This window comes from Chromatiales bacterium 21-64-14 (assembly GCA_002255365.1).
Classification (GTDB): Bacteria; Pseudomonadota; Gammaproteobacteria; order 21-64-14; family 21-64-14; genus 21-64-14.
Map to the genome: position 1 here is coordinate 1 of NCBI01000035.1, position 42,746 is coordinate 42,746.

The following is a 42,746-nucleotide window of genomic DNA, read 5'->3' on the forward strand; positions in this document are numbered from 1 at the left end:
GATGTGGAGATCCCGCTCAACCGTCTGGTGTGCGTCACCGGAGTGAGCGGCTCCGGGAAATCCACTCTGGTACAGGACGTATGCTACAACGCCCTGCGCAAGCTCAAGGGGCACCCGGCGGATCCCCCGGGGCGCCATCGCGCGATCACCGGCCACGAGGCCCTCGACGACGTGGTGCTCGTGGACCAATCCCCGATCGGCAAGACCACGCGCTCCAACCCCGCCAGTTACGTCGGCGCGTTCGATGCGATCCGCAAGCGCTACGCCGCCGAGCCCTTGGCGCGGGAGCGCGGCTATACCGCCGGTACCTTCAGCTTCAACGCAGGCAACGGGCGCTGCCCCACCTGCGGCGGCAACGGGTTCGAGCACGTGGAGATGCAGTTTTTGAGCGATGTGTATCTGCGTTGTCCGGACTGCGACGGGCGCCGTTACCGGCCGGAGATCCTGGAGGTGAAGCTGCCCGGTCCGGATCCGAGGCGCGGGGAACAACGGCGGGGTACGGCGGCGCGGGCCGGCGCCCGGACACCGGGGCGTGTCACCGCGGCCTCCTGGACCGCATCGATCGCGGAAGTCCTGGAACTGACGGTGACGGAGGCGCGCGCCTTCTTTGCCGACAGCCCCGAGGTCGTGCGCGCCCTGGATCCGCTGGGGGCGGTGGGCCTCGGGTATCTGAAGCTCGGCCAGCCGGTGCCCACCCTGAGTGGTGGCGAGGCCCAGCGCCTCAAGCTCGCCGGGCATCTGGTGCGCAGCCGCGCCGCGGACGGTGGCACCTTGTTCCTGTTCGACGAGCCCACCACCGGCCTGCACTTCGACGACATCGCCACGCTGCTCCAGGCGTTCCAGCGACTGCTGGACCAGGGTCACTCGCTGGTGGTGATCGAGCACAACCTGGACGTGATCGCGGCCGCGGACTGGATCATCGACCTGGGCCCGGAAGGCGGCGCGGCGGGCGGTACCGTGGTGTGGAGCGGCACACCCCGGGACGTGGTCCGCTGCCGCCCGAGCCATACCGGCGCCGCGTTACGGGCGCAGGCGAAAGGCGGGCCGCAGACACCCCGCATCGCGGCCCGCAAGGCGGTCACCGGCAACGGCGCGGGCACCATGATCCGCATCCACAACGCGCGCGAGCACAACCTGAAGAACGTGGACGTCCAACTGCCCCGGGGGCGCTTCACAGTGGTAACCGGGGTGAGTGGCAGCGGCAAGAGCACGGTGGCCTTCGACATCCTGTTCGCCGAGGGTCAACGCCGCTATCTCGAATCCCTGAACGCCTACGCGCGCCAGTTCGTGCAACCCGCGGCGCGCCCCGACGTGGACGCGATCTTCGGCATCCCGCCTACTGTGGCCATTGAGCAGCGCACCAGCCGCGGCGGACGCAAGAGCACCGTGGCCACCATGACGGAGATCTATCACTTCCTGCGCCTGCTGTTCGTGAAGCTCGGGGTGCAGCATTGTCCGGACTGCGGGATCCCGATCCGCCCGCAGACCCCGGAGGCGATCGTGGCGCGCATCCTCAAGGATTACCGCGGCAGGCGCGTGCAGGTGCTCGCGCCCCTGGTGACCGGGCGCAAGGGTTACTACACGGATCTCGCCAAGTGGGCCGGCGCCAAGGGCTTCGACACCCTGCGCGTGGACGGGACCAATACGCCCACGGAACCATGGCCGCGCCTGGACCGCTTCCGCGAACACGATATCGAGTTGCCGGTGGGGGAGCTGTCAGTGCGCGCTGCGGACGAGGCCACACTGCGGGCCCTGGTGGAGCGGGCCATCGCCTTCGGCAAGGGCATGGTGCGGATCGCACCGGCGGGTGCGGGCACCGGCGGGGCGCGGGCCCGCCGCGCCGAGGCGCTGTTCTCCACCGCGCGTGCCTGCCCGGGCTGCGGACGCAGCTTTGCGGAGCCGGATCCGCGGCTGTTCTCCTACAACTCGAGCCGCGGCTGGTGCCCGCAGTGCTACGGAACCGGCCTGGCCCTGGCGGGGTTCGACGCGGAACAGAGCGGCGAGGAGATCGGCTGGAACGAGTGGTGGGAAGGCGAGACGGCGGTATGTTCGGCGTGCGCGGGACAACGCCTGTGTCCGGAGGCCCTGGCGGTACACTTCCAGGGCCGCAGCATCGCGGCGTTCACCGCGTTGCCGGTCGCCGCTGCGGAACGAGCGTTCCGCGCCCTGCGCCTAGCGGGCCGCGAAGCGGCGCTGGCGCGCGACATCCTGCCCGAGTTGCGCGGCCGCCTCGCATTCCTGAAATCAGTGGGTCTGTCCTATCTCTCCCTGGACCGGGCAGCGCCCACCCTGAGCGGCGGCGAGGCCCAGCGCATCCGGCTCGCCTCCCAGCTTGGCTCCAACCTGCGCGGCGTGTGCTACATCCTCGATGAACCCACCATCGGCCTGCACCCGCGCGACAACCGCATGTTGCTGGACACGCTGGAACAGTTGGAACGCAAGGGCAACACCGTGGTGGTGGTGGAACACGACGAGGAGACCATCCGGCGCGCCAGTCACGTGGTGGACCTGGGCCCCGGCGCCGGTGTGAACGGCGGTAGCGTAGTGGCGCAGGGCACGGTGCAGGCCCTGATGCGCAACCCGCGCTCGGTGACCGGCCGGCTGCTGGCGCGGCCCTTGCGCCACCCCCTGATGGAGACCCGCCGGCCGGTCCCGCAGATGCGCGGCCGCGGCGCGGCGCCCGCGCTGACCGTCACCGGGGCGCGGCTGCATAACCTGCGCAATCTGCGGGTGCGTATTCCGCTGGAGCGGCTGGTGTGTGTCACCGGCGTCAGCGGCAGCGGCAAGAGCACCCTGGTGCGGCAGGTGCTGCGCGAGAATCTGCAACGGCGCATCGCCGGTGGGCGCCGCGGGCGGGCGCGCACCACGCCGTGGCTGAGCTGCCGGGAGATCGCGGGCTGGGAGGCAGTGGGCCGGGTCCTGGAAGTAGACCAGACCCCGATCGGCAAGACCCCGCGCTCCTGCCCGGCCACTTACGTAGGATTCTGGGACGCGATCCGGCGGCTGTTCGCCGATACGCCGGAGGCACGACTGCGGGGTTACGGTCCCAGCCGGTTCTCTTTTAATGTGGCAGGCGGGCGTTGCGCGGCCTGTGACGGGCAGGGCGCCAAGCGCATCGAAATGAGCTTCCTGCCCGACGTGACGGTACCCTGTGAGGCCTGCGGCGGGGCGCGCTTTGCGCCCGAAACCCTGGCGGTGCGCTACAAGGACCACACCATCGCCGAGGTCCTATCCCTAAGCGTGGTGGAGGCCGCGGCGTTCTTCGCGGTGCATCCGCGGATCCACCACGCGCTGCGCCTGCTGGAAGACGTGGGGCTCGGCTATCTCACCCTGGGCCAGCGGAGCCCGACCCTGAGCGGCGGCGAGGCACAACGCATCAAGCTGGTCACCGAACTGTCGAAGGCCCGGCCCGACCCGGGCGGCAGCAGAGCCCCCGCGCACACCTTGTACGTGCTGGACGAACCCACCATTGGTCTGCACATGGCCGACGTGGAAAAACTGATCCGCGTGTTGCACCGGCTGGTGACCGCGGGCAACACCGTGGTGGTGATCGAACACAACCTGGACGTGGTCGCCGAGGCGGACTGGGTGATCGACCTGGGTCCCGAGGGCGGCGCGGGCGGCGGACGGATCGTGGCCCAGGGCACGCCGGAACAGGTAGCCAAGGTGCGCTCCGGCTCCCATACCGGGCGCATCCTGCGGGAGTTTCTCAAGACCCGCGGTAACGGGCCGGAAACCGGCGCGCCGCCACGGCGCGTGGCCCGGAAGAAAAAATAGCGGACCGGTTTCCGTGGCCCAACTCAACTCGGTTCGGGTTGGGATGAACGGTTGGAACTCGCGTACGCGCCATGCGGACCGGGTCCGCCGCGCCGCGGGCTAGGCGACGCCGGCCTGCCGGTCCTTGCGGATCAGGTACAGATTGCGCAAATAGATCGCGGAGTTCGGAAGATAAGCCAGGACGCCCACCGGGTCGCGCTGGAAGATGAAATACGCCAGCATGATCAGGCTGCCACCGATGCTCCAGTACCAGAAGGACACCGGAATGACGCTCTTTCCGGCGCGCTCCGAATGGACCCACTGGAGGATGAAGCGCATGGAGAAGGCGATGGCCCCCACCAGGCCCAGCAGAGTCAGGTAACTCCAGTCCAGCCCCAGCACGCGGTGGGGTTCCGTCAACCAGACACCGTGGTATTGACAGTTCATGGCGGGCTACTCCGGTGGATATCGTTCCGTGACGGTATACCGGACCATGCGTTTCTTCATCCAGCGCACGGCGAACATATCGATCACCGCGCCCGCACGGTCCCATACACCGTAGTGGCTCTTGCCGCTCCTGCGCTCCTGATTCACCACCGGCACTTCAGTCACCCGATAACCTTGCAGGCCGATCAGGATAGGTAGAAACCGGTGAACCCCCTTGAAGAACGGCACTTGGTCGATGCATTCGCGCCGGAAGGCCCGATAGGTACAGCCGGCGTCGGTGATGGGGTCCTGCAGGATCCGGCTGCGCACCGCGTTGGAGATCCGCGACACCACGCTCTTGACCCAGCTGTCCCCTTCGCGCCGCGTCTGCTTGCGGGTGCCACAGACGCAGTCGGCACCGGCCAACGCCGCGAAGAACGCGGGGAAGTCGCGAGGATCGTTCTGCAGGTCGGCATCCAGAGTAACGATGAATTCCCCACGTGCGGCGCGCATCGCCGCGAAACTCGCGGCCGACTCACCGCAGTTAATGGCCTGTATCAGTGGCCCGAGGTTGTTCTCTTCGTTATAGCACGGGATAGTAAAGCTGACCTCGGGATGATGCATCGAGTTCAACCTCGATACGCAGCAATCGTCTCGCACACCCGGTCGGCATCCTCCAGCGAAAGTTCACCGTAAATCGGCAGCGAGAGGATCTCATTCACCAGCGCCTCGGTATGCGGCAGCGCCGGCAGATCCGGGTAGAGGTCAGTTACCGCCGGCTGCTGGTGATTCGCCACCGGGTAGTGGATCCCCGTGGCGATGCCGTTCTCCTCAAGGTGGGCGCCGAGTCCGTCGCGGTCCCGGTGGCGGATCACGTACATGTGGTATACCGACTGTGCCCACGGTTGCTCTTCGGGCGTCTCGACGACACCCGCGAGACGCTCCGTGTAGCGCGCGGCCACCCTGCGCCGATGGGTGTTCAGCTCGTCCAGATGGCGCAGCATCACGCGTCCCGCCGCTGCCTGGATCTCATTGAAGCGTTGATTATAGCCCACGATATCGTGGGTGAACTTGCTCTTGCGCCCGTGGTTGCGCAACATGCGCACCCGCTCCGCCACCTGCGCGTCGTTGGTCATGACGCAACCGCCGTCCCCGAGCACCGTGAGGTTCTTGGACGGATAAAAGGAAAACGCACTGGCGGTGCCGATGGAGCCCACCGGCCGGTCGCGGTAACGCGCGCCGTGGGCCTGCGCACAATCCTCCAGGACCCACAGCTTGTGCCGTTCCCCGATGGCCATGATGCGATCCATATCCGCGGGATGCCCGTAGAGATGAACCGGAATGATCCCCACCGTGCGCGGCGTCACCGCGGCCTCCACCGCCGCGGGATCCAGGCAATAGGTCTTGTCCACGTCCACAAACACCGGCTTGGCCCCGCGGTGGATCAGGGGTTCGATGGACGGAAACGCGGTATGGGACGGGACAATTACCTCGTCACCGGGCGCCAGGCCCATGGCCTCGTGCAGCAACGAGACCGCCGCGGTCCATGATGAGGACAGTACGCAGTGTGCCATCCCCACATAGCGGGCCAGTTCCGCCTCGAAGGCCTTGCACTCAGCGCCGAGGATATAGCTACCCGAGTCGACCGCCCGTAGGACGGCCTCGCGGACCTCGTCGTTAAGAAATACACGTGACAGAGGGATCTTGTTCATCGGTTCCAGTTCCTTTTCGAAATGAAGAAATCGCGACGGCGCAGGGCCTAGCCGTCCAGGGAGAGGGTCTTGCGCTGCTGCGCGGACTCCAGGGCGCGCTCAATGACGCGCACCGCCCAGTAACCCGCCCAGCCGTCCGCAGCGGGCGCGGCGCGGGTACCAACCGAGTCGAGAAACGCGCGCACCTCGGCGAGCAATGGCTCCTCCGGCGGAAATTCCAGCAGGCGGCTGGTTTCCTCCACCGCCACGACGCCGTTCTGGCCCACCTCGTGGCGGGCATCCACCATGCGCACCTTGTACTGCGCCACGTTGAAATCGCAGATGGCACTGGCCTTGTGTCCCATGACCTTAACCTCCCGGTATTTGCCGGGGGTGTGATAGCCGGTCTCCACCATCGCCGAGACCACGCCGCCCGGCAGCTCATAATCGAGGGCAATCCAGGACTCATCGTCCATGCCGCGGCCGAGGAAGTCGTTCAGCACCGCAGTGACCCGTACCGGCGGGCGATCCATGAACAGGTTGAACAGGTCCACGAAGTGGATCGCATCGGCAAAGGTGACGCCGCTATCGTTGCGCGGGCGCTTGAAGCCGCTGAAGTTGCCGCGGAGGATCTTCAGTTGCCCGAACTCGCCCTTGCCGATGGCTTCCTTCAGCCACTGGGCGGCAGGATCGAAGCGGAAGATGTGCCCCACCTGCAGGATGCGCGCGCGGCGCTCGGCAAGTTCCGCCAGCTCTTTGGAATCCCGTGATGCCAATGTCAGCGGCTTCTCCACGAACACATCCTTGTCCGCCTCCAGGTAGCGGCGGCAAAGCTCGTAGTGGGTCTCGGCGGGGGTCGCTACCACCGCGCAGTCCACTTGCGTCAGGAACTGGTAGGGATCGGTGCTGAGGCGTTGCGCGGGAAATCCGGACTCCGCCAACTTGGAGAGACGCGCCGGAGCGGTATCCACGCAATAGAGTTCGACGGGCAGGCCGCGCAGTACGCGCAGATGGTTGGCGCCCCAGCGGCCGAGGCCGAGGAGCACGACCCGTAGCGGGGTGGTGCGGGCGTTGGATTCAGTGGCTGGTAACATGGTCAGTGGGATTCCTGTGGTCAGGTTTGCGGGAAGATTGTATTGCAAGGGGGCACCCCCACCAAGGACGGGCGGGACGCACGGACCGCGGGGCATCGAATGCGTGGCAGGCACGCCGTCGCGGCGGACACCGGGAGCACGTCTCGCCTTGGCACCGGCATCGGTGGCCACGGCGGTAGGCCGGCAACGAGCGCGGGCTAGTCAAAACGCTGCACCAGGCCCGGGTCGGCGACGAGCTGCCGGGCACTCCAGACGCCCATGCCTTCGCCCCGGTAGAGCTGGCGGTACAGGGGCGAGGGAGGGGCGTTGCGGTTCCAGTTCGCCAACGTCACATAGGCAATGACGTAGCCGTCGGGATGCGCGCGGGCCCAATCCAGCAGCGCGGGGCCCCGTACCTCGGTGATCGGAGCCTTGATCCGCGCGAAGAAATTGAACTCACCCTGGTAGGAGCTATCGGAGATCGCCACCGGCGCGCCCACCGCCGCCAGGTTGCGGATGAACGCGCTCGCCGGACGCACGTCGTAGGCCGGCCACGATGCGCGGAACAGTCCGCCGGCCATGATCAACAGCATCACCCAGGTCGCGGCGGCCAGCACCCGCACCCGCTGCGCAGTGGCAAGCCGCCCGCTCCAGGCCAGCAGCGTCACACCGATCACCGCCAGGGCACTGGCCAGGGCTCCAGCGAATATCAGCGGGACATGGACGGGCCATGCCAGGGTGTGGGCGAGATGGGAACTGAACGGCACCGCGAACCAGAGGCCCGCGAGCCCCAGGAACACCAAGCCCGGCAGGGGAAATCGCGCGGTCTTCGGCTCGTACACGCTCAACCCGCGCGCCAGCAGCAGGGCCAGTGGCGGAAAGATCGGCAACAAATAATGCGGCTGCTTGCCACTGATCAGGGAGAACAGGATCAGCACCGGAATCGACCACGCAAGACACAGGCGCACCTCCGCCAGATCCAGCCGCCGCGCCATGCGCCCGCTGGCACGCCACCCGTCCGGCCATAGGGACCAGGGGAACAGCAGTACCGGCAACAGGGGCAAATACCACCACCAGGGGCGCCGGTGGGAGAACGAATGCACCGTGTAGCCGGCGGTCTGGTGCCAGGTCATGTCGATGAAATAGTGCCAACCGCCCTGGATTGCCATGGGAATCAGCCACAGCAGGGCGACGGCCACCGACACCCCCAAGGCCAGCAACAGTCCGGTGTACCAGCGTCGCCAGCTCAAGGTCGCCGGACGGGTGTCCTTCATCCACCAGCGCGCGGTGAGGCCCACCGCCGCCACCGGCAGGAACACCACCGGGCCTTTCGCGAGGATGCCGAGCCCGAGCCCGAGGCCGGTGAGCCAAAAATACCGGTCGCTGCCTCCCTGCCAGACCCGGATCAGCCCGTACACCGCCAGCAACGCAAAGGCGTTGAGGAGCATGTCGAACATGGTCGCCGACGAGAACACCGCCCAGTAGAAAGCGCCCAACAGGATGGTGGGCGCCAGGACCGCCGCGGAGCCGTCGGGCCACAAGCGGCGCGCGATACGTTGGGTGATAAACAGCGCCAGCAGCCCGAACAACGGCGCCACCAGCCGCGCCCACCAGGCGGACACGCCGAACACCATCCAGCCCAACTCCATGAGCCAGAACAGCAGCGGCGGTTTACCGTCATAGGTGTGCCCGTTGAGGTAGGGCACCCACTGGCTGTGACGCCACCACATCTCCCAGGCCACGGAGAGGTAGCGGGTCTCGTCGATGGGAATTACCGTGCGCACCGCGAGCATCCCGGCGGCGAGCAGCAGCCAGCCCCATACCCAGAACGGCAGTGAGAACTTGATGGGCATCCTGGTACGCGGTAACCGTCGGCGGGCCGTGCGACGCCGGGCGGCGGCGGGACGTGGGCCGGCGGGCTTGGAAAGACCGGGCGCAGTATATAGGCTTTCGGGTACCGGTTCACCCTCCACGGATCCTGGCGCGGGGCGGTGGCCGCATGGGCGGGCGCCGCGCAGGCGCGTCCCGCTGCCGGAATCCCGTAACGCAACCCCCGGATCCCTGTCCGCGCCATGGAACGTCTGTTCGCTGCTCTCGAGGCTGGGGCCACGCTGGTCACCGCCAACCGTCACTTGGCCCGGCGCCTGGGGGCGGCCTACGATCAGCACCGGGCGCAACACGCGGCGCTCTGGCCGAGTGCCGATATCCTGCCCTATGGCGCGTGGCTGGAACGCTGCTGGGAAGACGGCCTGGACGCCGGCGCCTGGGAGCGCGCCGGCCCGCCGGTGCTGCTCAGTGACGCCCAGGAAGCGGCCCTGTGGGAACAGGTGATCGAGTCAGCGGAGGGCGGCCGTGCCGTGCTGCTCCAGCTGCCGGGCGCCGCGCAGCGGGCACGGGACGCCTGGTCCTTGTTGGCGGCTTGGCGCTGCCGGCTGGAGGACCATCGCGGCGTGTTGAATGCCGACGCCGATGCGTTTCTCGCCTGGAGCGTCGCATTCCGTGGTCAATGCGCCCGGCACCGCTGGCTCGACCATGCCGGCCTGCCGGACCGCTTGGCGGAGGCGCTCCGCTCCGGGGCGCTGGCGACCCCCGGGCACCTGGTGCGCGCGGGGTTTGACCAGCAGACCCCCCAGCAGCAGACGCTGTGGGAAACCCTGATTCAGATGGGGTGCCGGGTGGAGGAATGGCACCCCGAACCGACCGGGAAAACCGTCCACCGGGTCCCCGCGGCGGACGGGACCGCGGAGCGGGAAGCGGCAGCGCATTGGGCCCGGGCGCTGCTGGAACAGGGGGCGGCGGGTCCCATCGGGATCGTGATCCCGGACTTGGCCGCCACCCGGGCGCAAACCGAACGGATCGTGGAGACAGTACTGCAACCCGGCGCGGCGTTGCCGGGCGCGGCGCCCGGGCCACGGCCGTTTCACCTCTCGCTCGGTCTTCCCCTGGCCGAACTGCCGGTGGTCCGGGCCGCGTTGCGGGTGTTGGCATTGGCCCAGGGGGATATGCCCCTCGAGGAGGCCGGTGCCCTGCTGCGCACCCCGTTCCTGGCCGGCGGGACCGCCGAGGCCGCCGGCCGCGCCCGGCTCGATGCCTGGCTGCGGCGCCGGGGTGAACCGGTAGTCCGCGCCGCCTGGATCGGCCGCTTGGCAGAGACCGGACCCGCCGGACACCCGGAGTCCGCGGCGCCGCGCTTGGCGGCGGGATTAGCACAGCTGGAACGGGAACTTTCGGCCCAGGGCGTAACCCGCGCCCTGCCCGCCACCTGGGCGGAACGCTACTCGCGCTGGCTGGAACGCATGGGTTGGCCCGGGGACCGGCCCCTGGACAGCACCGAATACCAGGCGGTGGGCGCATTTCGGGACCTGCTGTCCGCGTTCGCGGCCCTGAGCGCGGTCACCGGCCCGCTCTCCGCGGGCCCCGCCCTGGCGCGCCTGCGGCGCCTCGCCCGGGAGCGCATTTTCCAACCCCTGGAACACCCGGCTCCGGTGCAGGTGATGGGGATGCTGGAGGCGGCAGGCCAGGCGTTCTCCCACCTGTGGGTCACCGGCCTGCACGACGGGTGCTGGCCGCGGCCGCCGGAACCCAACCCCTTCATTCCGGTCGCCCTACAGCGCAGCCTGGGCATGCCTCACGCCAGCGCCGGCGGTGAACTCGCCTACGCACAACGGATCACCCGGCGCCTGCTCGAGAGCGCACCCCAAGTCGTGGTCTCCCATCCCCTGGCGGAACAGGACCGTAGCCTGCGTCCCAGCCCGCTGATCGCCGCGCTGCCGATGGCAGCTCCGCATACGCTGCCGGGTAACCCAATCGCCACCTACGGGGAGCGCATCCTCGCAGCGGCCTCGCCTCTGGACATCGTGGACGACGCGCACGCCCCGGTCCTCGCCGCCGGAGAGCCGGTGACCGGAGGCAGCGCGCTGTTTCAGGATCAGGCCGCCTGCCCGTTCCGGGCCTACGCCCGTCACCGTCTGGGGGCGCGGGCGCTCGACTCGCCCCGGCACGGATTGGATCTCCGCGACCGCGGAACGCTGGCACATCGGGTCCTGGAGCAGGTGTGGAACCAACTCGGCGGGTGGCGCGCCCTCCAGGAGCGCGACGACGCGCAGCTCGCCGCCCTGGTCACCGCGGTGACCGACGCGGTTCTGGAGGATTTCGCGCGCCACCGGGCGCACGACTTTGGACCCCGGTTCCGCGCATTGGAGCAACAGCGCCTGGTGGAGCTCACCCTGGCATGGCTCGCCGTGGAGCGCGGACGCACGCCCTTCACGGTGGCTGAACCGGAGCGCACGCGGGTGGCGGAGGTGGCAGGCATCCCGGTCACCGTGCGCCCAGACCGGGTGGACGTGCTGGCGGACGGCGGGCGCGTGATCGTGGACTACAAGACCGGCGATCCCAAGGTAAGCAGTTGGTTCGGCCCGCGTCCCGACGAACCGCAACTGCTGCTCTATGCGAGTGTGGACCCGGGGCCGGTAACCGCGTTGGCCTTCGCCCGCCTCAAGCCCGGAAAACTGGGCTTCGCAGGACTCGCGGAACATGCGGATACCCTGCCCGGCGTCCCCGCGCTGGCGGCAGCGGACCACACCGACCTGGCGCCCTACGGCGGGCGCTGGGATACGCTGTTGGCGGACCGGCGGCGCGCGGTGGAGGCATTGGGGGAGGGATTCCGGTCCGGTGCCGCGCAGGTGGACCCGAAGGATCCGACCCGCTCCTGCCAGTACTGCGACCTCCCCGCCCTATGCCGGATCCACGAGCAGGGCTTGTGCGCCGATGACGACCCGGAGAACGGCCATGGCGGCGCGTGAACCGGCGGATCAGCCGGCCCGGGAACAGGCCCTCGACCCGGGGCATTCCTTCATCGTCCAGGCCCCGGCGGGCTCCGGCAAGACCGAGCTGCTGACCCAACGCTACCTGCAGCTACTGTGCGCGGTGGACGAACCGGAAGAGGTAGTGGCCATCACCTTTACGCGCAAGGCGGCGGCGGAGATGCGCAACCGCATCCTCGATGCCCTGGACGCCACCGACCTGCCGGTCCCGGACAGCGCCCACGGGCAACGCACCCGGACCCTGGCCCAGGGGGTCCGGCAACGGGACGGCATACGCGGATGGAACCTGCGGGCCCACCCGGCGCGGCTGCGCATCCATACCATCGACGGCCTGTGCAGCGGACTCACCCGGCAGATGCCGTGGCTGACCCGCTTCGGCGCACCGCCCGCCATCGCCGAGCCGTGTGCGCCGCTCTACCGGGATGCGGCGCGTGCCACCCTGCGCCTGGTGGAGACCGGCGCCCAATGGTCCGACGCCATCGCGCAGTTGTTGCTGCATCTGGACAACGATTTCCCCAAGGCCGAAGGGCTGCTGGTCGACATGCTCGCGCGGCGCGACCAGTGGCGACGGCACCTGCGCCGTGACCTGGCGCCAGAGGCCTTGCGCGATGCCTTGGAAGGGGCCTTGGCGGACACCGTGACAGCGGCCCTGACGGCGCTGTGCGGGCGGCTTTCCGGCCCCAGTGGAACCGACCTCGCGCGGCTTGCCGGTTACGCCGGTGAAATCTTGCGGGCCGCGGGCCGCAACTCCCCTATCCGCGCCTGTGCCGGCATCTCCGCACTGCCCAGCGCGGATCCCGGCGGTGTGGAGCAGTGGCGGGGCATCGCCGGCTTGCTGCTAACCGCAGAGGGGCACTGGCGCAAGAAACTCACCGCCACCGTAGGGGTGCCCGCCAGCCGCAACGGCAGCGGCGCCGAAATGAGCGCCCTGGGTCATGCCTTGTTGGAGCAGTGGGCCGCGGACGACGCCCTGCGGGCGCAGCTGCACGCGGTACGGGGATTGCCGCCCACACGTTATACCGAGGCGCAGTGGGCCTTGCTGCAGGCGCTGTTCGAGTTGTTGCGCGTCGCGGTGGCGCAACTGCGCTTGGTATTCCAGGAACGCGGGCAGGCGGACTATGTGGAGATCACCCAAGCGGCGGTGGACGCCCTGGGGGATGAGGAATCGCCCACGGAATTGGCCCTCGTTCTGGACTACCGGATCCGGCATCTGCTGGTGGACGAGTTCCAGGACACCTCCTACAGCCAGTACGAGCTGCTGCGGCGCCTGACCGCCGGTTGGGAGCCGGGGGACGGGCGCACCCTGTTCCTGGTGGGAGATCCCATGCAGTCCATCTACCGGTTCCGGGAAGCGGACGTGGCCCTGTATCTGCACACCCGGCGGCGCGGGATCGGCGGGATCGTGCCCGAGACCCTCACCCTGTCCGTGAACTTCCGCTCCCGGGCCGGCGTGGTGGAATGGGTGAACCGGCATTTCCCCGTGGTGTTCCCCCCTTGTGAGGATCCGGATACCGGCGCGGTCACCTACGTCGCGGCCACCCCTTGGCACGATGCCGACCCGGCGCCGGCGGTGCATCTGCACCCGCTGCCTCCGGGGCGCGCAGACGCGGAGGCGCAGCAAGTAGTGCATCTGATTCGCGACGCCCAGACGCAGGACCCGGGGGGACGCACGGCGATATTGGTACGCGCGCGCACCCATCTCGGCGCTATCCTGCCGGCGCTGCGCGCCGCGGGGCTGCGCTATCAGGCGTTGGACATCGAGCCCCTGGCCGGACGCCCGGTGGTACAGGACCTGTTGGCGCTGACCCGCGCCCTGCTGCACCCCGCGGACCGGGTGGCGTGGCTCGCGGTGTTGCGGGCACCGTGGTGCGGGCTGTGCCTGGCGGATCTGCACGCCCTCGCTGGCGGCGACCGCGTGCGCACGCTGCGGGAACTGTGCGACGACCCGCAACGGATGGCCAACCTGAGCGATGACGGACGCGCGCGGCTCGCGCGCGTGCGGGCGGTGCTGGAAGCGGCGCGCGCGCAACGTCAACGGCGTGCCTTGCGCACCTGGGTGGAAGGCGTGTGGCTGGCCTTGGGAGGACCGGCGTGCGGCGATGCCACGGCGCTGGCGGACGCGCGGGTGTTCCTGGGACTGCTGGAAACCCTGGATGAAGGCGGCGACCTTGCGGACTTGGACACCCTGGAGGAAAGGGTGGGACAGCTCTATGCCCAACCCGATGTGGAAGCACCGGACACCCTTCAGATCATGAGTCTGCACAAGGCCAAGGGGCTCGAATTCGACACCGTGATCGTGCCGGGCCTGGATCGCCGCCCGCCGGCGGACTCCGCACGCCTGCTGCGCTGGATCGAGACCGGCACCGCCGACGGACACGCGGACGTACTGCTGGCCCCCATCGCGCCCGCCGGGAACGAGGAGGATCCGATCTATCGATATGTGAAATCGGTGGACGGCGCCCGCGCACGGCACGAGGCCGGCCGGCTGCTGTACGTGGCCGCCACCCGGGCGCGCCGCCGCCTGCATCTGCTCGGCCGTGCAAGGATGAAGTCCACCGACGCCGGTCCGCAGCTCCTCGCGCCCCAGGCCGGGTCCCTGCTCAGCCTGCTCTGGCCAGTGGTGGAAGGCCGGTTTCGGGAAACGCTGGCGGCGGAAACCGTTTCTGCGCCCGTGCCTGACACAGCTCCGGCAGTCGCGGTGCCGCGCGCGTTGCGACGCGTGCCAGCGGGATGGCGAACGCCGTCGCCCCCCGATGACGTAGCGTGGACCCCGCCGCGAGCCTCCACCCCCCCCTCGGTGACGGACCTGGAATTCCAGTGGGTACGCGATACCACCCGCCACGCGGGCACCGTGGTGCACCGGGCGCTCCGGCGCATTGCCCAGGAGGGCGTGGCAGCCTGGGACGCGGCGCGCGTACAGGACTGCCGCGGCACTTGGCGGGCAGCGCTGATCCGGCTCGGCGTCGCGCCGGACGCGCTGGAGGCAGCGCTGGAGCGGGTGACGCGGGCGCTGCACGGAGTCCTGGAGGATCCCCGTGCCCATTGGATCCTGTCCGGCGATCACACCGAGGCGCACAGCGAGTATGCCCTCACCGGGACCCGCGACGGGGTCATCCGCCGCGTGGTGATTGACCGCACCTTCGTGGATCAGGACGGGACGCGTTGGATCATCGACTTCAAGACCGGTGGCCACGAAGGCGCCGGGGTGGAAACCTTCCTGGACCGGGAACAGACGCGCTACCGCCCGCAACTGGAAGGCTACGGCGCGCTGCTGCGAAGTGCCGAGTCGCGGCCCGTGCGCCTCGGCCTGTACTTTCCACTGCTGCAGGGCTGGCGCGAGTGGGAAGCAGGGAAACCCTGAAAGGGGTCTACGGCCACGCAACACCAGCAAGCTGGGCGGGTAATCTGCGCATCGCGAAGCGCGCGGGAAATCGGGGATCGAGTTCGACCGCGGTAGGCCAACGGTCGACATGCTGCGACGGGAACATCCATGGGAGGTGTGCCGGTCGCATACCGCGGCGGTAGACACCCCCCCAGGCCGCCCGGGGGCCAGACCGCCGCACGCGCTGGCGCCCAGCGCCCGGTTCCGGTAGCGTGTCCCGAGGCCCTGAGCAACACAACCGACAGACGGCACCCATACGATGCCCGTGACCTTCGACGACAAACTGGTGGTAGCGATTTCCTCACGCGCCCTGTTCGACCTGGAGGAGAGCCATCGCGTGTTCACGGAGCAGGGCGTGGACGCCTACTGCCGGTATCAGATCGAGCACGAGAACGAGGTCCTGGAGCCAGGCGGCGCGTTCAACCTGGTGCAGAAACTCCTGGCGTTGAACGAAGGCAACCCCGCCGCGCCCCGCGTGGAGGTCATCCTGCTATCACGCAACAGCGCCGACACCGGGCTGCGCATCTTCAACTCGGTGCAGCACTACCGGCTGGGAATCAGCCGCGCCGCCTTCACCGGCGGGGCCAGTCCCTACCGGTACGTGCCCACCTTCGGGGCGCACCTGTTTCTGTCCGCGGACCCCGACGACGTGACCCAGGCGCTGCAGATGGAAGTAGCCGCCGCCACCATCCTGCCGTCCAAAGTCGGGGTGAGCCAGGGCGCGCAACTGCGCATCGCCTTCGACGGGGACGCGGTGCTGTTCTCCGACGACGCGGAACGGGTCTATCAGAGCCAGGGGCTGGAGGCGTTCAGCGCCTCCGAACAGGCGGCGGCCAATGAACCGCTGCCCGGCGGGCCGTTCAAAAACTTCCTGGCGGCACTGCAGCGCATCCAATCGGAGTACCCGCCGGAGGCGGCACCGATCCGCACCGCGCTGTTCACCGCGCGCTCGGCGCCGGCCCACGAGCGGGTGATCCGCACGCTGCGAGCCTGGAACATCCGCATCGACGAGGCGGTGTTCCTGGGCGGTTTGGGCAAGGGCGCCTTCCTGAAGGCGTTCGGCGCCGACATCTTCTTCGACGACCAGCGCGGCCACTGCGACTCGGCACGCGAACACGTACCCACCGGCCACGTACCGCATGGGGTCGCCAACTCCTGAGCACGGCGCATCTCCGGCGCCGGCGCGCTGACGACCGCAGGATCCGCCGTCCCTCTGACAAGGCCACGGCCCCCGGTTACAATGGCCGCTCTGCCGGCCACCGATTCCAGGGGAACCGATGAGCACGTTTCAGGGCGAAGCCGACTACGTCCACGGCAGCCCCGCCCGCACCGGCGTACTGGTGTCGAACCTGGGTACCCCCGACGCCGCCACTCCGGCGGCACTGCGCCGTTATCTGTCGGAGTTCCTCTCCGACCCGCGCGTGGTGGAACTGCCGCGCGGCCTGTGGCTCCCGCTGCTCCACGGGGTCATCGCCCCGCTGCGCGGGCGGCACGCGGCGCGCCTCTATCGCCGCGTCTGGACCCCGGAGGGCTCGCCGCTGCTGGCCATCGCACGGCGTCAAGCTCAAGCGCTGGAGACGGAACTGGCAGCGCGCTTGCCGGGCCCGGTGCCGGTGGCGCTGGGTATGCGCTATGGCAATCCCGCCCTGCCCACGGCCCTCGATATGTTACGCCGTGCGGGCGTGCGACGATTACTGTTGCTTCCCCTGTATCCGCAATACTCCGCCACCACCACCGCGTCCACCTTCGACGCGGTGGCCGCAGTGCTAGGCACTTGGCGCTGGATGCCGGAGCTACGCACCATCATGAGCTATCATGACGAACCGGGTTACATCACGGCCCTGGCCAAGTCGGTGCGCCACCACTGGGCGCAACACGGCGAGGCCGAGCGGCTGATGTTCTCCTTCCATGGGCTGCCGAGACGTAATCTCACCGCGGGAGATCCCTATCATTGCCAATGCCACAAGACGGCACGCCTGGTGGCAGAAGCCCTCGCACTCCCGCCGGAGCGCTGGCAAGTGACGTTCCAGTCCCGGTTCGGGCGCGCGGAATGGCTCCAGCCCTACACCGACCATACCCTGCGGGCGTGGGCCCGGCAGGGGGTCAAGTCCGTGGAAGTGCTGTGTCCGGGATTCTCCGCCGATTGCCTGGAGACCCTGGACGAGATCGCGGAGCTCAACCGGCGCTGGTTTTTGGAAGCGGGCGGCGCCACCTTCCACTACATCCCAGCCCTCAACGATCAGCCGTCCCATGTGCGGATGCTCGCGGACCTGGTGACGCGGCACCTGCAGGGCTGGCCGGACACCGATCCCGGCGACGACCCCGAGGGGCAGACCGCCGGCAGGGAAACCGCGCGCCGGGCGCAAGCCCTCGGCGCGCCGCGCTGAATCTCCCGGCGTGACGTCCCGGCGTCGGGCGGCCCCACCCGTTGACGACCCGCGCCACAAGCCCTTCGCTGCCACCCGAGCAGCATTTATCTTTGAGTGACGGTCCTGCGTGCTTAGGACTTGGAACGGATACGCAATTCATGACAACCCATACCTCCCCGGCCCCGATCCGCATCGGCATCAGCAGTTGCCTGCTGGGCGAGCCGGTGCGCTATGACGGCAACCATAAGCGCGACCCGTTCATCACGGAGGTCCTGGCCCGTTACTTTGAATTCGTGCCGGTGTGTCCGGAGGTGGGCATCGGCCTTGGGGTGCCGCGCCCCCCGATCCGGCTGGTGGACACGCCGGACCACCCGCGCGCGGTGGGGGTGCGCGACCCCGCGCTCGACGTGAGTGACCGGCTCCGCGTCTTCGGACGGCGCACGGCCACCGCACTGTCAGACCTCAGCGGCTATCTGTTCAAGGCCCGCTCGCCAAGCTGCGGACTCGACCGGGTACCGGTGTACCGGACCACGGGGGGCGTGGCAGGGCGCGGCACCGGGCTCTATGCACGGCAGATCGTGAAGCGCCACCCATTGCTGCCGGTGGAGGAGGAGGGGCGGCTGAACGATCCGGCGCTGCGGGAGAATTTCATCGAGCGGGTATTCGCCTACCACCGCTGGCGCACACTCTGTGCGGCGCGGCTCACGCCGCGCGCGCTAGTGGCCTTCCATGCCGCTCACAAGCTGACCTTGATGTCCCATGGCACGGAACACTATCGGACGCTGGGCCGTTTGGTGGCGGATGCCGGGGCCCGGTCGATGCAAGGCCTCGCCGCGGAGTATGCCACTGGCTTCATGGGGGCCCTGCGCCACTTGGCCACCCGTCGGCGCCACACCAACGTGCTTCAGCACCTGTCCGGTTATCTCAAGCGGGTGCTGGACCGGGACGACCGGGCGGAGTTGCAGGAGACGATCGAGGCGTACCGCACCGGGCTGCTGCCCCTGGTGGTGCCGATCACCCTGTTCAAGCACCACTTCCGCCGTCAGCCGGATCCGTACATCGCGCAGCAGGTGTATCTACACCCGTACCCCGAGGAGTTGATGCTGCGCAATCACGTCTAGCTCGGGGCTCCGTGCAGGTTAAGCACCACCTTTGCAATGCTGAAGTAGATCAACAGCCCGGTCGCGTCCACGAAGGTGGCGATAAACGGCGCGGACAACACGGCGGGATCCAATCGCAAGCGCGACGCCGCCAGAGGAATGACCGCGCCCACGGCGTTGGCCCAGATCGTGATCACCACCACCGTGAGGGCGATGGTGGTGGCAATGGGCGCGGGCTGTCCCCATAGCATGACGCGTAAGAACCCCACGACCCCCAGGGCGAGCCCCAACAACAGGCCGGTATAGGACTCGCGGCGCACCGCGCGCCACCAGTCGTTCCAGTTGACCTCGCCCAGGGCGAGACCGCGGATGATGGTGGTCACGCTCTGGGAGCCGGTGTTGCCGCCGGTACTCAGCACCAGGGGGATGAAGAACGACAGGGCAACCACCGCTTGGATCTCGTTCTGAAAGCCGCGCAACACCGTCCCGGTCAGGGTCTCCGCCAGGAACAGGAGGATGATCCAGGAAAAACGCCGCCGCACCACCTGGATCACACTGCCGCTCCAGTAGGGTCCCAATTGCCCTTCGCCGGAAACGCCGCCGAGGCGCAGGATCTCCTTGGTGTTCTCCGCGGTGATGATGTCCACGATGTCGTCCACCGTCACCGCGCCTAGCAGGTGTCCGGTTTCATCCAGTACCGGAAGAGTCAGCAGATTGTAGGCGGCAAACAGGCGCGCCACCTCACCTTGGTCCGATTCCGGATGCACCGGAACCGGCGGCGGTTCCATGAGCGCTCCCATGGTCTGATCGCGGTCAGCGATTACCAGGCGGCTGAGTGCGAGCACGCCGATCAGCAACTGGTCCTGATCCACCACGAAGACAGTTTCAATAGACACATAGCGCTCGCGTTCCGCGCGCAGCAGGTTCACCGCGTCCTCCACCGTGGCGTCCGGGCCCACGACGATGGGGACCCGGCGGGTCATGCGCCGGCCGATGGCGCTCTGAGGGTAGTCCAGCATCAACCGGAAACGTTCCTGGAGCCGGTCCGGAATCAGCGAAACGATTTCTTCGCGCCGGGAGCGGCTGACCATCTCCAGGATACGCACCGCGTTGTCGGCCGGAACATCGCTGACGAGGGCGGCGATCTCCCGGTCGGAGAGATCGGCGATCAACGCACGATGCACTTCGGAACGCGACTCGAGCAGGACCGGCACCGCGGCCCCGTGCTTCAGCAGCCGGAACACCTCGGTGCGCTGGTCGGCGGGCAGACTCTCCAGCACCTGAGCGGCATCGGCGCTGTGGAGTCGGCCCAGCCAGCGGGCAAGGGTCTTGAGGTCGCGGGTCTTGGCCTTCTCACGGGCGCGCCGGAGCAGTTCCCCGTGATGGGTGCGCGGAAGACGGTATTTCCACATCTCGTCCGTTCCTTCGTTGCGGTGGGCCCGGGCCGCAGTCCTCGGGTCGGCGTCGGCGCAGGATACACCAAGGCGCTTGTGAGGTATTAATTCGTTGCATTGGAATCGGCGACCGCAGCGCCACCCGGCCTCCGACAGCGGTACCGCACGCGCAGCGGATACCAAGCAGCGCGTGCCCCGGCCGGGCTCGGCGGCGCAGGCAGCGACGGTCCGGGGTTTGCGGCGCAGGCGGTGGTACCGGGATTCGTGGCCGTCAGGGAACGGATCAACGACCGCGATTATGCGGGTGACAAGGCGCAGCGAAGAAGGCAGGCGGCGTTTCCGTCTCTCGCCTTGGCCGACACGTTCAATGCTACTGCCCCGGTCCGCCGCCCCCTTACTACGATGGAAAGGCAGGCCGGAGGTTCTGGTCTCACAAGCTATTCTTTCGAGAACTGTTCCTGCTTCGCGCGGAACAATACCGAGATGTCGGCGTCCCCGAAGCCCGCGTCCATCAGCCGCCGGTAGTGCACCAGGGTCATCTCCACCAAGGGCAGGTGGGCGCCGAAGGTCTGGGCCATCTGCTGGCAAATCTCCAGATCCTTGCGATGCAGCGCCACGCGGAAGCCGGGTTCGAAACGCCCGGCTGCCATCCCCGGGCCGCGATGGCTCAGAAACCAGTTTCCGGCGCCGCCGCCGCCCACCACATCGATGACCCGATCCAGGGGCAGGTCCAGGGCCGCGGCGAAGGCCAACGCCTCACTGACCGCCTGGTTGATTCCGGCGGCCATCACCTGATTAACCGCTTTGGTGGCCTGCCCTGCCCCAACCAAGCCCATGTGCACGATGCGTTGCGCTACGGATTCCAGCACCGGGCGCACCCGGTCCAGGGCCTGCGCCGCGCCACCCACCATCATCGCGAGAGCGCCGTTGCGCGCGCCTTCCACTCCACCGGACACCGGGGCATCCAGAAATTGCGCGCCTGCGTAGGCCAGCCGTTCCGCGCAGCGCCGGGCGGTGTCGGCCCGTACTGTGGAGGTATCCACCACCACCGTGCCGGGCCGCACCGCCGGCAGCAGCGCCTCGATCATAGCGATGACATCGTGGTCCGCCGCTACACTCAGCAACACCACGTCGCAGCGCGCCGCCAGCGCCGCCGGATCGCTCGCCACCGCGACACCGGTGGATTGGGCTAACGCATCCGCCTTGGCGCGGGTCCGGTTCCACACCGCCTCCAGGAACCCGGCACGGGCGAGGTTGGCGGCCATAGGCGAACCCATGGCGCCGAGCCCAATGAAACCCGTCTTCATGGTTCGTGCGTCCTTCACCTTCAACATCGGAACTTCTCGGGGAGCCGCATGGCCGCCGCGTCTGGTGACGCCAGCTACCCGGCGTCGACCACCCATGACCGCAACCGCGTCGACGACCCGCCAGCGTGATCGGATGGCAACGCCTTACACCGCCCTGGGCCGATGGGCCACCACCCGCAACCGCACGTAGTCCAGGACCCAACGCCCGTCGGCGCCACACAGGGCACCGAGGGCCTCCCGGACCTCGTCCAGAAATCGCCCCTGGCGGTCCACAGGTAGCGCTGCCAAGAAGCTTCCGCAGAAGGTTTCCAACCATCCACGAATGTCCCCGGGCAGGGGCGTGGGGCGTTCGAAGTGTTGGAGGTGTTCCACTTGGAAACCCTGGCTCTGAAGGAGGACGCGGTACGCCTCCGGCGCCGGGAAATACCACGGATCCGCGGCCGTGGGATCGATGCCGTGGCGCGTGCTGATCCGGTGCAGGGCGGCACGCACCGCCGCCACGTTGCCCGCGCCGCCGAACTCCGCCACGAACCGTCCGCCGGGACGCAGTGCGCGCCAGACGCCTTCGGTCACCGCACGCGGTTGCGCCATCCAGTGCAACGCGGCATTGCTGAACACCGCGTCGAATTCGCCATCGAAATCGAGCGCCGCGCCGTCCATCACCCGCGCGTCCAGTCCGCGGGCGCGGGCCGCCTGTACCTGGGCGGCGCTGGCATCCACGCCGACGACTTGGCACCCGCGTGCCGCGAGTTTCTCGGTGAGTGCCCCGTCCCCGCAGCCCAGATCCAGGATACGTTCCCCCGGCGCGGGCGCGAGCAAGTCCAGCAGCGGTTCCCCAAGCTCGGCCACAAAGCGTGCATTGCGCCGGTAGCGTTCCGGATCCCAGGTCTGGCCACCCAACGGTCTTTCCTCGTCGTCAACACCGCCGCCTGCCAAACCCGGCGGCGCAGCGTACGCCAACCGGAGCCGTTAAACAGCCACGCAGGTAGCGCCTGGTTTCACCGATTTGCGGCTTGGATCCTGCGGACCGAGCGGCGCCGCTGCCACCCCGGCTACTGCACCACCCCGCAAGCCACCCGGGCGCCACCACCACCCAGGGCGGCGGGGGCGTCCGAGTAGTTGTCGCCTCCGGCGTGGATCACCAGGGAATGCCCCTTCAGGTCTTTCACCTTCAAACGTGGCGCCAGTACCGGGGTGGTTACGTCACCCGCGGCGTCCGCGTACAGCGCCGGCAGGTCACCCAGATGGCCGCGCCGGTAAGGCCCTTCGTGATGCCCGGTCCGCCGCGGGTCGAAGTGTCCGCCTGCCGCCAGACCTGGAACCGTCTTGCCATCCTTCGTACCGGGCCCGCAGGCCGGCTTCTGGTGCAGATGAAACCCATGGATCCCGGCGCTCAGGCCGTGCAACTGCGGAGTGAACAGGGCACCGTAGTGGGTATTCGTCACCCGAATGGTGCCGATCTCCTGCCCCACACCCGCGGGGGTCACCAACCGCATCTGCACCACCTGCTCCGCCGCCTGGGCGGTCCCCGCACCCAGCACCAAACCCATCAGCATCATGGAACGCTTGTTCATGGCCCAACCCTCCCGTCCGGTCCCTGACCCCATCCGTGATCGGCCCGCTCTCCCCCGAGCGACACCGCGAATGGGCACTATCCCATGGTAGCAGATCACCGGGAACGGGAACGCCAGCGCCCGAGGCACCCCGCAAGCGCCGCCTCCAGGACCGGTGGATGCAGGAGCCTCAGTCTTCCAGGTAGGTATAGCCCTCCAACCCCGCCTCCAGAATCTCCAGGTAGTCGGTGCGCTGCGCGGCGCTGAGGGGCGCGGCCTGGATCTTGGCCCGGTAGCGTTCCTTCAGGTCCTCCGGTTCGAAGTGCACGTAGCGCAGCAGCGCGTCCACGGTGTCGCCGCGTTGAGCCTCCTCCAGCCGGTAACCGCCGTCTTCGGTCAGCACCACGTTCACCGAATCGGTGTCACCGAACAGGTTGTGCATGTCCCCCAGGATCTCCTGGTAAGCGCCCACCAGGAAAAAGCCCAGTAAGTAGGATTCGCGGGGGTGGCACGCGTGGAGGGGCAGGGTGGTCTCGATTCCGTCACGATCCACGTAGTGGTCTATGCGCCCGTCGGAGTCACAGGTGAGGTCTTGGATCACCGCGCGCCGCGCCGGGGCCTCGTCCAGGCGATGCAGGGGCACGATGGGAAAGATCTGGTCGATGGCCCACACGTCGGGCAGGGACTGGAACACGGACAGGTTGCAGAAGTATTTGTCCGCGAGCTTCTCGTTGAGTTCGTCCAACACGTCGCGGTGCGCCCGGATCGCCGGCTGCAGCAGCGGGCGCACCTTCCAACAAGTCGCGTAATAGATCTGCTCGGCCCGGGCCCGCTGGGCCAGATCAAGGACCCCGTGGGTATACATGGACTGGGCCTCCGCCAGCCAGTGCGCGGTATCGTGATAGACCTCCAGGGCGGAGCGCTCCGACAAACCCTGCAAGGCGCGCCACAGATCGTGCAGGATCATCGGCTCGTCATCCCCGGGGGCGCCGTCGCACGCGATGCCCGGGGCACACTCCACATCAGTGACGTTGGTCACCAGCACCGCGTGATGCGCGGTCATGGCACGGCCCGACTCGGTGATGATGTCCGGGTGGGGCAGGGATTGCTCTGCGCACACCTCCCACAGGGTATGCACCACGTTGCGGGCGTATTCCTGCACCGTATAATTCATTGAGCAGAAACTGCGCGAACGGGTGCCCTCATAGTCCACCCCAAGACCACCGCCCACGTCCACACAGGCCAGGGGCACTCCCAGGGTGCGCAGCTCAGCGTAGCAGCGCGCCGCCTCGCGGGCGCCGCGCTGTATGTCGTGGATGTTGGCGATCTGGGAACCCAGGTGAAAATGCAGCAACTGCAGGGAACCCAGCAGCCCCGCCGCGTCGAGACGCTGCACCACTTCCAACGTCTGAGCCGCGGACAGGCCGAACTTCGACTTATCGCCACCGGTGTTCTGCCACTTACCCGCGCCGATGGAGGCGAGCCGCACGCGCACCCCCACCAGTGGCGTGACGCCCAGGGCCCGGGATTCCTCGATCACCAGATCGAGCTCGGAGAGTTTCTCCACAACGATATATATCCGGTGGCCCAATTCGCGGCCCACCAGCGCGAGCCTGACGTACTCCCGATCCTTGTAACCGTTGCACACCAGCACGCCGCCGGAGGGCACCAGGGCGAGCGCCGCCATGAGCTCCGGCTTGCTGCCGGCCTCGAGGCCCACGCGCCCGTCGCCGTGGCCAAGGATCTCGGTCACCACGCTGCGCTGTTGGTTCACCTTGATGGGATAGACGGCGGTGAAAGCACCCTGGTAGCCGTCGTCCCCCATGGCAACACCGAACGCCTCCACCAGGGTATCCACACGATCGCGCAGGATATCGACGAAGCGCACCAGGACCGGCCAGGACAGTCCGGCGTCGCGTATCCGGTACGCCAATTCGTACAGGTCCACCGGCTCCCGACCGTGATCACGGCTGGGGCGTGCCACCAAACGCCCGCCTTCGCCAACGTCAAAGTAATCGCCCCCCCAGTGAGCGATGTTGTAGGTGTCGCGCGCGTCCTGCAGTTCCCAGTCGGCCATGGCGGACAGTTTCGAGTTTCACCCGCCAACTTGCAAGCGCGCGCGGGAATCGGCCGGGGTTCCTTGCCTCGGGGCCGCCGGGATGGCTATCATCCGACCGGCAACGCACGACGATCGAGGGCGGTACATTGAGCGAGCTGGATGAAGGGTGGTTCACGGAAATCGCGGCGGATGCGGGCACCGCATTTTCCCTGCGTCTCACCGGGAAGGGCCGGCTGCACGAGGAGCAGAGTCCCTACCAGCGGATCGAGGTCTACGACACCGCCACCTTCGGGCGCCTGATGACCATCGACGGCTTCGTGATGCTCACCGACCGGGACAATTTCATCTACCACGAGATGATGTCCCACCCCGCCCTCTACACCCACCCGGATCCACGGCGCGTGCTGATCATCGGCGGCGGCGACTGCGGCACCTTGCGCGAGGTCCTGAAGCACCCGGAGGTGCGGGAAGCGCAGCAAGTGGAAATCGACGAGCGCGTGACCCGCGTGGCGGAACAATACTTCCCGCAGTTGTGCGAGGCCAACCATGATCCGCGCGCGCAGTTCCACTTTACCGACGGGATCCGGTTCCTGAAGGACTCCGACCCCGGATACTTCGACGTGATTATTGTGGACAGCACCGACCCGATCGGACCCGCGGAAGGCCTGTTCTCGGAGACCTTCTACCGGGACTGCCTGCGCGCTCTGAACAGCCGCGGCCTGCTGGTCGCTCAAAGTGAGTCACCGCTGCTGCACACAGAACTGCTGAAGGCCATGCACGGGGCGATCCGCGGCGCCGGCTTCCTGGACGTTCTGACCCTGCACTTCCCGCAGCCCGTCTATCCCTCGGGCTGGTGGTCCGCCACCATGGCATGCAAAGACATGCCGCTCTCGGGGTTCCGGGAGGACGACGCCCGGGACAAGCCGTTTGAGACCCGCTACTACAACGCCGGCATCCATGGCGCGTCCATGGCAGTGCCGGAGTTCTTCTACCAGGCCCTGATGTCCTAAAGCTCGTCTGAGTCACCATTCCGCCACTACGGCGGTGGCCATCGCGCGGGTGCCCAGCGCCGGCAGGGCAGCGGCGTGCGCGCTGGCGGCTACCGCAGAAAACCACCGGGAATTAGGGACTAACGGTCCATCCGATCGATTAGTAGTGCAATCAGCGGCACGACATATGGAATAGTGGCACGGCGCCGATCGTCCCACCGTAGCAACATTACCCAAATTATAAATTGAGGATGGAGGAATCACGATGGCAAATCGATTCAACATACGGCTCCCCGGCGCACTGCTGGTGGCACTGGCCACCGCATTGTTCGCCGGCCTGTCCCCGGCGGCGCTGGCCGCATCCCATGACGGCATGAGCGCGCCCGCGGAGGCGGTCCAGGGCCACCACTACAGTGCGATCTTCCAGATTGATCATGGCGGTCACAAATTCATCAAGAAAGCATTGAACAGCATAAAGAATCTGCTGGAACCAAGGATCTCTACCCCTTCATCACGATCGTCCCGTCAGGGGTCGGAGAAATCACCCTGCGGGAGGCCCAGGGGTGGGCGTATATCCATCCCAGCGCCCCGCCCGCCGGCGGTTTCTGATCCATCTGTCGCCCCGCCGTCCCCGCCGCTCGGGTGGGGACGGCGCCTGGGTCAGCCGCTTCCATCCCCGCACCACTGCTGTACCGCCTGACGGGCCTGCTCCATGGTCTTGGCGTACGCCGCATCCGATAGGATGACCCGGTTTCCCCGGGCGTCTATGTCGTACAGATAGTGGGCAGACGCATAAACCCGCAGACGATCACGGGCGACGGCACAGTTGCGCTTACGCTGCTGCGCTTCGCGCTGGGCACGCTCCTCGCGCGCGCGTTTCTCGGCATGTTCTTCGTCGAAGGCGCGCAGCAAACGCTTGCGGCGCAGTTCGTGCTCGGCGCGGTCGGGATCCTCGCTCGCCGGGGGCGCGGGCGCGGGCGTGACCCGGGTGGCGCCCAAGGCACCGGGCTGGTCCCCGAAGTGGACGCTGCCGTCGGCGCCCACCCAGCGGTAGATCCCCGCGCCCGCCCCGACGCCGGGGAACAGCGACAGGATCATGAGCAGGGCGCCGGGCAATGCGCGAGACATGGTTATACCCCCCTCGGTTCCGGGTTGTCCGAAGGTTATAGCGGTCGGCGCGCGGCGCAACTGTAAAACGACCTGGATCAGGCGGGTTCCCGCAGCCGGTCGATACGCAGCCGCTGGCGTTCGTCGAACAGGCGCTTCGCGCCCAGCCAGACCGCCCCGACGGTGCCGAACCCGGTGCCGGCGGTGATCAGGAACATGATCAGGATCTGGTATTTCACCGCCTCCACCGGCGGGCTGCCGGCCAGGATCTGACCGGTCATCATGCCCGGCAGGCTGACGATGCCCGCCGCCGCCATGGCGTTGAGGATGGGGATGAGTCCGCTGCGGGTGCTCTCGCGGCGGATCTCGCCGATGGCCTCGCTCCAGTTGTCTCCCAGCAGCAGCCGCCCCTCGATCATGGCGCGCTGCTGCCAGGCGGATTGGGTAAGCCGGTCCATGGCCACCGCGATCCCGCTCATGGTGTTGCCCAGCAGCATCCCAAGCAATGGAATCGCGTACTGGGGCTGGTACCACGGCTGGGGACCGATGACCACCACCAGGGCCAGCAAGGTCACAGAGAAGGAGGATACAAACATCGACAGCGTCCCAACCCCAAAGCCCCACCAGCCGGCGAGCCGCCGACGCTGGCGCGCCATCACCTCACGACCCGCCATCAGCAGCATCACCACGGAGATGGCGCCGATCCAAACCAAGTGCACCTGGGCAAACACTGCCTTGAGCACCAGCCCCACCAGGAGCAGTTGGACCGTGGTGCGCAATGCGGCAATGAGCAGCGGGCGCGCCACTTCCAGCCGCAGCCGCACGGAAAGTGCCGCCAACGCCACCACCAGCAAGGCCGCGAGCCCCAGGTCCAGCGCGGTGAGTTGGATCAGGTGCACGCGGCCTCCGCACCGATGAGCCACTGTCCGTTCAACATACGGAAGTGGCACGTGGCAATGCGGCCGAGTTGGGCATCGTCGTGCGCGACCCAGACCACGGGCGCGTGGTGGACACGGCGGTAGTCCGCGATCAGCGCTTCGACTTGGCCGCGGCTGTTGGCATCCAGGTTGGCGGTAGGCTCGTCCAACAGCAGCACCTGTGGCTGGTTCACCAACAACCGCAATAGCGCCAGCCGCTGGCGTTCACCGGTGGACAAACGGCGCACCTCCCAACCGAGCACCTCCGGTCCGAATCCGAGCCGTTCCAGCCCGGCGACCCCGGCGGCGGGAAAGTGTGCGCCCACCCGATCCGCCCACCACGGACTCTCCGCCGGCAGCAGGCCCACGCGACGGCGCCAGTCCGGGGGCGCAAAACGGCGCGCGGGTACTTCGTCCAGATAGACTTCACCCGCGTGCGGATCCAGGTCTGCCAGGGCCCGCAACAGCAAGGTCTTGCCCGCACCGGACGGGCCGCTGAGCGCCGCGCACTCCCCAGGACCCAGGACAAAATCCACTGGCCCGAGAAACGGGGTGCGCAGCTGCTCGACGTGCAACCGGCTCAGAACCGCTGCTCCACGCGGTGCGCGCGATTCCGGTGGGGCGCCGGTGTCTTTACAGATTCGAGATCCATCCGGTATGGTAACCGTGTCCATCTGCCGGCGTCAGCCGAATCCACGGTCGAGAGGTCCTGATGAAAGAGCCGGTCGTCGTCCAAAAGGGTCCTTTTCTGCTGGAACTGGAACCGGGCACCTACTGGTGGTGCGCCTGCGGACGTTCCCAAAATCAACCCTTCTGTGATGGTTCCCACAAGGATACCGGCTTCTCGCCAGTGAAGTTCGAGGTCACCGAAACGGCCCAGGTGGCCCTGTGCGGATGCAAGCACAGCGCGCAGCACCCATACTGCGACGGCACCCACAAACACCTCGACTGACGCGTCGGCCGGACATTCAACGCAGAAGCGCCGACGCCGGGCATCAGCTGCGCTCCGACGCACCCCCCGCGTCGCCGTCCAGCCCGGACGGAGGGAGATGCACGTAGCGGCGCACCAGAGTTGCGAACTCCTCGCGCGGCAGGGGATGGCTGATCCAGAATCCCTGTCCCGCGTGCACACCGAGGTCCTTTAGAATCCGGTATTGGGCCTCGGTCTCGATCCCTTCCGCCACCGTGGTACAACCCAGGCCCTGGGCCAGCGCGGTCACCGCCTGGACGATGGCCCGATCCACGCCGTCGACATCGAGACCCCGCACAAACTCCTGATCGATCTTGATCACCTGCACCGGCAATCGCCGCAGGTAGGCCAATGAAGCGTGGCCGGTGCCGAAATCGTCGATGGCGAAGCGCAGGCCGAGGTCCACCAGGCTGTGCATGGTATGGGCGCTGCGCTGCACGTCCTGCATCAGCGCGGTTTCGGTGACCTCAAACTCCAGGGACGTGGGATCCATATGGGCCACCGCCAATGCACGGCGCAGTTTGAGCGGAAAATCCGGGTTGCGGAACTCGTCGGCGCTCAGGTTGACGGATATCCGCAGGCGCAGACCGGTCGCCTGCCACTCGGTCCAGTCGCGGCACACCCGCCGTACGGTCCACTCTCCGATGGCGGAAATCCAGCCCGTGGCCTCTGCGAGCGGGATGAACTCCGCCGGCGGCACCAGTCCCCGTTCCGGATCCTGCCAGCGGATCAAGGCCTCGGCCCCCACTACCCGGCGGGTATCCAACGCGATCATCGGCTGATAGTGGATCACGAACTCGTCCCGGGCCAGGGCCCGTTCGATGGCATGCTGAAACCGCACCCGGGCCACGCTTTGCCGGCTGCTGTCCGGATCATATAGGCCGATGATCCCGCGCCCGTCGTGTTGGGCCACATGCACCGCGCTGGCCACCGCGCGCAGCAGATCATCAGCGGTATCCGCATCGTCCGGGAATGCGGTCACCCCGATGCTGGCGTGCAGCCGCAGCGTGTGCTCGCCGATCTCCAGGGGTTGGTTGATAGCGTCCTGCAGGACGCGCGCCAAGCGGTGGACCCGCAGCAGATCGGCCCCCGGGACACCCACCAGGAACTGCTCCACGCCCAGGTGGGCAACCAGACCCTGCGGGTCCGTGTGGTGAGTCTGAAGCCGGATGGCCACCTCATGGAGCACTTGGTCCCCTCCCGCCGCGCCCAGGACGTCGTGGACATCGGCGAAGTCGTCCAGATGCACTTGCAGCAGTCCCACGGGCCCGTGCGCGTCCACCAGGGTGCGGTCCAACCACTCCCGCGCCGCCAGCAGATTCGGCAGGCCGGTGAGCGGATCCCGGCGGCTCTCCTGGGCGAGGGCGCGCAGGTGGCCACGCTCGCGGCTCAGCAGCACCCGCGCCAGGCCCACATAGCCCACGAGCCCGAACAACCCGAGGCCCAGAAACGGGGCGCTGGTCCGCCACCAAGCCGCCCAGACGGTACGCATCGGCACGCTAATGTAGACCGCCATGGGAAAGTCCCGGAGACGCGCATAGCGGCCGATGCGCCGCGTCCGGTCGCTTTGCACCTGTCCCTCGTAGCCACCCCCGGTCCGCGCCGGATGCGCGTGCATGGTTTCTATCAGCGGGCCGGTCATCGTCGTGCTATAGAGCCGCTCCGGGTGTGGGGCCGGCAACCGCGCCAGATGTATCCCGTCGTTGCGGATCAGTCCGATAGCGGCACCCGATGAGAGCTGGATCTGGACCCAGTCCCGGGTGAGGGTGGACAGAAGCATGGAGGCCTGCAGGATGTAGCGTGGGGTACCCCGGGGGCCGCGCACCACGTAACGCACCGGGATACGCCAAGCACCCAACACCAAGCCTTTCTGGGTACGGCCAACCCAGAGGTCGGGGGCGCGCAAAGCGGCGCGGATGCTGGCCAGTATCGCCGGATGGCGGCGCGGATCTGGAAGCCGGGCCCCAAGCGGACGCGCGGTATTGAGCAGCATCCTGCCATCGGGAGTAAACAACACCATGCTGGCCACGTCCGGGTGGCGGCTATCGTAGGTGTGGAGGATCCGATAGCGGCCTTCCAGGGACGGCGGGGTCTGTTGCAGGAGCAGTTCACCCAGATAGGGCAGGTCGTTGCCGAGGCCTCTCAGGGCGGCCTGCACCGCATCGGCGGCCATCCGCACCTCGATGGTCAGGGCGGAGTCCACCCGATCATAGGTCTCCTGCCAACTCCACACCCCGAAGACTATCAACACCAGCAGGCCACCGGCCACGAACAGGGCGGTGACCCGGCGCCACAAGCGTTCCGGCTCCGGAACCGGCGCAGGCAACGCGTCGAGGGCAATCGCGGCGGATCGCGGCGTTGGCATCGCTCCAACCTGAGGTGGGAGAGCCCGCTGCACAGGGGCTCTGGCGGCGGGAAGGCAGAAGCGCCAGCGACCCAGCCCGCCGCCGCGCACCCCCTGTTCCGCCCAGTCTATTCTAGCGAAAACAAGGGGTAAAGCCAGGGGGAGTGGCCGTTTCTCGATCCGGACCGTGATTCGGGCAGGGATACCACAAAAAAAGCGGGCGCCGAAGCGCCCGCAATTGGAGGAGGCACATGCCCCGGTCAGAGGTTGTAAGCCCGCTCGTCGTGGAGGGCGAGATCCAGGCCTTCGGTCTCCGCCTCTTCACTGACTCGCAGGCCGATGAAGGCGTCCACGATCTTCAGCAGGATGAAGCTGACCACGGCGTCATAGCCCAAAGTCGAACAGACGGCCACCGCCTGGGTCCAGACTTGGTGGCCCATGGTGACGCCTTCCTTGAGTCCGGCACCGCCCAGGCCCTTGGCCACGAACACGCCGGTGAGCATGGCACCGATGATCCCACCGACGGCATGCACGCCGAAGGCATCCAGAGAGTCGTCGTAGCCAAACATCGGCTTGAGCTTTGCCACCGAGAAGTAGCAACCCACGCCAGCGGCAACACCGATGGCGATGGCCCCCATGGGACCCACGAAGCCCGAGGCCGGCGTGATGGCCACCAGACCCGCGACCGCACCGGAGGCGATACCCAGGGCGCTCGGTTTACCGTGGACGATCCACTCACTGAACATCCAGGCCAGCGCGGCGGTCGCCGTCGCGATCTGGGTGGCCGCCATCGCCATCCCCGCAGTGCCGTCGGCTGCCAACTCGCTGCCGGCGTTGAAACCGAACCAGCCCACCCACAGCATCCCGGCACCCACCAGCGTGAGCATCAGGCTGTGAGGCGGCATCGCGGTACCCGGATAGCCTTTGCGCTTGCCCATGACCAGGGCCGCCATCAGACCGGCCACACCGGCGTTGATGTGCACCACGGTCCCGCCCGCGAAGTCCAGGGCACCGCGGCCTCCGAGCCAGCCTCCGCCCCAGACCCAATGGGCAATGGGGGCATACACGAAGGTCAGCCACAGCCCGACGAACCATAGCATCGCCGAGAATTTCATGCGCTCGGCGAAGGCGCCCACGATCAACGCCGGGGTAATGATGGCGAAGGTGAGCTGGAACATGGAAAACACGGTTTCTGGAATGGTGCCGCTTAGGGTGTCACGCCCCACGCCGGCCATGAAGGCCTTGCCCAATCCACCGATCCACTGCTGCATGCTCCCGCCGTCCCCGAACGCCAGCCCGTAGGCATAGAGCGTCCATAGCACCGTGACCAAGCAGGTGATGGCGAAACACTGCACCATGACGGACAGGGCGTTCTTGGCCCGAACCATGCCCGCGTAGAACAACGACAGGCCGGGCACGGTCATCAGCAGGACCAATGCAGTAGAGGTGAGCATCCAGGCGGTGTCGCCCGAATTGAGTTTGGCCGCAGTATCGGCCATCGCCAGGGTGGGCAACAACAAGGCCGCTATCGCCAGGACGCCGCGAGCGCCCGTGTACAAACGAATCTTCATGTGGAGGTCCTCCCGCCTGGCCTAAAGCGCATCCGTGCCGGTCTCACCGGTACGGATGCGAATTGCCTGTTCAAGGTTATAGACAAAAATCTTCCCGTCGCCGATCTTTCCGGTCTGCGCTGCGCTGCGAACCGCGTCAATCACCCGGTCCAGCAGACCATCGTCAATCGCGACCTCCACCTTCACCTTGGGCAGGAAGTCGACCACATACTCTGCGCCACGGTAGAGTTCGGTATGGCCCTTCTGCCGTCCGAAGCCCTTCACTTCGGTTACGGTAATGCCTTGCACCCCGATATCGGACAGGGCCTCCCGCACGTCGTCCAGCTTGAACGGCTTGATGATAGCGGTCACAAGCTTCATCGCATTGGCTCCTCTGTATTGCCCCCCGGATGGCCTGACACCCAGGACTCACCGGGGGACGAAGATCTGACCGCGCCCGGGTCAGAACCGGTAGATGCCCTCAATGGCAAGCGTATCCTGGCTCTTCACGAACCCCGCATCCGCGGGGAAGTTCCAGTCGTTGGGACTCGGGATGACCTCGACCCCGATCAGGGCGGCCATCTTCCCGAAGGCGAGGGAGGCGGGCCCGGTGGGGTAACTCCGGCAAGCCTGCTGCGCGTCGAACTGGCCGGTGTTGCTGATCCCGGACAGCGCGGTCACGCCAGCGTCCGGCCCGACGTTCAGCACCGCGGCGCCACCGAAACCATCGCTGCTGCTCCGGCTCATCGACAAGTCGCCCGTGTTGAAATGGAACGGATGAGTTGCGTGCCGAAAATCCGGTCGGTGGCCTGCCGCACAAAGCGGTGGGTCCCGGACCGCTCCACGTAACCGTTGATCCCGATCCGTCCAGCGGCCAGAATCTGGCCGCTGGGGGAGGGCACCGGCGCCGTGGACTTGCCCGCAACTCCGGCGCGGGAGGCTCCCGCACACCCCGGCATCCCCGCGGCAAAGCAAGTGATGGTAAGCGCTGGCATGGTAAAGACCTCCCCGTGCTCAACCGTATCGATGGTGTAGTGGAAGAATCCCCGTAGGCACATTTGCACGACCTGTGCCAAGGATATATACGCAATATAATCAATTATTTATTAAACATCGGTCCGATTGGGCCAGGAACTATGCACTAAAATGGGGAGCCCCGCCGCGGGCGATGCACAACTAAAGTGCGTTCGCGCCCGCGCCCAGGCAACCGCCGCAGTGGCGCAATGCATCCGCCCCGTCGCGGGACAGCAAAGCGTCCATTGGCGTAGACTTACGGGTTGAAGTCGCCAACAGGACCCGACACCATGGACCCCAAGATCCTGGATGACCTGGCGCGGCGCTTGGCGGACGCGGTCCCGCCAGCGATACGCGGCCTTCAGGAGGACCTCCAGAAGAACCTGCGTGCCGCGCTGCAGGGCGCCTTCGCGCGGCTCGATCTGGTAACCCGGGAGGAATTCGACGTGCAGGTACAGGTGCTGAGCCGCACGCGGGAGAAGCTGGAAGGCTTGGAGGCGCAGGTCGCCGCCCTGGAACAGCAGCTACTCAACCGCAAGCCGGAGTAGACACACCGCGGGTCGCGTACCCCGGGTGGCGCCACAGGAACACGGCGCCGCGTCCCGCCGCTTTCAGGAAAGGATGCCGATGTCGCTAGCGATTGCCTACAGCCGTGCGCAGGACGCCACCAGCGCTCCGCTGGTTACGGTGGAAGTTCATCTCGCCAACGGCCTGCCGAGCCTGTCCCTGGTGGGGCTGCCGGAGACCGCCGTCAAAGAAAGCAAAGACCGGGTGCGCGGCGCGTTGGTCAACAGCGCCTTCGAATTCCCGGCGCGGCGCATCACCATCAATTTGGCCCCGGCGGACCTGCCCAAAGAGGGTGGGCGCTTCGACCTCGCCATCGCCCTCGCGGTGCTGGCGGCTTCCGGCCAGATCCCCGCGGACGTCCTGGGACAGTACGAATTCCTCGGCGAACTCGCCTTGACGGGGGAATTGCGGACGGTTCGGGGAGTGCTGCCCGCATCCCTCCAGGCCCGCCACGACGGGCGGACCCTGGTGGTTCCACGTACCAATGCCGACGAGGCGGCGCTCGCCAGCGGCCTGCGGGTACTGGGGGCGGACTCTTTATTGGAGGTCTGCGCCCACCTGACCGGCCGCCAGCCCCTGCTCCCCCACGCGCGCCCCGCCTGGGCCGACGCGCCCCCGGCGTTCGACGACCTGAACGACGTGCGCGGCCAGTATCAAGCCAAACGCGCCCTGGAGGTCGCCGCCGCCGGCGGTCACAGCCTGCTGTTCATCGGCCCGCCGGGCACCGGCAAGTCCATGCTGGCCAGCCGCCTGCCGGGCATCCTTCCCCCCATGGAAGAACACGAGGCCCTGGAAAGCGCGGCCATCGTCTCCATCAGTCACCAGGGGTTCACCCCACCCGCGTGGCGCCGACGCCCGTTCCGCGCGCCCCACCACACGGCTTCCGGCGTGGCACTGGTAGGCGGTGGCGGCACGCCGCGCCCTGGGGAGATTTCCCTGGCACACCATGGTGTGCTGTTCCTGGATGAATTGCCGGAGTTCGACCGACGCGTGCTGGAGGTGTTGCGGGAACCCTTGGAATCGGGGCATATCACGATCTCCCGGGCAGCGCGGCAGGCGGACTTCCCGGCCCGGTTCCAACTGGTGGCGGCGATGAACCCATGCCCCTGCGGCTACCTCGGCGACGAACGGGGGCGCTGCCGGTGCAGCCCCGAGCAGGTACAGCGCTACCGTGCGCGGGTCTCGGGGCCGTTGCTGGATCGCATCGACCTCCACGTAGAGGCGCCGCGGGTACCCCAGGATCGGCTACTGGCGCGCGGACCCGACGGCGAGAGCTCCGCCCAAATCCGGCAACGCGTATCCCAGGCGCGGGCGCGGCAGATCGCACGAGGCGGCAAACCCAACGCCGGCCTGGCCAACCGGGAAGTGGAACAGTTCTGCGCCCTGCGCCCGGAGGACTCGCGTCTGCTGGAACAGGCCATGGAACACTTGAACCTGTCGGCGCGCGCCTATCACCGGATTCTGAAGGTCGCCCGCACCATTGCCGATTTGGCAGGCGCCGCGGAACTGCGCACCACCCACCTCACCGAGGCCATCGGCTACCGGCGCCTGGACCGCTCCGTACCACCTACTGCGTAAATGCCGGTTCAAAAACGCGTGAGGCCGGGTTGCCCCGGCCTCACGCACGCCGTCGCCGCTGGCCGGCTACTTAGAGTGGGAGACCATGTACTCCACAGCGTTCTTGATGTCCTGATCCGGCAGGTTCGACCCACCCTTGGGGGGCATCAGTTTGAACCCGTGCAAGGCATGCTGGAACAGTACGTCCATGCCTTTGGCCACGTGGGGCGCCCACAACACCTTGTTGCCGAACTTCGGCGCACCCATGACCCCCGTGGCATGACAGGCGGAACACACCGTGTGGTATACCTCCTCGCCGGTCATGATCTTTGCCTTCGCAGCCGCCGGGGCGGCGGCGGACGGCGCGGGCTCGCCCGCTACGTGCACTTGGCCTAACGGGGCGATCCGCGCCAACAACTGCGCCTGGGCCGCACGGCTCTGGCCCGTATTGGCGGTATCGAAGCGGCCTTCGAGATAGTGCGCAACCAATACGAATACCACTGCCAGCCCGGCAAGGACAATGAGAATGCCCTTGAAGGTTGAGATGAATACGTCGTCTTGATGACTCACTTCCGACTCCTCGCGTCACGATCCCGGCCATAGGATCCGCCGCACGGCGTAGCCACGCGCGCAGACCCGTTTAGGCCCCCGAAAAAGGCGGCCCACAGTATAGCCAGATTGTGCACGGGTTTGTACTCCGTTCCAGGGCGCGATCAGCGGCAGCCGCCTTGGCCGAGCCCGCACCAGTGAAACCGCGACGTGGATAGCCACTCAACTGGCGCGCTTCGGACCGCTGGGCCGCACGGAACCGAACGCCAGGACGGCTCCGGCAGGCGCGCAGCCCGCCCGCTCGACACCTCCCTCCCGGTGACCTGGGACCGCGGGCCACCGCCGCCATCCAGCCCCACGGAGCCGGCGGCTCAAGGATCGGGCCGCGCTGCCGCTACCCCACGTATCAGGAGTACGCACCGGGCGGTTCGCGAACCGCCCGGACCCAACGTCAAGGAACCCCGGCGGCATCGCACCGCGCCACGAAGTAACCGCGCCCATCCATCCGGGCGCAAGGGGTTGCCCATGAGTATCTCTGCCGTCGGCCCGGCCGTGCTGGGGATCCAACGCGGCCTCACCGACCTGAACCGCAACGCCCAGGCCATCGCCGACGCCAACCTGCGCAACGGCACGGGGGCACCGCCCAGCGTGCTCGGGCCGCTGGTAAACCTGCCTCAGGACCAGCTCCAGGTAGCCGCCTCGGTACAGGCCCTCAATGCGGTCGACACCGCCATCGGGACCCTGCTGAACGTCCAGGCGTAACCGCCCCCGCAGGGGACCGATCAGTCCCCCGCCCCATCGGCATCCGTCATGGAAGTCGCCTCGTTCACCGCACCCGCCCACCTGGCTCCCCGCGCCTCCGGGTCCGGCGCGGCCCTGGATACCCGGGCCGACCAGCCGCCACCCGCCGGACCGGCGCAACCGTTCCCGTCGTTATCACTGCGCCCCACCCCACCTGTGGCACGCCGGGTGGGGCGATCCACCGCTCCGCAGCGGATCTGGCCACCACCGCCCCAGCACCGGGCCCCGGGCCCGGAGGCAGAGCGGGTCCGGGTTCGGATGGCCACCGCCCAAGCGCCCTGGCAACCCACTATGGAGGAGGTCCGGCTAACGGCCGCGGCGGTCCGTCTCACCGCTACGGGCAACTGGGAACCGCCTGCGGAGGGGCCCATCAGCCGCGCCCGCGATGCGCCCCGGGTCTCGGCCGCCAACGCCCGCGCTGGTGTCGAGCGGTACCGCGGCACCGCACGCGGTCCCAGCCATTCGGATCCCACTGCTTGGGGACCCCCCCTCGACGTGCGCGCCTAGTGCGCACTCCCTGCGCCCACCTCGACGCAGGGTCGGCTAGGCCTTCGACACCGTCGCGACGCGCGCGGTTGAAAAATGCGATCTTTTGGGGGTATTGAAACAAGCCGCCCTGACGTTTCACTCAACGCGCGGCAAATCGGGCAATTTGATCGGCCCCCTCCCGGCCCATCCCCCCACCACCACCGTGGTTGACGCCGCTCATCCGCACGCCCATCCTGAAATCGACGGGCCCGCGGTCGCGGTGTGCCATCCGCGATCCAGCCCGGCCGGCGGCCTGCTCCACCCACTGGATGCACCATGCCCCTCACCGATCCGTTCGGCAGGACCATCGACTATGTGCGGCTGTCGGTCACCGACCGCTGCGATCTGCGCTGCCAGTACTGCCTGCCCAAGGGCTACGACGGTTTCGAGGAACCGGAGCACTGGCTGACCTTCGAGGAGATCGAGCGGGTGATCGGGGCCTTCGCGCGGCTCGGCGTGCGGCGTCTGCGCATCACCGGCGGCGAACCCCTGGTGCGGCGCGGCGTCCCGGAACTCGCGGCACGCCTGGCGCGGCTGCCGGGGCTCGACGACCTCTCCCTGTCCACCAACGGGGTGCGCCTTGCGCGCTGTGCACAGGCCCTGCACCAGGCCGGCGTGCGGCGCGTCAACGTGAGTCTCGATTCCCTGCGCCCCGAGCGTTTCCGCGCGATCACCGGCGGCGGGCGGCTGGACAAGGTCATCGCGGGGCTCATGGCGGCGAAGGCCGCGGGCCTAAGTCCAGTGAAGCTCAATATGGTAGTGATGGGCGGGGTCAACGACGACGAGGTGGAGGACATGGTGCGCTTCTGCCTGGAGCACGGTTTCACCCTGCGGCTCATCGAGACCATGCCGATGGGGAATTCCGGGCGCGCCGCCAGCGGCCACTATATTGATCTGCAGACCGTGCGCCGCCGCCTGGAAGACCGCTTCGAGCTGCTCCCCGGGGTGATGCCCGGCGGCGGTCCGGCCCGTTACGTCCAGGTGGCGGGGACCGATCTGCGCATCGGTTTCATCACCCCCATCTCCCAGCACTTCTGCGCCACCTGCAACCGGGTGCGGCTGGCGGCGGACGGCATCCTCTACCTGTGCCTGGGCCAGGAGCACAGCTTCGACTTCCGCACGCTGTTGCGCGCCGGGGCCGACGACACGGCATTGGACCACGCGGTACATCAGGCCATCGCGCGCAAGCCGGAGCGCCATGAGTTCCGCGAACACCCCGAAAAGGTGGTGCGTTTCATGTCCATGACCGGCGGCTAGACACGCCGCCCTGAAACCGTAGCGTCACCCCCACAGCACCTTCACCGCCAACGCCACCAGGAATAACGCGAACCCGCGCCGCAGCGCGACCGTCGGCACGCGATGGGCGATCCACGCGCCCAGCGGCGCGAACGCCACGCTGGCGATGGCCACCCCCGCCACCGCGGGCCAGACCACGAACCCGCTGGCGCCGGGCGGCAATCCCGCCGCATTCCAGCCGGTGATGACGAAGCCCGCGGCACCGGCCAGGGCAATGGGCAGACCGCACGCGGCGGAGGTGCCCACCGCGGTGCGGATCGGCACATTGCACCAGACCAGGTACGGCACGGTGAGCGAACCGCCGCCGATCCCCAGCAGCGCGGAGACCGCCCCGATGGCGGTACCCACGAACCCGGTGGCGATGGGCCCCGGAAGTTGGCGGTGCGGGGCCGGCGGACGACCGAAGGCGAGCTGCGCGGCCACCGCCAACTCGAACAGACCGAACACTGCGCGCAGCCCGTGCGCCGGCAGCAGGGCCGCCGCTACCGCGCCCAGCCCGGCGCCCACCACGATCCCCGGCGCGAGGCGTGCGAACACCGGCCAGGACACGCCGCCGCGGCGATGGTGGGCATAACCGGACGACAGGGAGGTGAATGCGATGGTGGCCAGTGACGTCCCGACCGCCAGATGCATCACGAGATCCTCACCGACGCCCTGGCCGCGCAACAACAGGGCCAATACCGGCACGATGATCAGCCCGCCGCCCACCCCCAGCAGACCCGCGGTGACACCCGCGAACATTCCCAGCAGAATATAGGAGAGCCACAGCACGGTAGAACTTTTACTCCGTCGCCCATCGACCGGGCTTCAGTTCTCACCCCCCGGAACCGACATGAAGGCGAGACCGATTCACGCCACCCCCGGGCCCCTCGAACCCCAAGGACCGAGCCGTATGGACCCCACGCCGTCATCCGGCCCCGCCCAGGTGTTGGACCCGCGCGCCGAACCCGCCGCCGACATGGTGCAGCATCCTGCCCCGGAAGGCGAACTCGGCCTGCGTGGATGGGTGGAGCGGCTCAACGCGCAAGGCATGCCGGTATTCGCCGGCACCGCGCGCGATCTCTCGCGGATCGCTGCGTCCGACGGCAGTTCGGCGGCGGAACTCGCGCGGGTGGTGCTGCAGGACGCGGGCATGACGGCACGGGTATTGCGGGTTTCCAACAGCCCGTTCTACAACCAGAGCGGGCACCGGATCAGCACCATCAGCCGCGCCGTGGTGGTCCTCGGATTCGACGCGGTACGCAGCATCTGCCTGTCCATCGCGGTGGTGGAGGCCATGGCCAGCGGGCGCGGCAAGGAGCGCGTGACGCGCGGCATGGCGCGCTCGTTCCACGCCGCGGTCCAGGCACGGACCTTCGCCATGAAACGCAAAGACGACGCGCCCGAAGAAGTCTTCATCGCCACGCTGCTCTACCACCTCGGGTCCCTGGCGTTCTGGAGTTTTTCGGAGGAACTCGCGGACCAGTTGGACGCGGCCCTGCGCCGGCCGGGCCAGGACCCGCGCGCCGCGGAACGCGCGGTGTTGGGTTTCGAGTTGCGTGACCTGACCCGGGAGTTGACCCACGAGTGGCAGCTCGGCGAGTTGCTGGAACACGCAGTCGACGACAAACAGGACGAAGACCCGCGCGTGCGCAACGTGGCCCTCGGTCACGAACTGGCCGCCGAGGCGGAAGCGGGTTGGGACGCCCCGGAGATGGACGCCCTCCTGGACCGGGTGGCGGAGTCACTGTACCTGCCGCTGGATCAGGTCACCCGGCTCGTGCATGCCAATGCCGACGAGGCGGCCAAGACCGCGGTCTACTACGGGGCCGGTTACGCGGACAGCCTGATCCCCCGGCCGCGCTCCGCCAAGCGCCCCGGCGCGGCACAGAGCGCACCGGGCACGGGCGCGGGCGCAGACACTGTTGCCGAAGCGGCGCCGGCACCGTTCCCGGAACCCGACCCCATGCTGCAACTGCAGATCCTGCGGGAACTCTCGGGCCTGCTGGAAACCAACCCGGACTTCAACCTGTTGCTCGAAATGGTGTTGGAGGGCGTGCACCGGGGCATCGGTCTCGACCGCACCCTGTTCGCGCTGCTCACCGCCGACCGCCGTACCCTGAAGGCCCGCTACGCCCTCGGTTGGGGACCGGACGACGTGCGCGAGCGCTTCACCATCGACACCACCCATCGGAGCCGGAATATCTTCGTCCACACGCTGGAAGAGGGCGAGTCCCTGTGGGTCACCCAGCCCCCGGAGCCGCGCCTCGCGCCGCTGCTCACGCCGCAGGTGGCCGCCCTTACCGGCGCCAACGGGTTCTTCGTCATGCCGATCGTGGTGCAGAACCGCACCATCGGCCTGTTCTACGCCGACCGCGAGCCCAGCGGGCGGCCCCTGGACGCGGAGAGCTACACCAGCTTCAAGCACTTCTGCCAGCAGGCCAACCTGGGGCTGTCCTACGCCCGCGGCACCCGCGCCGGCGGGCGGACCTAGCCCCGGCCAGGAGGGGCGGCATGACACCCGCGGTCCGATCCTTGCGCCCGGCGCCCGGCCGCCCCGCGCTGGCATAGACGTTCGGCCCGCCGAAGCGGTATTCTCTACAGCCCTCGCGCCCGTAGCTCAGCTGGATAGAGTGTCGGCCTCCGAAGCCGAAGGTCACAGGTTCGACTCCTGTCGGGCGCGCCATATTTTCAGTGGGTTAGGTGCGCGGCGCCCACAACAAGGGCGATTCGCCGCACCCGGGCCCGCAGAAGTTTTTCCGTAAACCCCGGTTTGCCCGCTTCGTTTATATAGTAGTAGGTCGCCGTCCGCCACCGATGCGGGGACTTCCATGGCAATGGCTCGCCAGCGCGGCCCACGCTGGGCGCGGGAAGGTGTACCTCAACCATGAAACAAATGGCTCGGCCGATCGATCGACCCTTACTGTGTTACCAACAACCCGCTGGATCGGATGATGCGGGAGATCCGGCGTCGGACCCGTGTGGTCGGTGCATTCCCCGACGGCCATTCTGCGCTGATGCTCTGCGCGGCCACGCAGCCACACATCGCCGGCACCCAATGGGGCACCAAGCGCTATCTGAGGGTGGAGCTGCTGAGGGACCTCGACGCCACCGAGACCCACGCGGCATGAACCCAGACCGGGGCCACCGCCAAACAAAAGTGCGAAAGAGTCTGGACACTACCCGCCGAGATCACTTGCGCAATGGCTTGCTGGATGAAGCGGTCCAACACCGTGGGAATACCAAGAGGTCGGCTTTCCCCATCTGACTTGGGAATTTCCACGCGCCTGACTGGCTGCGGACGATAACGGCCCGTCTCCAGTTGCACGCGGATTTCCGGCCAGTGGTGGCGGAGGTAGTCCGGCAATTCATCGACGCTCATGCCGTCGATACCCGGCGCGCCTTTGTTATGGCGCACTTGCTTCAATGCGCGTTGCAGATTGGCCTGTTCCAGCACTTGAGCCAGCAACGCTTGGGGGTGAATCGACTCCGGCTGTCCTAACGGTCCAGCGACGAGTTCATCCTTTGGTATGCCCGCAGCCTACATCGGCAGGTGGTCAGATGCGCTCCCGTCTCTCTCCATCATGGTCCTTCGTCTTTCATCGTTCGGGCCTTCGGCGGGGGCGCCGCTTACTATGCCCTCTG

General features: G+C 67.8%; 34 protein-coding genes, 1 tRNA gene and 3 pseudogenes. 17 read left to right on the top strand and 21 right to left on the bottom strand.

The genetic code is table 11. From position 1 onward, the window contains the following. Positions 1 to 3 precede the first annotated feature (3 nt). Positions 4 to 3,777 carry an excinuclease ABC subunit A gene (locus B7Z66_12840; GenBank protein ID OYV75454.1) on the top strand — a complete coding sequence of 1,258 codons (3,774 nt, stop codon included), beginning with the start codon at positions 4 to 6 and terminating at the stop codon, positions 3,775 to 3,777. A gap of 99 nt (positions 3,778 to 3,876) precedes the next feature. Here B7Z66_12840 and B7Z66_12845 read toward each other — a convergent pair whose 3' ends face one another. The 5 genes from B7Z66_12845 to B7Z66_12865 all read right to left on the bottom strand — a co-directional run bounded on the left by B7Z66_12845 (position 3,877) and on the right by B7Z66_12865 (position 8,799). Continuing rightward, positions 3,877 to 4,203, bottom strand: a complete 327-nt coding sequence (locus B7Z66_12845) for a hypothetical protein (protein ID OYV75424.1) — start codon at positions 4,201 to 4,203, stop codon at positions 3,877 to 3,879. Between the two features lie 6 nt (positions 4,204 to 4,209). Then, a complete protein-coding gene (locus B7Z66_12850; GenBank protein ID OYV75425.1) occupies positions 4,210 to 4,806 on the bottom strand; it encodes a hypothetical protein in 597 nt (198 codons plus the stop codon). A gap of 5 nt (positions 4,807 to 4,811) precedes the next feature. After that, positions 4,812 to 5,894 (bottom strand): hypothetical protein, encoded by a 1,083-nt coding sequence (locus tag B7Z66_12855; GenBank protein ID OYV75426.1) that lies wholly within the window; start codon positions 5,892 to 5,894, stop codon positions 4,812 to 4,814. Between the two features lie 47 nt (positions 5,895 to 5,941). After that, a complete protein-coding gene (locus tag B7Z66_12860; protein OYV75427.1) occupies positions 5,942 to 7,063 on the bottom strand; it encodes a hypothetical protein in 1,122 nt (373 codons plus the stop codon). 101 nt (positions 7,064 to 7,164) lie between these two features. After that, a complete protein-coding gene (locus B7Z66_12865; GenBank protein ID OYV75428.1) occupies positions 7,165 to 8,799 on the bottom strand; it encodes a hypothetical protein in 1,635 nt (544 codons plus the stop codon). A 219-nt stretch (positions 8,800 to 9,018) separates the two neighbouring features. On the opposite strand from B7Z66_12865, the gene B7Z66_12870 reads away from it, so the two are divergent. From B7Z66_12870 to B7Z66_12890, 5 genes are all read left to right on the top strand, one after another. Then, on the top strand, positions 9,019 to 11,748 hold the full coding sequence (locus B7Z66_12870) for a hypothetical protein (GenBank protein ID OYV75429.1): 2,730 nt from the start codon (positions 9,019 to 9,021) through the stop codon (positions 11,746 to 11,748). Next, positions 11,735 to 15,130, top strand: a complete 3,396-nt coding sequence (locus tag B7Z66_12875) for a hypothetical protein (GenBank protein ID OYV75430.1) — start codon at positions 11,735 to 11,737, stop codon at positions 15,128 to 15,130. Before B7Z66_12870 ends, B7Z66_12875 begins: the two co-directional genes overlap by 14 nt. 280 nt (positions 15,131 to 15,410) lie before the next feature. Continuing rightward, positions 15,411 to 16,310 carry a 5'-nucleotidase gene (locus B7Z66_12880; GenBank protein OYV75431.1) on the top strand — a complete coding sequence of 300 codons (900 nt, stop codon included), beginning with the start codon at positions 15,411 to 15,413 and terminating at the stop codon, positions 16,308 to 16,310. A gap of 118 nt (positions 16,311 to 16,428) precedes the next feature. Then, complete coding sequence (locus tag B7Z66_12885) at positions 16,429 to 17,538, top strand: ferrochelatase (GenBank protein ID OYV75432.1); 1,110 nt, start codon at positions 16,429 to 16,431, stop codon at positions 17,536 to 17,538. A 140-nt stretch (positions 17,539 to 17,678) separates the two neighbouring features. Next, complete coding sequence (locus tag B7Z66_12890; protein ID OYV75433.1) at positions 17,679 to 18,641, top strand: hypothetical protein; 963 nt, start codon at positions 17,679 to 17,681, stop codon at positions 18,639 to 18,641. Here the strand turns inward: B7Z66_12890 and B7Z66_12895 are convergent. The 5 genes from B7Z66_12895 to B7Z66_12915 form a co-directional block, all read right to left on the bottom strand. Further along, complete coding sequence (locus B7Z66_12895; protein OYV75434.1) at positions 18,638 to 20,032, bottom strand: magnesium transporter; 1,395 nt, start codon at positions 20,030 to 20,032, stop codon at positions 18,638 to 18,640. The two genes, B7Z66_12890 and B7Z66_12895, sit on opposite strands and share 4 nt — an antisense overlap. 419 nt (positions 20,033 to 20,451) lie before the next feature. Then, complete coding sequence (locus tag B7Z66_12900) at positions 20,452 to 21,348, bottom strand: oxidoreductase (protein ID OYV75435.1); 897 nt, start codon at positions 21,346 to 21,348, stop codon at positions 20,452 to 20,454. A gap of 117 nt (positions 21,349 to 21,465) precedes the next feature. After that, a complete protein-coding gene (locus B7Z66_12905; GenBank protein OYV75436.1) occupies positions 21,466 to 22,221 on the bottom strand; it encodes an SAM-dependent methyltransferase in 756 nt (251 codons plus the stop codon). A gap of 152 nt (positions 22,222 to 22,373) precedes the next feature. Next, the gene (locus B7Z66_12910) at positions 22,374 to 22,895 is read right to left on the bottom strand and encodes a superoxide dismutase (GenBank protein ID OYV75437.1); all 522 of its coding nucleotides are present in this window, start codon (positions 22,893 to 22,895) and stop codon (positions 22,374 to 22,376) included. Between the two features lie 169 nt (positions 22,896 to 23,064). Further along, on the bottom strand, positions 23,065 to 24,951 hold the full coding sequence (locus B7Z66_12915) for an arginine decarboxylase (protein ID OYV75438.1): 1,887 nt from the start codon (positions 24,949 to 24,951) through the stop codon (positions 23,065 to 23,067). A 128-nt stretch (positions 24,952 to 25,079) separates the two neighbouring features. On the opposite strand from B7Z66_12915, the gene B7Z66_12920 reads away from it, so the two are divergent. Then, positions 25,080 to 25,943 carry a spermidine synthase gene (locus B7Z66_12920; protein ID OYV75439.1) on the top strand — a complete coding sequence of 288 codons (864 nt, stop codon included), beginning with the start codon at positions 25,080 to 25,082 and terminating at the stop codon, positions 25,941 to 25,943. Between the two features lie 331 nt (positions 25,944 to 26,274). Beyond that, a pseudogene (locus tag B7Z66_12925) lies at positions 26,275 to 26,531 on the top strand (hypothetical protein). A gap of 51 nt (positions 26,532 to 26,582) precedes the next feature. On the opposite strand, the gene B7Z66_12930 reads toward B7Z66_12925, so the two are convergent. From B7Z66_12930 to B7Z66_12940, 3 genes are all read right to left on the bottom strand, one after another. Then, positions 26,583 to 27,050 carry a hypothetical protein gene (locus tag B7Z66_12930; protein ID OYV75440.1) on the bottom strand — a complete coding sequence of 156 codons (468 nt, stop codon included), beginning with the start codon at positions 27,048 to 27,050 and terminating at the stop codon, positions 26,583 to 26,585. Between the two features lie 77 nt (positions 27,051 to 27,127). Beyond that, positions 27,128 to 27,928, bottom strand: coding sequence for an iron export ABC transporter permease subunit FetB (locus B7Z66_12935; protein OYV75441.1), 801 nt, complete (start codon positions 27,926 to 27,928; stop codon positions 27,128 to 27,130). Next, positions 27,919 to 28,530 (bottom strand): ATP-binding protein, encoded by a 612-nt coding sequence (locus B7Z66_12940; protein ID OYV75455.1) that lies wholly within the window; start codon positions 28,528 to 28,530, stop codon positions 27,919 to 27,921. The genes B7Z66_12935 and B7Z66_12940 overlap by 10 nt, the downstream gene beginning before the upstream one ends. Positions 28,531 to 28,658: 128 nt before the next feature. Here B7Z66_12940 and B7Z66_12945 point away from each other — a divergent pair, with 128 nt between their 5' ends. Next, the gene (locus B7Z66_12945) at positions 28,659 to 28,898 is read left to right on the top strand and encodes a cytochrome C551 (GenBank protein OYV75442.1); all 240 of its coding nucleotides are present in this window, start codon (positions 28,659 to 28,661) and stop codon (positions 28,896 to 28,898) included. Positions 28,899 to 28,941: 43 nt separating this feature from the next. On the opposite strand, the gene B7Z66_12950 is transcribed toward B7Z66_12945, so the two are convergent. The 5 genes from B7Z66_12950 to B7Z66_12970 all read right to left on the bottom strand — a co-directional run bounded on the left by B7Z66_12950 (position 28,942) and on the right by B7Z66_12970 (position 33,868). Beyond that, on the bottom strand, positions 28,942 to 31,281 hold the full coding sequence (locus B7Z66_12950; protein OYV75443.1) for a hypothetical protein: 2,340 nt from the start codon (positions 31,279 to 31,281) through the stop codon (positions 28,942 to 28,944). A gap of 239 nt (positions 31,282 to 31,520) precedes the next feature. Then, on the bottom strand, positions 31,521 to 32,831 hold the full coding sequence (locus B7Z66_12955) for an ammonia channel protein (GenBank protein ID OYV75444.1): 1,311 nt from the start codon (positions 32,829 to 32,831) through the stop codon (positions 31,521 to 31,523). A gap of 21 nt (positions 32,832 to 32,852) precedes the next feature. Beyond that, entirely contained in the window at positions 32,853 to 33,191 is a 339-nt protein-coding gene (locus B7Z66_12960) for a transcriptional regulator (GenBank protein ID OYV75445.1), read from the bottom strand. A gap of 81 nt (positions 33,192 to 33,272) precedes the next feature. Further along, positions 33,273 to 33,557: a hypothetical protein gene (locus tag B7Z66_12965; protein OYV75446.1), complete on the bottom strand. Its 285-nt coding sequence runs from the start codon at positions 33,555 to 33,557 to the stop codon at positions 33,273 to 33,275. Next, the gene (locus B7Z66_12970; GenBank protein OYV75447.1) at positions 33,554 to 33,868 is read right to left on the bottom strand and encodes a hypothetical protein; all 315 of its coding nucleotides are present in this window, start codon (positions 33,866 to 33,868) and stop codon (positions 33,554 to 33,556) included. The genes B7Z66_12965 and B7Z66_12970 overlap by 4 nt, the downstream gene beginning before the upstream one ends. A 246-nt stretch (positions 33,869 to 34,114) precedes the next feature. Between B7Z66_12970 and B7Z66_12975 the strand changes: the two genes are divergently transcribed. After that, positions 34,115 to 34,372, top strand: coding sequence for a hypothetical protein (locus tag B7Z66_12975; GenBank protein ID OYV75448.1), 258 nt, complete (start codon positions 34,115 to 34,117; stop codon positions 34,370 to 34,372). Positions 34,373 to 34,451: 79 nt separating this feature from the next. Further along, the gene (locus tag B7Z66_12980) at positions 34,452 to 35,969 is read left to right on the top strand and encodes an ATP-dependent protease (GenBank protein ID OYV75449.1); all 1,518 of its coding nucleotides are present in this window, start codon (positions 34,452 to 34,454) and stop codon (positions 35,967 to 35,969) included. A gap of 66 nt (positions 35,970 to 36,035) precedes the next feature. Here the strand turns inward: B7Z66_12980 and B7Z66_12985 are convergent, their stop codons facing one another. Then, entirely contained in the window at positions 36,036 to 36,437 is a 402-nt protein-coding gene (locus B7Z66_12985) for a hypothetical protein (protein ID OYV75456.1), read from the bottom strand. 585 nt (positions 36,438 to 37,022) lie between these two features. Here B7Z66_12985 and B7Z66_12990 point away from each other — a divergent pair. The 3 genes from B7Z66_12990 (at position 37,023) to B7Z66_13000 (ending at position 39,083) form a co-directional block, all read left to right on the top strand. Beyond that, the gene (locus tag B7Z66_12990) at positions 37,023 to 37,259 is read left to right on the top strand and encodes a hypothetical protein (protein ID OYV75450.1); all 237 of its coding nucleotides are present in this window, start codon (positions 37,023 to 37,025) and stop codon (positions 37,257 to 37,259) included. Positions 37,260 to 37,556: 297 nt separating this feature from the next. Beyond that, the gene (locus tag B7Z66_12995) at positions 37,557 to 37,805 is read left to right on the top strand and encodes a hypothetical protein (GenBank protein OYV75451.1); all 249 of its coding nucleotides are present in this window, start codon (positions 37,557 to 37,559) and stop codon (positions 37,803 to 37,805) included. A 297-nt stretch (positions 37,806 to 38,102) separates the two neighbouring features. After that, positions 38,103 to 39,083: a GTP 3',8-cyclase MoaA gene (locus B7Z66_13000; GenBank protein ID OYV75452.1), complete on the top strand. Its 981-nt coding sequence runs from the start codon at positions 38,103 to 38,105 to the stop codon at positions 39,081 to 39,083. A gap of 24 nt (positions 39,084 to 39,107) precedes the next feature. Here B7Z66_13000 and B7Z66_13005 read toward each other — a convergent pair whose 3' ends face one another. Next, positions 39,108 to 39,863 carry a hypothetical protein gene (locus tag B7Z66_13005; protein OYV75457.1) on the bottom strand — a complete coding sequence of 252 codons (756 nt, stop codon included), beginning with the start codon at positions 39,861 to 39,863 and terminating at the stop codon, positions 39,108 to 39,110. Positions 39,864 to 39,954: 91 nt separating this feature from the next. On the opposite strand from B7Z66_13005, the gene B7Z66_13010 reads away from it, so the two are divergent. The 3 genes and pseudogenes from B7Z66_13010 to B7Z66_13020 all read left to right on the top strand — a co-directional run bounded on the left by B7Z66_13010 (position 39,955) and on the right by B7Z66_13020 (position 42,232). Next, a complete protein-coding gene (locus B7Z66_13010; protein OYV75453.1) occupies positions 39,955 to 41,595 on the top strand; it encodes a hypothetical protein in 1,641 nt (546 codons plus the stop codon). 115 nt (positions 41,596 to 41,710) lie between these two features. Next, positions 41,711 to 41,787 (top strand) — tRNA-Arg (locus B7Z66_13015). Between the two features lie 244 nt (positions 41,788 to 42,031). Beyond that, a pseudogene (locus B7Z66_13020) lies at positions 42,032 to 42,232 on the top strand (hypothetical protein). 53 nt (positions 42,233 to 42,285) lie between these two features. Here B7Z66_13020 and B7Z66_13025 read toward each other — a convergent pair. Continuing rightward, positions 42,286 to 42,684: pseudogene (locus B7Z66_13025) on the bottom strand (group II intron reverse transcriptase/maturase). Between the last annotated feature and the right edge of the window lie 62 nt (positions 42,685 to 42,746).

What these genes read in the sequence shown, in the direction of transcription:
- B7Z66_12845 (OYV75424.1), bottom strand. Translation starts at nt 4,203, where the DNA reads ATGAACTGTCAATACCACGGTGTCTGGTTGACGGAACCCCACCGCGTG.
- B7Z66_12850 (OYV75425.1), bottom strand. Translation starts at nt 4,806, where the DNA reads ATGCATCATCCCGAGGTCAGCTTTACTATCCCGTGCTATAACGAAGAG.
- B7Z66_12855 (OYV75426.1), bottom strand. Translation starts at nt 5,894, where the DNA reads ATGAACAAGATCCCTCTGTCACGTGTATTTCTTAACGACGAGGTCCGC.
- B7Z66_12860 (OYV75427.1), bottom strand. Translation starts at nt 7,063, where the DNA reads ATGCCCCGCGGTCCGTGCGTCCCGCCCGTCCTTGGTGGGGGTGCCCCC.
- B7Z66_12865 (OYV75428.1), bottom strand. Translation starts at nt 8,799, where the DNA reads ATGCCCATCAAGTTCTCACTGCCGTTCTGGGTATGGGGCTGGCTGCTG.
- B7Z66_12870 (OYV75429.1), top strand. Translation starts at nt 9,019, where the DNA reads ATGGAACGTCTGTTCGCTGCTCTCGAGGCTGGGGCCACGCTGGTCACC.
- B7Z66_12875 (OYV75430.1), top strand. Translation starts at nt 11,735, where the DNA reads ATGGCGGCGCGTGAACCGGCGGATCAGCCGGCCCGGGAACAGGCCCTC.
- B7Z66_12880 (OYV75431.1), top strand. Translation starts at nt 15,411, where the DNA reads ATGCCCGTGACCTTCGACGACAAACTGGTGGTAGCGATTTCCTCACGC.
- B7Z66_12885 (OYV75432.1), top strand. Translation starts at nt 16,429, where the DNA reads ATGAGCACGTTTCAGGGCGAAGCCGACTACGTCCACGGCAGCCCCGCC.
- B7Z66_12890 (OYV75433.1), top strand. Translation starts at nt 17,679, where the DNA reads ATGACAACCCATACCTCCCCGGCCCCGATCCGCATCGGCATCAGCAGT.
- B7Z66_12895 (OYV75434.1), bottom strand. Translation starts at nt 20,032, where the DNA reads ATGTGGAAATACCGTCTTCCGCGCACCCATCACGGGGAACTGCTCCGG.
- B7Z66_12900 (OYV75435.1), bottom strand. Translation starts at nt 21,348, where the DNA reads ATGTTGAAGGTGAAGGACGCACGAACCATGAAGACGGGTTTCATTGGG.
- B7Z66_12910 (OYV75437.1), bottom strand. Translation starts at nt 22,895, where the DNA reads ATGAACAAGCGTTCCATGATGCTGATGGGTTTGGTGCTGGGTGCGGGG.
- B7Z66_12915 (OYV75438.1), bottom strand. Translation starts at nt 24,951, where the DNA reads ATGGCCGACTGGGAACTGCAGGACGCGCGCGACACCTACAACATCGCT.
- B7Z66_12930 (OYV75440.1), bottom strand. Translation starts at nt 27,050, where the DNA reads ATGTCTCGCGCATTGCCCGGCGCCCTGCTCATGATCCTGTCGCTGTTC.
- B7Z66_12945 (OYV75442.1), top strand. Translation starts at nt 28,659, where the DNA reads ATGAAAGAGCCGGTCGTCGTCCAAAAGGGTCCTTTTCTGCTGGAACTG.
- B7Z66_12950 (OYV75443.1), bottom strand. Translation starts at nt 31,281, where the DNA reads ATGCCAACGCCGCGATCCGCCGCGATTGCCCTCGACGCGTTGCCTGCG.
- B7Z66_12955 (OYV75444.1), bottom strand. Translation starts at nt 32,831, where the DNA reads ATGAAGATTCGTTTGTACACGGGCGCTCGCGGCGTCCTGGCGATAGCG.
- B7Z66_12960 (OYV75445.1), bottom strand. Translation starts at nt 33,191, where the DNA reads ATGAAGCTTGTGACCGCTATCATCAAGCCGTTCAAGCTGGACGACGTG.
- B7Z66_12965 (OYV75446.1), bottom strand. Translation starts at nt 33,557, where the DNA reads ATGAGCCGGAGCAGCAGCGATGGTTTCGGTGGCGCCGCGGTGCTGAAC.
- B7Z66_12970 (OYV75447.1), bottom strand. Translation starts at nt 33,868, where the DNA reads ATGTGCCTACGGGGATTCTTCCACTACACCATCGATACGGTTGAGCAC.
- B7Z66_12975 (OYV75448.1), top strand. Translation starts at nt 34,115, where the DNA reads ATGGACCCCAAGATCCTGGATGACCTGGCGCGGCGCTTGGCGGACGCG.
- B7Z66_12980 (OYV75449.1), top strand. Translation starts at nt 34,452, where the DNA reads ATGTCGCTAGCGATTGCCTACAGCCGTGCGCAGGACGCCACCAGCGCT.
- B7Z66_12990 (OYV75450.1), top strand. Translation starts at nt 37,023, where the DNA reads ATGAGTATCTCTGCCGTCGGCCCGGCCGTGCTGGGGATCCAACGCGGC.
- B7Z66_12995 (OYV75451.1), top strand. Translation starts at nt 37,557, where the DNA reads ATGGCCACCGCCCAAGCGCCCTGGCAACCCACTATGGAGGAGGTCCGG.
- B7Z66_13000 (OYV75452.1), top strand. Translation starts at nt 38,103, where the DNA reads ATGCCCCTCACCGATCCGTTCGGCAGGACCATCGACTATGTGCGGCTG.
- B7Z66_13005 (OYV75457.1), bottom strand. Translation starts at nt 39,863, where the DNA reads ATGTTCGCGGGTGTCACCGCGGGTCTGCTGGGGGTGGGCGGCGGGCTG.
- B7Z66_13010 (OYV75453.1), top strand. Translation starts at nt 39,955, where the DNA reads ATGAAGGCGAGACCGATTCACGCCACCCCCGGGCCCCTCGAACCCCAA.